The sequence below is a fragment of the Vibrio genomosp. F10 str. ZF-129 genome (assembly GCF_000287055.2).
In the GTDB taxonomy this organism is placed as follows: domain Bacteria; phylum Pseudomonadota; class Gammaproteobacteria; order Enterobacterales; family Vibrionaceae; genus Vibrio.
Genome location: NZ_AJYQ02000093.1, coordinates 1 through 57671 on the forward strand (window position 1 = coordinate 1; position 57671 = coordinate 57671).

General features: G+C 43.7%; 52 protein-coding genes and 1 pseudogene (1 of these 53 running past the window's edge). 19 read left to right on the plus strand and 34 right to left on the minus strand.

Annotation, left to right across the window (positions count from 1 at the left end; translation table 11 throughout):
• The 3 genes and pseudogenes from A1QO_RS20510 to vexH all read left to right on the plus strand — a co-directional run.
• Positions 1 to 201: pseudogene (locus A1QO_RS20510) on the plus strand (hypothetical protein); the annotation flags it as partial.
• A 130-nt stretch (positions 202 to 331) separates the two neighbouring features.
• On the plus strand, positions 332 to 1387 hold the full coding sequence (locus A1QO_RS10360; protein ID WP_026027101.1) for an efflux RND transporter periplasmic adaptor subunit: 1056 nt from the start codon (positions 332 to 334) through the stop codon (positions 1385 to 1387).
• Positions 1387 to 4497, plus strand: a complete 3111-nt coding sequence (vexH, locus tag A1QO_RS10365; protein WP_017034712.1) for a vibriobactin export RND transporter permease subunit VexH — start codon at positions 1387 to 1389, stop codon at positions 4495 to 4497. The genes A1QO_RS10360 and vexH overlap by 1 nt, the downstream gene beginning before the upstream one ends.
• A gap of 72 nt (positions 4498 to 4569) precedes the next feature.
• Here the strand turns inward: vexH and A1QO_RS10370 are convergent, their stop codons facing one another.
• On the minus strand, positions 4570 to 5169 hold the full coding sequence (locus A1QO_RS10370) for a YitT family protein (protein WP_017034711.1): 600 nt from the start codon (positions 5167 to 5169) through the stop codon (positions 4570 to 4572).
• 347 nt (positions 5170 to 5516) lie between these two features.
• On the opposite strand from A1QO_RS10370, the gene glyA reads away from it, so the two are divergent.
• Positions 5517 to 6767, plus strand: a complete 1251-nt coding sequence (glyA, locus tag A1QO_RS10375; RefSeq protein ID WP_017038851.1) for a serine hydroxymethyltransferase — start codon at positions 5517 to 5519, stop codon at positions 6765 to 6767.
• Positions 6768 to 6993: 226 nt separating this feature from the next.
• Here the strand turns inward: glyA and A1QO_RS10380 are convergent, their stop codons facing one another.
• From A1QO_RS10380 to leuS, 13 genes are all read right to left on the minus strand, one after another.
• Positions 6994 to 7323 (minus strand): hypothetical protein, encoded by a 330-nt coding sequence (locus tag A1QO_RS10380; RefSeq protein ID WP_017034709.1) that lies wholly within the window; start codon positions 7321 to 7323, stop codon positions 6994 to 6996.
• A gap of 182 nt (positions 7324 to 7505) precedes the next feature.
• A complete protein-coding gene (gene lipA / locus A1QO_RS10385) occupies positions 7506 to 8471 on the minus strand; it encodes a lipoyl synthase (protein ID WP_017034708.1) in 966 nt (321 codons plus the stop codon).
• A 4-nt stretch (positions 8472 to 8475) separates the two neighbouring features.
• Complete coding sequence (gene lipB / locus A1QO_RS10390; RefSeq protein WP_017038850.1) at positions 8476 to 9132, minus strand: lipoyl(octanoyl) transferase LipB; 657 nt, start codon at positions 9130 to 9132, stop codon at positions 8476 to 8478.
• A 177-nt stretch (positions 9133 to 9309) separates the two neighbouring features.
• Positions 9310 to 9588 (minus strand): DUF493 family protein YbeD, encoded by a 279-nt coding sequence (gene ybeD, locus A1QO_RS10395; RefSeq protein ID WP_017034706.1) that lies wholly within the window; start codon positions 9586 to 9588, stop codon positions 9310 to 9312.
• Between the two features lie 129 nt (positions 9589 to 9717).
• Positions 9718 to 10896, minus strand: a complete 1179-nt coding sequence (locus A1QO_RS10400) for a serine hydrolase (protein WP_017038849.1) — start codon at positions 10894 to 10896, stop codon at positions 9718 to 9720.
• 95 nt (positions 10897 to 10991) lie between these two features.
• Positions 10992 to 11804 (minus strand): septal ring lytic transglycosylase RlpA family protein, encoded by an 813-nt coding sequence (locus A1QO_RS10405; RefSeq protein ID WP_026026839.1) that lies wholly within the window; start codon positions 11802 to 11804, stop codon positions 10992 to 10994.
• On the minus strand, positions 11782 to 12903 hold the full coding sequence (rodA, locus tag A1QO_RS10410; RefSeq protein ID WP_017034703.1) for a rod shape-determining protein RodA: 1122 nt from the start codon (positions 12901 to 12903) through the stop codon (positions 11782 to 11784). Before rodA ends, A1QO_RS10405 begins: the two co-directional genes overlap by 23 nt.
• Positions 12900 to 14789 carry a penicillin-binding protein 2 gene (gene mrdA / locus A1QO_RS10415; RefSeq protein WP_017039464.1) on the minus strand — a complete coding sequence of 630 codons (1890 nt, stop codon included), beginning with the start codon at positions 14787 to 14789 and terminating at the stop codon, positions 12900 to 12902. The genes rodA and mrdA overlap by 4 nt, the downstream gene beginning before the upstream one ends.
• Positions 14790 to 14794: 5 nt before the next feature.
• Positions 14795 to 15265, minus strand: coding sequence for a 23S rRNA (pseudouridine(1915)-N(3))-methyltransferase RlmH (rlmH, locus tag A1QO_RS10420; RefSeq protein WP_017034701.1), 471 nt, complete (start codon positions 15263 to 15265; stop codon positions 14795 to 14797).
• 3 nt (positions 15266 to 15268) lie between these two features.
• Positions 15269 to 15586, minus strand: coding sequence for a ribosome silencing factor (gene rsfS / locus A1QO_RS10425; protein ID WP_017034700.1), 318 nt, complete (start codon positions 15584 to 15586; stop codon positions 15269 to 15271).
• A 62-nt stretch (positions 15587 to 15648) separates the two neighbouring features.
• The gene (holA, locus tag A1QO_RS10430; protein WP_017039465.1) at positions 15649 to 16671 is read right to left on the minus strand and encodes a DNA polymerase III subunit delta; all 1023 of its coding nucleotides are present in this window, start codon (positions 16669 to 16671) and stop codon (positions 15649 to 15651) included.
• Between the two features lie 8 nt (positions 16672 to 16679).
• Positions 16680 to 17333, minus strand: coding sequence for an LPS assembly lipoprotein LptE (gene lptE / locus A1QO_RS10435; protein ID WP_017034698.1), 654 nt, complete (start codon positions 17331 to 17333; stop codon positions 16680 to 16682).
• Positions 17334 to 17476: 143 nt separating this feature from the next.
• Positions 17477 to 20053 carry a leucine--tRNA ligase gene (leuS, locus tag A1QO_RS10440; RefSeq protein ID WP_017034697.1) on the minus strand — a complete coding sequence of 859 codons (2577 nt, stop codon included), beginning with the start codon at positions 20051 to 20053 and terminating at the stop codon, positions 17477 to 17479.
• A 121-nt stretch (positions 20054 to 20174) separates the two neighbouring features.
• Here leuS and A1QO_RS10445 point away from each other — a divergent pair, with 121 nt between their 5' ends.
• The gene (locus A1QO_RS10445) at positions 20175 to 20645 is read left to right on the plus strand and encodes a zinc ribbon-containing protein (protein ID WP_017034696.1); all 471 of its coding nucleotides are present in this window, start codon (positions 20175 to 20177) and stop codon (positions 20643 to 20645) included.
• 203 nt (positions 20646 to 20848) lie between these two features.
• Here the strand turns inward: A1QO_RS10445 and lnt are convergent, their stop codons facing one another.
• The 5 genes from lnt to miaB form a co-directional block, all read right to left on the minus strand.
• The gene (gene lnt / locus A1QO_RS10450; RefSeq protein WP_017038843.1) at positions 20849 to 22381 is read right to left on the minus strand and encodes an apolipoprotein N-acyltransferase; all 1533 of its coding nucleotides are present in this window, start codon (positions 22379 to 22381) and stop codon (positions 20849 to 20851) included.
• A 30-nt stretch (positions 22382 to 22411) separates the two neighbouring features.
• Positions 22412 to 23311 (minus strand): CNNM family magnesium/cobalt transport protein CorC, encoded by a 900-nt coding sequence (corC, locus tag A1QO_RS10455; protein ID WP_017034694.1) that lies wholly within the window; start codon positions 23309 to 23311, stop codon positions 22412 to 22414.
• A gap of 101 nt (positions 23312 to 23412) precedes the next feature.
• Positions 23413 to 23880 carry an rRNA maturation RNase YbeY gene (gene ybeY, locus A1QO_RS10460; RefSeq protein ID WP_017034693.1) on the minus strand — a complete coding sequence of 156 codons (468 nt, stop codon included), beginning with the start codon at positions 23878 to 23880 and terminating at the stop codon, positions 23413 to 23415.
• A gap of 2 nt (positions 23881 to 23882) precedes the next feature.
• Complete coding sequence (locus tag A1QO_RS10465; RefSeq protein WP_026026812.1) at positions 23883 to 24986, minus strand: PhoH family protein; 1104 nt, start codon at positions 24984 to 24986, stop codon at positions 23883 to 23885.
• 67 nt (positions 24987 to 25053) lie between these two features.
• A complete protein-coding gene (gene miaB, locus A1QO_RS10470) occupies positions 25054 to 26478 on the minus strand; it encodes a tRNA (N6-isopentenyl adenosine(37)-C2)-methylthiotransferase MiaB (RefSeq protein ID WP_026026747.1) in 1425 nt (474 codons plus the stop codon).
• A gap of 263 nt (positions 26479 to 26741) precedes the next feature.
• Between miaB and A1QO_RS10475 the strand changes: the two genes are divergently transcribed.
• Entirely contained in the window at positions 26742 to 27893 is a 1152-nt protein-coding gene (locus A1QO_RS10475; RefSeq protein WP_017034690.1) for a 2-octaprenyl-3-methyl-6-methoxy-1,4-benzoquinol hydroxylase, read from the plus strand.
• Positions 27894 to 28149: 256 nt separating this feature from the next.
• Here A1QO_RS10475 and crr read toward each other — a convergent pair whose 3' ends face one another.
• The 5 genes from crr to cysZ all read right to left on the minus strand — a co-directional run bounded on the left by crr (position 28150) and on the right by cysZ (position 33071).
• On the minus strand, positions 28150 to 28659 hold the full coding sequence (gene crr, locus A1QO_RS10480; RefSeq protein ID WP_017034689.1) for a PTS glucose transporter subunit IIA: 510 nt from the start codon (positions 28657 to 28659) through the stop codon (positions 28150 to 28152).
• A gap of 126 nt (positions 28660 to 28785) precedes the next feature.
• Positions 28786 to 30510, minus strand: coding sequence for a phosphoenolpyruvate-protein phosphotransferase PtsI (gene ptsI, locus A1QO_RS10485; RefSeq protein ID WP_017039269.1), 1725 nt, complete (start codon positions 30508 to 30510; stop codon positions 28786 to 28788).
• A 138-nt stretch (positions 30511 to 30648) separates the two neighbouring features.
• Positions 30649 to 30906: an HPr family phosphocarrier protein gene (locus A1QO_RS10490; RefSeq protein WP_017034687.1), complete on the minus strand. Its 258-nt coding sequence runs from the start codon at positions 30904 to 30906 to the stop codon at positions 30649 to 30651.
• A gap of 299 nt (positions 30907 to 31205) precedes the next feature.
• Complete coding sequence (gene cysK, locus A1QO_RS10495) at positions 31206 to 32171, minus strand: cysteine synthase A (RefSeq protein WP_017041854.1); 966 nt, start codon at positions 32169 to 32171, stop codon at positions 31206 to 31208.
• 156 nt (positions 32172 to 32327) lie between these two features.
• A complete protein-coding gene (gene cysZ, locus A1QO_RS10500; protein WP_017039268.1) occupies positions 32328 to 33071 on the minus strand; it encodes a sulfate transporter CysZ in 744 nt (247 codons plus the stop codon).
• Positions 33072 to 33295: 224 nt separating this feature from the next.
• Here cysZ and zipA point away from each other — a divergent pair, with 224 nt between their 5' ends.
• The 4 genes from zipA to A1QO_RS10520 all read left to right on the plus strand — a co-directional run bounded on the left by zipA (position 33296) and on the right by A1QO_RS10520 (position 38846).
• Entirely contained in the window at positions 33296 to 34237 is a 942-nt protein-coding gene (gene zipA, locus A1QO_RS10505; RefSeq protein WP_017039267.1) for a cell division protein ZipA, read from the plus strand.
• 113 nt (positions 34238 to 34350) lie between these two features.
• Positions 34351 to 36366 (plus strand): NAD-dependent DNA ligase LigA, encoded by a 2016-nt coding sequence (gene ligA / locus A1QO_RS10510; RefSeq protein ID WP_017038835.1) that lies wholly within the window; start codon positions 34351 to 34353, stop codon positions 36364 to 36366.
• 542 nt (positions 36367 to 36908) lie between these two features.
• Positions 36909 to 38003: a porin gene (locus A1QO_RS10515; protein WP_017039266.1), complete on the plus strand. Its 1095-nt coding sequence runs from the start codon at positions 36909 to 36911 to the stop codon at positions 38001 to 38003.
• An 81-nt stretch (positions 38004 to 38084) separates the two neighbouring features.
• Positions 38085 to 38846 carry a YccT family protein gene (locus A1QO_RS10520; protein WP_017034681.1) on the plus strand — a complete coding sequence of 254 codons (762 nt, stop codon included), beginning with the start codon at positions 38085 to 38087 and terminating at the stop codon, positions 38844 to 38846.
• Between the two features lie 282 nt (positions 38847 to 39128).
• Here A1QO_RS10520 and A1QO_RS10525 read toward each other — a convergent pair whose 3' ends face one another.
• The 5 genes from A1QO_RS10525 to A1QO_RS10545 all read right to left on the minus strand — a co-directional run bounded on the left by A1QO_RS10525 (position 39129) and on the right by A1QO_RS10545 (position 43666).
• Positions 39129 to 39578: an NfeD family protein gene (locus tag A1QO_RS10525; protein WP_017039264.1), complete on the minus strand. Its 450-nt coding sequence runs from the start codon at positions 39576 to 39578 to the stop codon at positions 39129 to 39131.
• A gap of 8 nt (positions 39579 to 39586) precedes the next feature.
• The gene (locus A1QO_RS10530) at positions 39587 to 40510 is read right to left on the minus strand and encodes an SPFH domain-containing protein (RefSeq protein WP_017034678.1); all 924 of its coding nucleotides are present in this window, start codon (positions 40508 to 40510) and stop codon (positions 39587 to 39589) included.
• A gap of 212 nt (positions 40511 to 40722) precedes the next feature.
• Entirely contained in the window at positions 40723 to 41577 is an 855-nt protein-coding gene (locus A1QO_RS10535) for a co-chaperone YbbN (protein ID WP_017039263.1), read from the minus strand.
• Between the two features lie 303 nt (positions 41578 to 41880).
• The gene (locus A1QO_RS10540; RefSeq protein WP_017039262.1) at positions 41881 to 42708 is read right to left on the minus strand and encodes an SDR family oxidoreductase; all 828 of its coding nucleotides are present in this window, start codon (positions 42706 to 42708) and stop codon (positions 41881 to 41883) included.
• A gap of 43 nt (positions 42709 to 42751) precedes the next feature.
• On the minus strand, positions 42752 to 43666 hold the full coding sequence (locus A1QO_RS10545; RefSeq protein ID WP_017039261.1) for a TIGR01777 family oxidoreductase: 915 nt from the start codon (positions 43664 to 43666) through the stop codon (positions 42752 to 42754).
• A 188-nt stretch (positions 43667 to 43854) separates the two neighbouring features.
• On the opposite strand from A1QO_RS10545, the gene A1QO_RS10550 reads away from it, so the two are divergent.
• Genes A1QO_RS10550 through yfcE form a run of 5 tightly spaced genes read left to right on the plus strand, consistent with a single transcriptional unit; the run spans position 43855 to position 46716 of the window.
• Positions 43855 to 44589, plus strand: coding sequence for a DUF1538 domain-containing protein (locus A1QO_RS10550; RefSeq protein WP_017034674.1), 735 nt, complete (start codon positions 43855 to 43857; stop codon positions 44587 to 44589).
• Positions 44586 to 45368 carry a DUF1538 domain-containing protein gene (locus A1QO_RS10555; RefSeq protein WP_017034673.1) on the plus strand — a complete coding sequence of 261 codons (783 nt, stop codon included), beginning with the start codon at positions 44586 to 44588 and terminating at the stop codon, positions 45366 to 45368. Before A1QO_RS10550 ends, A1QO_RS10555 begins: the two co-directional genes overlap by 4 nt.
• The gene (locus A1QO_RS10560; protein WP_017034672.1) at positions 45368 to 45718 is read left to right on the plus strand and encodes a P-II family nitrogen regulator; all 351 of its coding nucleotides are present in this window, start codon (positions 45368 to 45370) and stop codon (positions 45716 to 45718) included. The genes A1QO_RS10555 and A1QO_RS10560 overlap by 1 nt, the downstream gene beginning before the upstream one ends.
• Entirely contained in the window at positions 45715 to 46137 is a 423-nt protein-coding gene (locus A1QO_RS10565) for a CBS domain-containing protein (RefSeq protein WP_017037920.1), read from the plus strand. Before A1QO_RS10560 ends, A1QO_RS10565 begins: the two co-directional genes overlap by 4 nt.
• A gap of 33 nt (positions 46138 to 46170) precedes the next feature.
• Complete coding sequence (gene yfcE / locus A1QO_RS10570) at positions 46171 to 46716, plus strand: phosphodiesterase (protein ID WP_017039260.1); 546 nt, start codon at positions 46171 to 46173, stop codon at positions 46714 to 46716.
• Between the two features lie 97 nt (positions 46717 to 46813).
• Here yfcE and A1QO_RS10575 read toward each other — a convergent pair whose 3' ends face one another.
• Together A1QO_RS10575 and A1QO_RS10580 are read right to left on the minus strand one after the other, a co-directional pair.
• The gene (locus A1QO_RS10575; RefSeq protein WP_017039259.1) at positions 46814 to 47338 is read right to left on the minus strand and encodes a regulatory protein ToxS; all 525 of its coding nucleotides are present in this window, start codon (positions 47336 to 47338) and stop codon (positions 46814 to 46816) included.
• On the minus strand, positions 47338 to 48207 hold the full coding sequence (locus A1QO_RS10580; protein ID WP_017034668.1) for a winged helix-turn-helix domain-containing protein: 870 nt from the start codon (positions 48205 to 48207) through the stop codon (positions 47338 to 47340). Before A1QO_RS10580 ends, A1QO_RS10575 begins: the two co-directional genes overlap by 1 nt.
• 242 nt (positions 48208 to 48449) lie before the next feature.
• On the opposite strand from A1QO_RS10580, the gene htpG reads away from it, so the two are divergent.
• The 4 genes from htpG (at position 48450) to rfaH (ending at position 52944) form a co-directional block, all read left to right on the plus strand.
• Positions 48450 to 50354 carry a molecular chaperone HtpG gene (gene htpG, locus A1QO_RS10585; protein WP_017039258.1) on the plus strand — a complete coding sequence of 635 codons (1905 nt, stop codon included), beginning with the start codon at positions 48450 to 48452 and terminating at the stop codon, positions 50352 to 50354.
• A 323-nt stretch (positions 50355 to 50677) separates the two neighbouring features.
• A complete protein-coding gene (adk, locus tag A1QO_RS10590) occupies positions 50678 to 51322 on the plus strand; it encodes an adenylate kinase (protein ID WP_017033189.1) in 645 nt (214 codons plus the stop codon).
• A 110-nt stretch (positions 51323 to 51432) separates the two neighbouring features.
• Positions 51433 to 52398 (plus strand): ferrochelatase, encoded by a 966-nt coding sequence (gene hemH, locus A1QO_RS10595; RefSeq protein WP_017033188.1) that lies wholly within the window; start codon positions 51433 to 51435, stop codon positions 52396 to 52398.
• 48 nt (positions 52399 to 52446) lie between these two features.
• Positions 52447 to 52944 carry a transcription/translation regulatory transformer protein RfaH gene (rfaH, locus tag A1QO_RS10600; protein ID WP_017033187.1) on the plus strand — a complete coding sequence of 166 codons (498 nt, stop codon included), beginning with the start codon at positions 52447 to 52449 and terminating at the stop codon, positions 52942 to 52944.
• A gap of 75 nt (positions 52945 to 53019) precedes the next feature.
• Here rfaH and asnB read toward each other — a convergent pair whose 3' ends face one another.
• From asnB to nagC, 3 genes are all read right to left on the minus strand, one after another.
• A complete protein-coding gene (gene asnB, locus A1QO_RS10605) occupies positions 53020 to 54684 on the minus strand; it encodes an asparagine synthase B (protein WP_017033186.1) in 1665 nt (554 codons plus the stop codon).
• A 227-nt stretch (positions 54685 to 54911) separates the two neighbouring features.
• On the minus strand, positions 54912 to 56501 hold the full coding sequence (locus A1QO_RS10610; protein ID WP_017033185.1) for a cation:proton antiporter family protein: 1590 nt from the start codon (positions 56499 to 56501) through the stop codon (positions 54912 to 54914).
• 123 nt (positions 56502 to 56624) lie between these two features.
• Positions 56625 to 57671: the 3' portion of a DNA-binding transcriptional regulator NagC gene (nagC, locus tag A1QO_RS10615; RefSeq protein WP_017040108.1), read on the minus strand. Its footprint extends 168 nt past the window's final position; 1047 of the gene's 1215 nt are visible here — the last part of the coding sequence; the start codon falls outside the window, past its right edge; its stop codon occupies positions 56625 to 56627.

Below are 57671 nucleotides of genomic sequence, written 5' to 3' on the forward strand. Positions count from 1 at the left end.
CCTTTGGCCACTCGGGAACCCCTCCAGGGGTGTTTTCTTACTTCTTTAGAAAGTAAGCTTAAACAATGTATTCCCAACACATCGCTCAAGTGCGGAGCGCATAATAGCAAACTCGCTCATGCTGTAAAGATTTTTCTTATGATTTTGAATCAAATGCTGACTTTTTGGGCAAAGGCGTTGGTTTTTATACAAATAGGCTAAATGCAGGAACCACTATGCCAGCATAAACAAAAGAAAGTTCGAATATTATTGAAATAATTTACACTCATTGACGTTACTGTGCGTATCAATAGATATACTACAGCCAGTCAACAAAATTCAGCGAAGTACTATGAAAAATACAATAATATTCAGCGTCATAATGTCTATTTTCGTTTCTGCAACGGCTTATGCTAAAGGCCCTCGTACGGCTCCTTCGGTATCTGTCATCACTGAGTCAGTTCAAATTCACCATGTGTCTCAATCTTTGTCTCTTGTTGGTAAAATTGAATCCGATCAGTCGGTGGTCATTTCTTCGGAAGTCGCGGGAAAGGTCGATACGATCGCCGTGAAAGCGAACCAGAAAGTGACTAAAAATCAAACATTAGTCAAACTCGATGACGATAAAGCGATTGCAGCTGTCGCAGAGGCCAAAGCTTATTTGCGGGATGAAAAACGTAAACTAACAGAATATGAGCGCTTGGCGAAACGCAATGCAATCACGCAAACGGAAATTGATGCACAGAAAACCAGTGTTGATATTGCCCAGGCTCGTTTAGATGCCGCTAATGCCAATTTACGCGATTTACACATCTCTGCGCCATTTGAAGGTACGGTAGGCTTTATTGACTTCAGTCGCGGCGAATTGGTGAGCGCAGGGAGTGAGTTGCTGACTCTCGATGATTTGTCTTTAATGAGATTGGATTTGCAAGTACCAGAGCACTATTTGTCACGATTATCGATTGGGATGGACGTGGTTGCAACGACTAGCGCTTGGGGCAGTGAACGTCAATTTAAAGGCGAAGTGGTTGGCATTGATTCCCGTATTAACCAAGAAACACTCAACCTACGGGTGCGTATCCACTTTGATAATACTGACATGAAATTGAAACCGGGCATGCTCGTATCGGCCGATATGGCTTTTCCAGAGATTGAAGCGCCGATTATTCCGGTTCAAGCACTGCAATACTCGGGAACTAAACGGTTTGTTTATGTTGTGAACGATGACAATATCGCTAAAAAAACAGAAGTTATTTTAGGCGCTCGTATTGAGAACTTGGTGGTGATTGAGAAAGGGTTAGAGATAGGCCAGAAAATCGTTGTTCAGGGCATCGTTAATATGAGAGATGGCGTCTCGGTATCCGAATTGGGCGCTGATGGAAAAGCGAAGCAGAAGGAAACGAACTAATGTGGTTATCCGATGTATCGGTTAAACGACCGGTTTCTGCCATTGTACTTAGCTTACTATTGTGTGTCTTTGGTATTGTTTCGTTTAGTAAGCTTGCTGTTCGTGAGATGCCTGATATTGAAAGCCCTGTGGTATCCATATCAACTCGATATGAGGGGGCATCTGCAACCATTATCGAAAGCCAGATTACGTCCGCTCTTGAAGATCAGCTCTCTGGTATCAGTGGGATTGATGAGATTGAATCTACGACACGAAACGGCAGTTCGCGGATCACGATTACTTTTGATTTAGGTTATGACTTAAACACGGGGGTGAGTGATGTTCGCGATGCGGTTGCTCGAGCGCAGCGTTCTTTGCCGGATGAGGCGGATGATCCTATCGTCTTCAAGAACAATGGTTCTGGAGAAGCCTCTTTATACATCAACCTTAGTTCTTCAGAAATGGACAGAACACAGCTCACGGACTACATCGAACGTGTGCTGTTAGACCGTTTCAGTTTGATCAGTGGCGTCAGTTCAGTGGATGTGTCGGGTGGCCTCTACAAAGTCATGTATGTGAAGCTTAAGCCTGAACTCATGGCTGGGCGTGGCGTGACGACGTCAGATATTACCCAGGCATTAAAACAAGAAAACTTAGAAAGCCCGGGTGGAGAAGTGCGTAATGATTCGATTGTTATGTCCGTCCGGACTGCTCGAAGCTACAACTCTGCTGAAGATTTTGATTATCTCGTCGTAAAACGTGCCAGTGACAACACGCCTATTTACTTGAAAGACGTCGCCGATGTTTATGTTGGCGCTCAGAATGAAAGTTCCACGTTTAAAAGTGATGGGGTGGTCAACGTGAGTATGGGTATTATCCCCCAATCGGATGCAAACCCGCTCGATGTCGCTGATCTTGTGCATAAGCAAGTGGATGATATACAGCAGTTTTTACCAGAAGGCACTCGTCTTGCTATTGATTATGACTCGACCGTGTTTATTGAGCGTTCCATTTCTGAAGTCTACAGTACGCTCTTTATTACAGGCGGGTTGGTTATCCTGGTGCTGTACATATTTATAGGCCAGGCCAGAGCCACGCTTATTCCCGCAGTGACGGTGCCGGTTTCGTTGATCTCATCATTTATTGCCGCTCATTATTTTGGTTTTTCAATTAACCTGATTACATTGATGGCGTTGATTTTATCGATAGGCCTAGTCGTGGATGATGCGATCGTGGTGGTGGAAAACATCTTTCACCATATCGAGAAAGGTGAAAAACCGTTATTAGCGGCTTACAAAGGAACCAGAGAGGTTGGTTTTGCCGTTGTGGCGACAACGTTGGTGCTTGTTATGGTCTTCTTACCCATTTCGTTTATGGATGGAATGGTCGGGCTTTTGTTTACCGAGTTCTCGGTATTATTAGCCATGTCTGTCATTTTCTCATCGTTGGTGGCGCTGACTTTAACCCCGGTTCTAGGCAGTAAAATTCTCAAAGCCAATGTCAAACCGAATCGATTCAACCGTTTTATCGATAGATTGTTTACTAAGTTAGAGAACGGTTATCGCCGAGTATTAACGTTGGCGCTTAAGTGGAAGTTTGCGGCGCCTCTGGTCATCATGGCGTGTATTGGTGGCAGTTACGGTTTAATGCAACAAATTCCGGCACAGCTCACTCCATCAGAAGACCGTGGTGTTATCTTTGCCTTTGTGCGCGGTGCGGATGCAACGAGTTATAACCGAATGTCAGCCAACATGGACATTGTGGAAGAACGATTATTGCCACTTTTAGGACAAGGCTTTCTTAAATCTTTCAGTATCCAATCCCCAGCGTTTGGTGGTAATGCCGGTGACCAAACGGGCTTTGTTATCATGATTTTGGATGACTGGAACGAGCGCGATATTACCGCTCAAAATGCCCTTGGTGAAGTTAGGAAAGCACTTACAGGTATTCCCGACGTACGTGTATTCCCATTCATGCCCGGTTTTAGAGGGGGATCCAGTGAGCCAGTGCAATTTGTCTTAGGCGGAACCGATTACCCTGAATTGATGGAGTGGGCCGAGCGATTAAAAGTCGAGGCTGAAAACTCCCCGTTAATGGAAGGGGCAGAGATTAACTATTCAGAGAAAACGCCGGAGCTTGTCGTCACGATTGATCGTCAACGAGCGGCTGAACTAGGGATCAGTGTGTCGGATATTTCGGATACGCTTGAAGTGATGTTGGGCGGTAAAACGGAAACCACGTTTGTTGAACGAGGCGAAGAGTATGACGTTTACCTTCGTGGTGATGAAAACAGCTTCAACAATGCTTCCGATTTGAGTCAAATCTACATGCGAACCGTGTCGGGTGAATTAGTGACGCTTGATGCGGTGACAAGCATTGAAGAAGTTGCGTCATCGATTCGTCTTGCTCACTACAATAAACAGAAATCGATTACCGTGACCGCAAACTTGGCTGGTGACTCGACGTTGGGCGATGCGCTCGATTTCTTAGATTCAAAAGCGATCGAACTGCTGCCGAACGAAATATCGGTGAGCTATTCTGGCGAATCGAAAGATTACAAAGAAAATCAATCGAGTATTTTGATTGTCTTTGCATTGGCTTTGCTGGTGGCCTATCTAGTGTTAGCCGCTCAATTTGAAAGCTTTATTAACCCATTAGTGGTGATGTTCACGGTGCCAATGGGGGTATTCGGTGGGTTCCTCGGTATGTACTTTATGGGACAGGGTCTGAATATATATAGCCAGATCGGTATGATTATGTTGATTGGTATGGTGACGAAAAATGGTATTTTGATCGTTGAATTTACCAACCAGTTGCGTGACCGAGGTATCGAGTTCCAACAAGCCATCGTCGATGCATCCGCAAGGCGGTTAAGACCCATCATGATGACGGCATTTACCACATTGGCGGGTGCCATTCCATTGATAACGTCAACAGGTGCAGGCTATGAAAGCCGAGTGGCGGTAGGTACGGTGATCTTCTTTGGTATGGGGTTTGCAACCCTGGTGACCCTGTTTGTTATTCCTGCTATGTATCGATTGATCTCTATTACGACGCACTCTCCAGGCCATGTTGAGGCGGAATTAAATAAAGAACTGCAACATGATGTTAAAACGAGAAGTGTGCATTAATGACACATTGAATTGAATGTTACAAACAGAAAGGGCTCGCCAGTGTGCGAGCCCTTTTTATGCTTGGAATAACTAGCCGTAAGTGACGGTATAACGAGTCGGCTTGTGATTCATGGCCAGAACCACATTGAGCGCGACGGTTCCAAGTAAAGACAAACCAATAACCTGTGGAGACACAAAAAAGAAAGAAGCGAACAAAATCGCCACATCAATAAGCATTTGAGTTTTTCCCACTGATATTCCAAATCGATCTTGGATCACTAAACATAGAACGTTAAAGCCTCCGAGGCTAGAACGATGTCGAAATAGGATCAGCATCCCCAATCCCATTAACAATCCGCCAGCGATAGCGCAATAAATGTCATTGACGGTATCAAGGGTAATCACTAGGTATAAGTGATCGGCGAAAACAGAGACTAACGCACCGGAAATAGCACTATTTATGGCAAAGCGTTTGCCAAATCGCTGCCAGGCAAGTAAATAAAATGGGCAGTTAATAAGAAAATACAGAGTACCAAAAGACACTGAGACAATTTGGCTTAACAGCAGGGCTAATCCCGTTGTTCCGCCTGTGAGCAAATGCGCGGATTGAAGAAAGAATACCCCTTGAGCGACTAAGAAAGTCCCGGTTAAAATTGCAATCCAATCTTCTTTACTTGAGTGTTTTTCCATCAACTTGATTTTCTTCTAGAGACTATTGGGGCGAATAGTAGAGAAAAGATGATCTTTTCGGTAGCTAGAGAGATAAAATTAGGGTAAACCTATGTAATTATCGTTTTACAGGGTGTAAAGCGAAAACTTGACAGTAAGCCGCTTGTGGGTGATTAAGGTACGACAAGCATTATAAAGCTTATAAGTCATTATGAATAAACTGCATGATAAAAAGTGATTTTGCTCTTTATGATACAGATCAAATTATGTAGAATGCTTTTCATAAATTCGACCTACGTAAACGTTTGCGTACGGTTTTTGTGTGGTTTTTTTGAAACTTTCAGTACAATCTGAGTCAGGAGATACAGATGCTAACACGTGACATGAACATTGCAGATTATGATGCAGACCTATTTGAAGCGATCCAAGAGGAAACGGTTCGCCAAGAAGAACATATTGAGCTTATCGCTTCTGAAAACTACACAAGCCCACGTGTAATGGAAGCTCAAGGCTCTCAGTTAACGAACAAATATGCAGAAGGTTACCCTGGTAAGCGTTACTACGGTGGCTGTGAGTTCGTTGATAAGGTTGAAACATTGGCAATTGAGCGTGCATGTGAACTGTTTGGCGCACAATACGCAAACGTACAGCCACACTCAGGTTCTCAAGCAAATAACGCTGTCTACATGGCGCTACTAAACGCGGGTGATACTGTTCTTGGTATGAGCCTAGCGCACGGTGGTCACCTAACTCACGGTTCTCCTGTCAACTTCTCTGGTAAGCTTTACAACATCATCCCTTACGGTATCGATGAAGCAGGCCAAATCGATTACGAAGAGATGGAAGCGCTGGCTATCGAACACAAACCTAAGATGATCATCGGTGGCTTCTCAGCTTACTCTCAAGTTTGTGATTGGAAGCGTATGCGTGAAATCGCTGACAAAGTCGGTGCTTACTTCTTCGTCGATATGGCGCACGTTGCTGGGCTAATCGCTGCAGGTGTTTACCCGAACCCAGTTCCACACGCTCACGTTGTAACGACGACAACGCACAAAACGCTTGCGGGTCCTCGTGGCGGTCTTATCCTTTCTAACGAAGGCGAAGATCTTTACAAGAAACTAAACTCAGCAGTATTCCCAGGCGGCCAAGGTGGCCCTCTAATGCACGTTATCGCGGGTAAAGCAGTAGCGTTCAAAGAAGCGCTAGAGCCAGAGTTCAAAGAATACCAAGCTCGCGTAGTGGCTAACGCAAAAGCAATGGTTGCTGAATTCCTAGCTCGCGGTTACAACATCGTTTCAGGTTCTACAGAGAACCACCTGTTCCTAGTTGACCTAATCGACAAAGACATCACAGGTAAAGAAGCCGATGCAGCACTAGGTGCAGCGAACATCACTGTGAATAAGAACTCAGTACCAAACGATCCACGTAGCCCGTTTGTTACGTCTGGTATCCGTATCGGTTCTCCTTCTATCACTCGTCGCGGTTTCTCAGAAGCCGACGCGAAAGAGCTAGCAGGTTGGATGTGTGACATCCTAGATAACATGGGTGATGAGTCTGTTATCGAAGCAACGAAAGCGAAAGTACTAGAGATCTGTAAGCGTCTACCGGTTTACGCTTAATTTTTCTGCCTTAACTGTTCTATTTCGGTGTTAAAGGTACTCATTTACTAGCGTAAACTCCGCGCCTTTTCCTAGAACTAGAATCAGTTAAGTTTGAAAATAATAATGAAGAGCTTCCAATTTGGGGGCTCTTTTAGTTTCTGCGTAGAACGAAACTTAGAAACAAAAAGACCAGCTTGTTGAAGGGCTGGTCTTTTTAATATCGGTTATAGTCTAAAAGGTCGTCTTACTTTTTCGAAATACTCAGCAAGGTGCCTGACTTACACTGGAATGAGTAGTATTTTCGGCTTTCGTTGAATTTACCCAACCCTTCACCGTCACAGTAATCAATATTGATATCACGCATAACCTCTAACGTTTCTTCTGATGTTAGAGCGAACTTCGAACCATCTGAGCAGACAATTCTTACACGACCATCATCACTGACCGAATAAATATCGACCTCAGTGTTACAAAGCTCAAAAGAGGCTTCTCTATAGTTGTCTTGTTTGGTGTTGTTAGCACAACCAGCAGTAACGGCTGCGAACATCAGCGCCAATAATCCCATTCTATTCATTTTTATTCCTTAGCTATCTCAACGATAGGTGAGTACATTCCGTTAGTTTCTTTAGCCTATCGATTTTACCGTTCAGTTTCAATTGAGAAGCGGATTATTCACCATCTATTATTAACAATGGATTATTAACCATAGATCAGAAAGTAAAGTCGATGATACCACCGACTTTATCAATATTGGCGTTACTTAACTTCTTTGCCCTGTGCTTGCATATCGGCATGGTAAGAAGAACGCACAAACGGGCCACAAGCTGCGTGAGTGAAACCTAAATCCAACGCAATTTCTTTCAACTCTTCAAATTCAGCCGGCGGTACATAGCGTTCCACTGGCAAATGGTGACGGCTTGGTGCGAGGTACTGACCCAGAGTGAGCATGGTAACATCGTGCTCACGTAAGTCCTTAAGAACTTGAATGATCTCTTCTTTTGTTTCCCCAAGCCCCATCATTACCCCCGATTTTGTCGGAACATTAGGGTGTTGCTGTTTAAACTTTTTAAGAAGTTCTAACGACCACTTGTAGTTCGCACCTGGGCGCGCTTTACGGTACAGGCGTGGGGCGGTTTCTAAGTTATGGTTAAAGACATCCGGTGGGTTGTCTTTGAGTAACTCAAGGGCGATGTCCATACGGCCACGAAAGTCAGGGACCAATGTTTCAATGTGAATGTTAGGGTTAAGCTCGCGGATTTCTCGGTTACAATCGGCAAAGTGCTGTGCGCCTCCGTCTCTCAAGTCGTCTCTATCGACAGAGGTAATCACCACATACTTAAGTTTCATGTCTTTAATGGTTTGTGCCAGCTTCTTCGGTTCATCGCCTTCAGGAGCAAGAGGTCGGCCGTGGCCAACATCACAAAATGGGCAGCGGCGTGTACAGATAGCACCTAGAATCATGAAGGTTGCCGTTCCGTGGTTGAAACACTCTGAAAGGTTAGGGCAAGAGGCTTCTTCACACACCGAGTTAAGGTTATTTTTACGTAGAGCCGACTTGATCTCTTTGATGCGCTTACTGTCAGATGGCAGCTTTATTTTCATCCAGTCTGGTTTACGCAATACTTCTTTTGTTTCGCTTGGCATGTTTTTAACAGGAATCAATGCCATTTTGTCAGCGTCTCTGTATTTGACGCCTTTTTCCATTTGAATTGGTTTGCTCATGATTTTACTGCTTCTCGTTAAGGGCTTTTGTGCAAAATTTAACGTGCTCGTAGTCTAGGAGTGCGACGAGTTCTTGTATTAATTGCTGTTCAACGACGTCTAGCTGACTTGGTCCACCTAACTGGCTAACCTGTACCATTTCCATTCCTGCATAACCACATGGATTGATACGCAAAAACGGAGACAAGTCCATATCAACATTCAGTGCTAGACCATGAAAAGAACAGCCTTTTCGAATTCTTAATCCAAGGGAACAGATCTTTTTATTGTCGGAATAAACACCGGGTGCGTCGGGCTTGGCTGAAGCTTCGATATTGTAAGCTTTCAGAGTATTAATGACGAGATTCTCAATATGTGTAACGAGATCTCGAACGCCTAATTTTTTTCGTCTTAGGTTAATTAAGAAGTAGGCCACTAACTGACCTGGACCATGATAAGTGACTTGCCCCCCACGATCACTTTGTACGACAGGAATATCACCCGCAGCGAGAATATGCTCCGCTTTTCCAGCCTGACCCTGCGTAAATACAGGATTATGCTCAACTAACCAAATTTCATCGCTACTTTCATCGGTTCGATTGTCGGTGAACTCGTGCATCGCTTTCCATACAGGATGGTAATCTTGGCGACCAAGTTGTCTGACGACTAATTGATTTAGCATTCCGCTTTCCGTAGTGATTTGTAAAGTTATCGCATTATAAACACATTCATGAGAATGAACTACATATTGATAACCACAAATTAACTAGAAAAAATGCTCATATATCATAGGTGTCTGATTGAAAACAAAAAAGCAGCCAATGGCTGCTTTCAATATTATTTTAAAGTTTAAACTTTATTATAAGACCATGCGTACGATATCAATATCGCCGAGCTCTTTATACAGGGTTTCTACCTGCTCAATTGAGGTTGCTGTGATGTTGATTGACACTGAATTATACGTGCCTTTAGCGCTTGGCTTAACGACTGGGCTGTAGTCACCTGGAGCATGACGTTGAATGACTTCCAATACCAACTCCGGTAATTCAGGTTTTGCGTAGCCCATCACTTTAAAGGTGAATGAACACGGGAATTCGAGCAAGTCTTTAAGCTTTGCATCTGAATTAATGGTCATCATTGTAGATACTCCAAGGTTAAATCGGTTTTTAGGGGACGCATATTACTGTCTATTGAGCGGAATCTCAACTAAGTACCAAAAGGAAAAAAGCTGCACTAGGCAGCTTTTCAAACAATTAAAAAGGTCAGATTAGAAAAAACCTTTGAAAAGTAACATTAGATAGTCCCAAAGTCGGCTAAATAGACCGCCTTGCTGAACGTCTTCCAGAGCGAGTAATGGGTATTCGGCAACATCTTCGCCTTCAAGTTGGTAGAAAAGTTTACCGACTACGTCACCTTTCATGATCGGTGCTTCTAGTTCACTTTCAAGAACAAAACTTGCGGTTAGGTTCTTGGCTTGGCCACGAGGTAAGGTCACGTAAGTGTCGACATCCACGCCTAAAGCAACACTATCTTTGTCACCCATCCAGATTTTTTCTTCAACGAAGGTTTCGCCAGCACTGTGAGGTGCGACTGTTTCGAAGAATCTAAAACCATAGCTGAGTAGTTTTTTGCTTTCAGATTTTCGTGCATTGGCGTTTTTGGTGCCCATTACGACCGCCACCAAACGCATTTTACCTTCAGTCGCTGAGCTGACTAAGCTATAACCTGCATTACTTGTGTGGCCGGTTTTAATGCCATCAACATTCATGCTCTTGTCCCACAATAATCCGTTACGGTTGTACTGTGTGATGCCGTTGTAAGTGTATTTTTTTTCTGAGTAGATACGGTACTCGTCGGGTACGTCGCGGATCAGCGCCGATCCTAAAAGCGCCATATCGTACGGGGTAGAATAGAGACTATCGCTGTCTAAACCATGTACATTGGCAAAGTGAGTGTTGGTCATGCCAATGGTATCTGCCCAAGCATTCATCAAATCGACAAAGGCGTCTTCTGATCCTGCAATATGCTCAGCCATCGCGACACAGGCATCATTACCCGATTGAACGATAATACCGCGGTTGAGATCTTCAACGGTCACTGTTGTACCGACTTCGATGAACATTTTTGATGAGTCAGGAAAGTTCTTCGCCCACGCGTTTTCACTGATGGTCACTTCATCGGTCAGTGAAAGGTTACCACGCTCTATCTCTTGACCAACGACGTAGCTTGTCATCATCTTGGTTAAGCTTGCTGGGGATAATTTGGTATTCATCTCTTTTTCAGCCAGAACTTTTCCGGAATGAAAATCAAGAAGAACGAATCCTTTTGCAGCGATTTGGGGCGCGTCAGGTACGACTATTGGTGAGGCGTTAGCCAGAGTAGTTGCAACGGAAGAAAGAGCAATCGAGCATGTGAGGATGGTATTAAATACTGATGTTTTTTTCATGATGAATACAAAATTTTTGTTTTAACTGTCCGTATATTAACAGAAACCATTATTCACACCAGTGCCACGTCTATGGCACCGAATATGATGAGTGATTACTGGGCGACTGTGTGCTTTTTTATGAAGGCTGAAGAGTATCCAAGCACTTTAACTTGCTCAAGGGTCTGTTGCGTCAACGTATAGTCATTAAATGGCCCGAGAAAAACACGATGAAGGGATTGATTGGATTCAATATAACTGGGTACAGACAATTTTGCCGCGAGATCGTTGGAGAGGTTTAAAGAGCGATCTTGGTGCTTCGAGGTAGCGACTTGCACAATATAGCTTGGTAGTGCGTTTTGTTTATGGGCGGATTCTGGCCGTTCAACCGTAATGACTTCAATTTCCACATTAGCAACACCTGTTTTGACGACATCCAGTTTGATGGCAGCGGCATAGCTTAAATCGATGATGCGACTCTCATGAAATGGGCCTCGGTCATTAACACGAACTACGGTCGATTTTCCGTTATCCTGATTAGTGACTTTGACGTAGCTAGGAATCGGCAGAGTTTTATGCGCTGCTGTCATCGAATACATGTCGTAAATTTCACCATTTGAAGTCAAATGACCGTGAAATTTTTTACCATACCAAGAGGCTTTGCCCGTTTCGGTAAAGCCTTTCGCGTTTTTAACGATAACGTAGCTGTTGCCACGGAGGGTGTAATTACGGTTTCCCCCCAAGCTATAAGGTTCATATTGAGGTACCGCATCTTCAATATGATCGACCGAAATAGGTTCTTTTGGCGCGACGTCTTGATCTAGGCTATAGCGGCCAGATGACGAACAACCGAATAATGTTGCACTGGTCACTGCGAGTATGAGAATGTGCTTTTGGATGATCAATTTATGTCGCCTTTGAGAATGCATTTCTATGAGTGTGTATCGACATCAATATGCCAAAGCCTGCCATCAAGGTGACCATTGAGGTACCACCATAGCTAATTAGTGGTAAAGGAACGCCAACAACGGGCAAAATACCACTGACCATGCCAATGTTAACAAAGACGTAGACAAAGAAGCTTAAGATAATGCTGCCCGCCATCATTCGTCCAAAAGAGGTTTGAGCTTGGCTCGCTAGATATAAGCCTCTTCCCATGATGAACAGATAAATGGTCAGCAAAGCGAGAATCCCTAGCATGCCCCATTCTTCTGCGATAACCGCAAAGATAAAGTCAGTATGTCGCTCGGGTAGAAACTCGAGTTGAGACTGAGTGCCTTGCAGCCAACCTTTACCGGATACGCCGCCCGAACCGATTGCTATCTTACTTTGGATGATGTGGTAGCCAGCACCCAGCGGATCGGACTCAGGATTAAACAGTGTTCTAACGCGTACTTTTTGGTACTCGCGCATTAAATAAAACCATAATATGGGCGCAAAAGCCCCTACACAGGCCATCGCTGCAAAAATGATTTTCCAGCTGATACCCGCTAGAAATATAACAAAAATACCTGAAGCGGCGATGAGAATGGATGTGCCTAGATCGGGCTGCTTAGCAATCAGAATCGTGGGAACAAATACCATCACCAATGAGATTATAATGGTTCTAAAGCTTGGCGGTATAGCTCGTTTTCCTATGTAACGCGCGACCATTAAAGGAACGGCTAGCTTAAGTAATTCAGAGGGTTGAAAGCGAATGAACCCTAAGTTTAACCAACGTTGCGCTCCCTTTGAAGCTTCACCAAAAAACAGCACTCCAAGCAACAAGGTTATGCCACAAAAGAATAAAAAAGGAGCCAGTGATTCGTAGGTTCGAGGGGAGATTTGAGCCAACATTGCCATAACGCCTAGTGACAGCGCCATTCGCATTGCTTGTCTGTCCATCATCCCATAGCTTTGCCCACTTGCGCTGTACATCACAACAAGGCCAAATGCCATCAGGACAAGTATGCCGAGTAATAGCGGCAGGTCGATATGAAAGCGGTGAAAAAAAGCGCGATTGTTTCCTGTTGAAGGATCAAAGATCATTGTTCTGTTCCTTCTTGTCTTTCAAGTATTGCATGATCAAATATTCGTCTGACGACAGGACCACCATGAGTGGAGCCTCCGCCTGCATTTTCTAATACGACAGTAACGACGAACTCGGGCTTATCGAAAGGCGCATAACCGGTAAACAGGGCATGATCGCGAAGATGCTCTTCTAATTCATCCGCGTTATATTCTTGGTCTTCTGCAAGGCCAAATACCTGCGCTGTTCCTGACTTGCCTGCACTGACATATTTAAGGTCTCTAAACGCACGTCGCGCCGTTCCCTTGACACCGTGGTTAACCAGACGCATGCCTTCGGTTGCGACATTCCAGTATCGTTCAGGAACCCCGGTAATAGGAGGGTATGTTTCAAAATCTTCCAGCTGTTGAAGGTCAAACTTCTCGCCATTTTTAATCGTTGAACGGAGTAAATGTGGCGCCGTGACTTCGCCATGATTAATGAGGACAGAGGTAGCTTTGGCGATTTGCATCGGCGTTGCTGTCCAGTAGCCCTGGCCTATCCCCACAGGAATGGTATCGCCTTGGTACCAAGGCGTGCGATGACGGGCGACTTTCCAGTCTCTAGTGGGCATATTGGCTTTACTTTCTTCGTAAATATCAATACCGGTATATTCGCCAAAACCAAACATGCTCATCCAACTTGATAGGCGATCTATACCCATATCATAAGCGATTTGGTAGTAGAAAGTATCCACGGATTCTTCAATAGATTTTACAATGTCGACCTTTCCGTGTCCCCAACGAAGCCAATCTCTAAAAGGGCGAGTCTTCGAATTTGGAATTTTCCAGTAGCCAGGGTCATTACGCACGGTTTTCGTTGTAACGACACCTTCTTGCAGGGCTGCCACAGCGATGAAAGGTTTGACCGTTGACGCTGGTGGATAGATGCCTAACGTGGCTCGGTTAACAAGGGGACGGTTGATATCCGTTAATAGTGCGTTGTAGGCTTTGGATGAAATGCCATGCACAAATGCATTGGGATCGTAGCTTGGGCTAGAGACCATAGCGAGGACGCCATTATCAATAGGATCAAGCACGATAGCGGAGCCTCGGCGACCATCGAGCAACTTGTGAACATAAAGCTGCAAATCGATATCGAGATTCAAAACGATATCTTTGCCAGGGATTGGTGGCACGTACTTTAATGTTCGTATAATTCTTCCACGGCTATTCACTTCGACTTCTTGATAGCCAGCGATGCCGTGCAGTTTTTCTTCGTAAAAACGCTCGATTCCAAGTTTGCCGATGTCACGAGTGGCTTGGTAGTTCGCGGCTCGTTCTTCTCGCGCTAATCGCTGTAAATCCCGGTCATTAATTCGAGATACGTAACCAATAACATGGGTAAGAACACTGCCGTAAGGGTAGTAACGCTTCAAGTTAGCAGTAATGGAAACACCAGGGAAATTGTGTTGCTGCACCGAAAACTTAGCCACTTGTTCTTGAGTTAACTGAGTTAGCAAAGGGACAGAATTAAAGCGACGGGTTTGTCGTCGTTCGCGAGTAAATGTTTCGATTCGATCTGGGGTGATTTCAGGCAGTACTTGTTGTAGCCGCGCAATCGTATCATCAATATTGTCGACTTTTTCTAGTGTGATCTCTAGGTTGAAAACAGGGCGGTTTTCAGCAAGAAGTTTACCATTACGGTCATAGATGAGGCCTCTATTCGGCGCAATCGGTACGACTTTAATGCGATTGTCATTAGAGCGAGTTTTGTAGTCTTGGTACTGATTAACCTGAATGTTGTAGAGATTCGCCAGCAGAATACCCATCAAAAAGATGATGCCGAAAAAGGAAATAAGAGCACGACTTCTAAATAGCCGTGTTTCCTGATGGTGGTCTCGAATTTGGCTACGCTTACGCAACATGGAGGTTACTCTCGATGATAAGGGTGATTGGCTGTAATACTCCAAGCTCTATACAGACTTTCAGCCATCAACACTCGGACAAGAGGGTGAGGGAGTGTTAGCGGAGAGAGAGACCAGCTTTGATCAGCCGCTGCTTTACACGCAGGGGCTAATCCTTCAGGACCACCGATTAAAATCGATACGTCGCGTGCGTCTAACTTCCAGGCTTCTAATTGTTGTGAGAGCTGTTCTGTGTCCCAACGCTTGCCCGGTATATCCAGAGTCACAATGCGATTGCCTTTTGGCACTGCAGCCAGCATTGCTTCCCCTTCTTTTTGTAGGATTCGAGCAATATCTGCGTTCTTCCCACGCTTACCTGCCGTTATTTCGATCAGCTCGAGAGGCATGTCATGTGGAAATCGTCGACGATACTCTTGAAAGCCTTCCTCGACCCACTTAGGCATTTTAGTCCCAACGGCAATAAGCTGAATCTTCACAAACTAGCCCCAAAGTTTTTCTAATTGGTATAGCTCACGGTGCTCTTCTTGCATGACGTGCAGCATGGTTGTGCCCATATCAACAACAACCCATTCGCCTTCTTTTTCACCATCCATACCAAACGTGTCTAAACCCGCTTGCTTTACTTCTTTTGCAACATGCCCTGCGATAGAAGCCACGTGTGTTTTAGAGGTGCCAGTACAAATAATCATGTAGTCGGTAATGCTTGATTTACCTTGTACATTAATCGTTTTTATATTCAGTGCTTTCATATCGTCTGCTTTATCAGCAAGAAAGCTATTCAGTTCTTCACGTAACAAAAGGAGTTCCTCAGGGGGTGTCAATGGGTGAATTTTTGGCTGCGCAGTATAGCATGCTTTTATTAGGATGCTGCCAAGTTGATAGACGGCTGACACAGCTCTAAGCTCAATTGGTGCAATATTGGCCAAGGAGACGTGTCATATTGAGTTTTAGACAATATTTCGCACTGTGCAAGTAAGCTTAAACGTTGTTGAATAGCGACGAAAGAAAGTCGAGATAAAGCGCTGTTGTACAGCGGTCGTTTCGATTGCCATATTCTGTGCTTATCGAAGACTTGAGATGCAGACGCTGTTTTGAGTTCTACTTGCAGCTTCAGCAAAAGCATAAGCTCTTTTTGAATTGAGCGAACCAGGATCACCGGCTCTACCGATTCAGCTTCAAGCTGGCGTAAAATCCGTTGAGCTCGCTTTGCTTTTCCTGCCAGCAGCGCATCGATCCAATGAAAAGCAGTGAAATGGTTATGACGGCTCAGGGATTCTTCCAATCTAACCAGAGTTAACTGCCCATCGGGGTAGAGAAGTGCTAATTTTTCTAAGCTTTGGGATAGGGCAAATAAGTTGCCTTCATGCCATTGAGCCAGCATTTGTCTTGCTTCTGCATCTGCTGTTAAACCCAGAGCATGGCAGCGGGATTGAACAAATTGCGGCAGTCTTTGAATGTCTGGTGTTAAGCAACTGACCCAACAACCTTGGTTGTTTAGGGCTTTGAACCACTTTGCATTTTCTTGTGCTTTGGTGAGCTTCCCACCAATGATGATCAGCAAAATATCAGGATGAAGCATTGCGCTTAGTGACACCAGTTCTTTGGAGTGTCCTGCATTGAGCCCTGCTTCTGTCACTTCTAATTCGATAATTTGGCGAGCGGAGAATAAGCTGAGCGCTTGACAGCAATCGTACACATCATTCCAGTTTAGGTTGCTGTCTAAGGTGAATCGATGACGTTCATCAAACCCCTCTGTCTGAGCTTTAGCTCGGATAGCTTGGTGGGATTCTTGAATCAGCAGTGGCTCATTACCAAACAGCAAGTAAACAGGATGGCGTTGCCTATTCAGTTGATCTGAAAGTTTGTCGGCGTAAATACGCATGTTCGGCTCTATTGCGCAGTGTCTGCAGCGGTGGAATTGGCTTCCGCTTGTGGGTTTGATATTTGTGGCAATTGGCCTTCAATAGTTTTGATTTTGTACTGCTCTTCCGTATTGTCATAACCCGCAACGAATTGCTCTTCAAGGAGCATTTCATGCGCTTCGATATCGGCTCTTAATCGGCCCATCTGGCGAATAATTTGTGTTGAGGCGAGTTTACGCATTTCATCTTCGATCATGTCACGTTCTACTGACTTTGCTAAAGCGGTCAGTGGGTTATCAAGGTAGCTTCGAGTCACGCTGGTAGAAAATGTCTTCGCACCTAGTTCAGGAATGGTGACGCGGTATGAGGCACGAAAGGTCAACTCAATTTCAGCGGCCCTAGTGTTTTGATACAGCGACAATGTTCTTTCACCAACCCCCTCACCTAATAAGTGCATGTTTGGGATTTCTTCATTTGGTAAAACTATTTCCACATCATTTAGGCGAAATTGATTTTTGACTACACGCGTAAAAGTGCTGTATTCATCGTAACTGGTGACAGAAATAGTCGATAACTCTTCGGGTACTGAATAGTCACCACGCAGATGGAATCCGCATGCCGAAATTAAACTGGCGCTGAATACAACGCAAGCAAGTTTAAATGAGTTAGAAGTCAGGCGCATGTTTAGGAGGCTCTCATTAATTGGGATACTTATCTAATGGCTCTTTGTGCTTATCGGTAGAACAAGACGTAGAACGATTAGATAAGTAAGCAGGGTGGGTAAGCACCCTGCTTAATTTACACGTAGCTAAAATCCAAACTGCATTAGTTTGCCACGATGTTAAGTAACTTACCTGGTACGTAAATAACTTTACGTATGGTTAAGCCATCTAGAAACTTAATGGCGTTCTCATCTTTTAGACCAAGCTCTTTAACCTGTTCTTCTGTCGCGTCTGCAGCAACGATGAGTTTTGCTCTAAGTTTACCGTTGATCATAACCACAATGGTTTTTTCATCTTCAACCAGTGCCGCTTCATCAAACGTTGGCCATGTTGCTGAATCAACGTCGGACTCGCCCAATGCAATCCACATTTCGTAAGAGATGTGTGGCGTCATTGGGTAAAGCATGCGAACAACCGCTTTCAGGGCTTCATCTAGAATCGCACGATCTTGTGTTGACTCTTGAGGCGCTTTCGCCAGTTTGTTCATGAGTTCCATGATGGCAGCAATCGCGGTGTTAAAGGTTTGACGACGAGCGATATCATCGGTGACTTTTGCGATTGTCTTGTGAACATCACGGCGAAGTGCTTTTTGGTCGCCAGAAAGCGCAGAAGCATCAACTGCCTCGGCAGCCCCCTTAGATGAGTGTGCGTGAACCAGTTTCCAAACACGCTTAAGGAAGCGGTTTGCACCTTCAACCCCAGACTCTTGCCATTCAAGTGTCATGTCTGCAGGAGACGCAAACATCATGAATAGACGTACGGTGTCAGCGCCGTATTTGTCGACCATTTCTTGAGGGTCAATACCGTTGTTTTTAGACTTCGACATTTTGATCATGCCAGAGTGCTCAACATTACGGCCTTGATCGTCGGTTGCCTTTTCAATACGGCCTTTTGCATCACGCTCAACGGTCACGTCTGTGGGTGCGATCCACTCTTTCGTGCCTTTTTCATTCTCGTGATAGAACGCATCAGCCAATACCATACCTTGGCATAGTAGTTGTTTGTATGGCTCATCAGAGGTGACGTAACCTGCATCACGAAGCAGTTTATGGAAGAATCGAGAATACAATAGGTGCATACAAGCGTGTTCGATGCCACCAATGTACTGGTCAACGGGTAGCCAGTAATTTGCTTTCTCTGGATCGAGAATGTCGTCTGCTTGTGGTGAACAGTAACGTGCGTAGTACCAAGATGATTCCATGAAGGTATCGAATGTGTCGGTCTCACGTAGAGCGGGTTCGCCGTTGAATGTTGTTTCAGCCCAAGACTTGTCTGCCTTGATTGGGCTCGTTACGCCATCCATTACTACGTCTTCAGGAAGAATGACGGGTAATTGGTCTGCTGGTACTGGGTGAACTTGACCATCTTCAGTGGTGACCATTGGGATTGGAGCGCCCCAGTAACGCTGGCGAGATACCCCCCAGTCACGCAGGCGGAAGTTGACTGTCTTCTTACCTTTGCCTTCAGCTTCAAGCTTGGCCGCGATGGCATCGAATGCTTCTTGGAATGCAAGGCCATCAAATTCCCCAGAATCGAACAAAACGCCTTTTTCTGTGTAAGCCGCTTCAGAAACGTTTAGCTCAGAACCGTCTTCTGGTTTGATGACTGGAATGATGTCGATACCGTATTTAACTGCAAATTCGTAGTCACGTTGATCGTGAGCAGGAACCGCCATTACCGCGCCTGTGCCGTAATCCATAAGAACGAAGTTTGCTACGTAAATAGGAACAACACGACCGTTAAGAGGATGGATAGCCGTTAGGCCAGTATCCATACCTTTCTTTTCCATCGTTGCCAATTCTGCTTCAGCTACTTTGGTGTTACGACATTCATCAACGAATGCTGCAAGCTCTGGGTTGTTCTTAGACGCTTTCTCTGCCAGTGGGTGACCTGCTGCGATACCAACGTAAGAAACCCCCATTAGCGTGTCTGGACGCGTTGTGTATACCTCTAATGGCGCTTCTTCACCGTTAACAGCGAAAGAGAGTTCAACACCTTCAGAGCGACCGATCCAGTTGCGCTGCATGGTTTTCACCATTTCAGGCCAACCTTCAAGGTTATCTAAGTCATCGAGTAACTCTTGAGCGTACTCTGTGATTTTAATGAACCACTGTGGAATTTTCTTTTGCTCTACAGGCGTGTCACAACGCCAGCAGCAACCATCTTCTACTTGCTCATTAGCCAGTACAGTTTGGTCGTTAGGGCACCAGTTAACAGAAGAGGTTTTCTTGTACACCAGGCCTTTTTCGTACAGTTTGGTAAAGAACTCTTGTTCCCAACGGTAATATTCTGGCGTACAGGTTGCGAATTCACGGCTCCAGTCATAACCAAAGCCGAGTAATTTCAGCTGGTTTTTCATGTACTCGATGTTTTCATATGTCCACGGCGCTGGCGCAGTTTTGTTCTTGACTGCGGCGTTTTCAGCAGGAAGTCCAAATGCATCCCAACCAATTGGCTGCATGACATTTTTTCCTTGCAGACGCTGGAAACGAGATACCACATCACCGATAGTGTAGTTGCGAACGTGACCCATGTGCAGTCGCCCACTAGGGTAAGGAAACATAGAGAGACAGTAGAATTTTTCTTTATTTGGGTCTTCACTTACAACAAAGGTCTTGCTGTTGTCCCAGTGCTGCTGAACTTTTTGTTCAATGTCTTGCGGGTTATATTGCTCTTGCATCGATGATATCCGGTTATCTTGGAATTTGTGAGTTCGGTTAGAACAGAATCTTACAGATCGACATAGAATACCTAAAGGAGCGTAGTACAACAATAGCCAATCTATCTTGAGGGGGTTTGTTATGCCAAAACATAAAGCGGGTTACGAAGATATGTTCGATGAGGTTGTCGAAACATTGAAAAGTAGCCCTGAAGAAATTACCCATGTTTTTGAAACATCCGCTAAAGTCGTCAGCGCTGCTAATGATATGACTAAAGATGAGCTTTCATTGATTTCAGCGTATCTACAATCTGACTTTAAGGCGTTCGCTGATAATTATGAAGAGAGCAAAGGCAGCCCATTTTCGATCATGATTTCGGATTCGATTTGGCAGGGGTTGCTTGATATTACCGATCGAACAAAGGTTGAGTGGGTCGAGCTGTTTCAAGATCTTGAACATCAGGGGCTATATCAGGCAGGGGATATGATAGGGCTTGGTATTTTGATTTGTGATGAATGTGGTCATAAGGTGCAGTATAACCATCCCACAAAAGTGATCGCCTGCACGCAATGTGGCCATACTGGGTTTAGTCGGCAGGCATTAAAGCCTTAGCGAATACTGCATTCTGTTTTTCGCTGAGGGCCGCTAACACCGATAATCTAGCACCTCACCAATCATCTTTGTTCTTAGGTGCGAGCTACTAGGTTATCGGTTGTTAGTGTTAAGTACTGAGCTCGTTGCTGTTAAGTACTGATCATTGAGCGTTGATCACTAAGCACTAGGGCACTAGGCATTAAGCACGAAATCTTAAGGTCTCAACGCTTAGGCTTAGCAACGGTGTTACGAGCGGCAACGGCGGAAAGAACCAAACTTAAAGCTACCCAAATATACAATGGCCAAGTTCCAAAGTTACGATAAGGGGTTTGGCCGGTTGTTGATTGGAGGGTGGCCGTTAACACAGCGGTCTCAAATTGTGCGACTTGTTCGATAATATTCCCTTTAAAGTCGGTTACCGCTGTTACCCCGTTATTGGTAGAACGAATCAAAGGCTTACCTAACTCTCTGGCTCTCATTCTCGCAATCTCCATATGTTGCAGCGGGCCAATAGAGTCCCCAAACCAAGCATCATTAGATAGCGTTAGAATAAAGTCGGTATCATCGGTGACGTTTCGCCTAACTTGTTCATTAAATATAATCTCATAGCACAGCGCTGGTGCCATATGACGACCATTGGCTATGATGTTAGGTTGAACAAAGTCCCCTTGACTGAATGAGGACATTGGTAGATTAAAAAATGGCGCAATTGGTCTTAAAATGTCTTCAAAAGGAACGAACTCACCAAAAGGTAATAGGTGGTGTTTGTGATAGCGTTCATTTGGGTCGTAACTGTAGTCGCCGTAAGGTGTACTGCCAATAGCGAGGACACTATTATAAAAGTTCCCTGTGTCATTTTTGTTCACAACTCCGGTAATGATTGCCGTTTGGTTTTCCTTAGCGGACTCGTCAAGGCTTCGTAGAAAAGCTGGGATCTCAAATTCAAAAGCAGGAATGGCCGCTTCTGGCCAGATAATGACATCTGCATCCCAGTGTTCACGGCTTAGCTCGACATATTTCATGATTATTGGCCAGCGTTGACTGGGTATCCATTTACTGGATTGGTCAGTATTTCCCTGTATCAATGCTACTGTCGTCGAGTTGTCAGAGTCGGGAGTCACCCAGTCCACATTTCTCAGGCCAAACCCAGAAGATAAGATGACGCATGGAATGAGCAATATTGACCATGAACGGCTAAATAGGGAAAAAGCCATGGATGCAGAAGAGAGAAGCAGCAGAAAAGTGATTAACTCTACGCCACCTATGGAGGCAAAGTTCGCGAGTGGTGAGTCTATTTGACTGTAGCCTAGCCATAGCCATGGAAAGCCAGTCATTACCCAACCGCGTAGCCAATCGGTAAGAAGCCATAAAGCAGGCGCGGCTAGGATAAATCGATGGCGACTGACCAGAGGAAAGTAGCGGTTTAATAACCAAGCGAACAGACCACTGTATAGAGCAAGATAGCCCACCAGCAGCGCCATCAAAAACAGGCTCGCTATTTTGGGCATGCCGCCGAAGACATCAATACTGATATGGACCCAACTGATGCCGGTGGAAAATAAGCCGATTCCCCAAGCATAACCAATAAAAAAGCCTTGTTTGGATGACTGCCCTTGGAGTAAGGCTAAAAGTAACAACGGACTAATGATAGCCAGCGGCCAAATTTGATAAGGAGCAAAAGCCAATGTGGTTAAAGCGCCAACAAAAACGGCCCCTAAAGGCCGCTGTAGGCGATGAATAATGTGATTAGTCATCTATCAATATTCTCGAAAAGCGAGGTTGGATTATTCTTCCGTCGGTTGAGGAAGCGGTTCTTCATCGGGTACGGTGACTTGAAGTTGCAGTACACGTCGGTTATCAGCAGCCGAGACCTTAAACGCATAATGGTTGATTTCAACGACTTCACCACGCGAAGGCAAGTGTCCCAAGGTGCTCATGACAAGTCCTCCTACGGTATCCACTTCATCGGCACTGAAGCTAGTTTGGAAAGTCTCATTGAACTCATCAATGGTGGTTAGGGCTTTGACTGAGAAAGTATGTTTACTCAGTTTACGGATATCCACTTCTTCTTCGTCGTCAAATTCATCCTCAATCTCACCGACGATTTCTTCGAGAATGTCTTCGATAGTCACAAGACCAGATACACCGCCAAACTCATCGACGACAATCGCCATGTGGTAGCGCTCTTCTTGAAACTCTTTAAGCAAACGGTCAACGCGTTTACTTTCAGGAACAACAACCGCTGGACGAATAACTTCTTCTATTGCAAAGGTTTCACTTTCAGAGCCCAAATACTTGAGTAAGTCTTTGGCGAGAAGTATTCCCTCTACATGGTCTTTGTCTTCGCTGATCACTGGATACCGAGAGTGTTGTGCATCGGTTATCAAGGAGACGAGTTTATCAAGATCGTCACTTTTTTCTACCGTGACAATTTGAGACCGAGGTATCATGATGTCACGGATTCGCATTTCAGATATTTCAATAACACCTTCAAGCATATCGCGCGTATCATGGTCGATTAAATCGTTTTCTTCAGAGTCCCTTATTACATCAACCAGCTCTTGGCGATCTTTGGGCTCTGTTTGAAAAAGTTGTCCAAGACGTCCTAAAAAGGACTTTCTACTCGGACCTTCGGCCTTTTCTTTTTTACCTTCCGGCGAAGAGGGAGGATTACCTTCGTTCATTGCTTCTCATATCTATATTGCTACCAAAAGTGTGATAGCGCACATAATTGCCTTCGACTGTTTCTTAAAGGCAAACCAAATTGTTTGGCGATGATGGTATTTTAACTCAGTTTTTCATCTTTATAAGGGTCTTCAAACCCCATTGATTGCAAAATTTCTGCTTCTAACGCTTCCATTTCTTCAGCATCAGCATCGTCAATATGATCATAACCTAGCAGATGCAAGCTACCATGTACAACCATATGCGCCCAGTGTGCAAAAACGGGCTGATTTTGCTCCTTTGCTTCGCGCTCAACGACTTGGCGACAAATGACGAGGTCACCGAGTAGATCGAGTTCAATGCCTGGAGGCGCTTCAAACGGGAAGGACAACACGTTAGTGGGTTTGTCTTTGCCTCTGTACTGATGATTAAGTTCTTGGCTTTCTTCAGTATCGACAATGCGAATGGTCACTTCCGCTTGTTGCTGAAAATTTGTCACAGCTTTGCTTAACCAGAGATGAATATCGGCTTCACTTGGTAGGCCTTGCTCGTCTTTAACGGCCAGTTGCAGGTCCAATTCAATTGTCATGTTTATTTGGGCTCTTTGATTTCAGGTGATGCTTGATTGTTGACGAGAGGCGCTGATTCGGTATTGAGTGCTTCTCGCTCTGCACGGCGACGTTTTTCAATTTCTTTGCGTTCTTTCTGATCTTGTGTTTCCCACTTCTCATAAGCATTGACGATTCGGGCAACAACAGGGTGCCTAACCACATCATCAGAGAGGAAGAAATTAAAGCTAATCTCGTCCACTTCATTGAGCACTTCGATGGCGTGTCTAAGGCCTGAACGTGCCCCACGCGGTAAGTCAATTTGTGTGACGTCGCCGGTGATAACGGCACGAGAGTTAAAACCAATACGGGTTAAGAACATTTTCATTTGTTCTACGGTCGTATTCTGACTTTCATCGAGAATGATGAAGGCATCATTTAAAGTACGGCCACGCATATAGGCGAGGGGGGCGACTTCAATAACGTTACGCTCAATCAGTTTTTCAACTTTCTCGAAGCCAAGCATCTCAAACAAAGCGTCGTAAAGCGGGCGCAAGTAAGGGTCCACTTTTTGGCTTAGGTCTCCGGGAAGGAAACCGAGCTTTTCACCCGCTTCCACCGCTGGACGTGTCAGTAAAATACGGCGGATCTCTTGTCGCTCAAGGGCATCCACAGCAGCAGCAACAGCGAGGTAAGTTTTCCCTGTACCAGCAGGGCCGATACCAAAACTAATGTCGTGGGTGACCATATTCACTAAATACTGCGCTTGATTTGGCGTACGAGGCTTAATCACCCCTTTTTTGGTTTTAATGAAGACTTCTTTGCCATGTTCTAGTGTCGGTTCAGTCGTTTGCTCAAGAACACCTGATTGCTTCACATTGAGATGAATATGTTCAGGTTCAATGTCGGGAATATTGCCACGTACCGGAGCGGTGTCGACATAAAGAGATTTGATAATATCCAGTGCGGCTGCGGCTGTATGGGGCTTACCCACAATGGTAAAGAAATTGTTTCTATGGTTTATTTCAACGCCCAATCTGCGTTCTAAATGCTTGATATTGTCATCGAAAGGACCGCATAAACTGGCTAGTCGGCGGTTATCTGAAGGTTCTAGATTGATCTCTAGCGTCACAATTTTATTGCTCAATGTTGCCTCACCGTTTAGTAATGAAAAAGAAGCCTAATCCACATCAGGCTTCTTCTGACATTTTAGCTTATGGTGTGAAAGTCGCTACACCTAGTTCATCTTCTCTGCGGGTCTTTTCTTTCATTTCTGAAGGAGACATCACATTGCGAAGATCCATTTCATTCTCAGTTCTAACTAATTCGCCACGCAGAGAGTTGGCAAAGACATCAACGATCTTCACATCAACAAACTGGCCGATGAGATCAGCAGAACCTTCAAAGTTGACTACGCGGCTGTTTTCAGTACGTCCACGAAGTTCCATTAGGTTCTTTTTCGATGGCCCTTCAACCAAAATACGTTGCTCGGTACCTAGCATCAGACGAGAGAAGCGCATGGCTTGGCTGTTGATCTGCTGTTGTAATTCCCATAAACGATCTTTTTTCGTTTGCTCTGGAAGATCACAAGGGTAATCCGCTGCGGGTGTTCCTGGGCGAGCAGAGAAGATAAAGCTAAAGCTCATATCGAAATCCACTTCTTTGATAAGCTTCATCGTATCTTGGAAGTCTTTATCACTTTCACCAGGGAAGGCCACAATAAAGTCAGAGCTAATTTGAATACCTGGACGCGCTTTACGTAGCTTACGAATGATCGACTTGTATTCAATCGCCGTGTGAGGACGCTTCATCATCGTGAGAATACGGTCACTGCCACTTTGAACGGGTAAGTGGAGGAAGCTAACCAGCTCTGGCGTGTCTTCATAAACGGCAATGATATCGTCAGTAAACTCAAGCGGGTGGCTGGTAGTAAATCGAATACGGTCGATGCCATCAATAGACGCAACAAGGCGCAATAATTCTGCAAACGAACAGATTTCGCCATCGTGCTGTGGGCCACGATATGCGTTTACGTTTTGACCAAGCAGATTGACTTCGCGAACCCCTTGTTCAGCCAGTTGAGCCACTTCAAACAGAACATCATCCATTGGACGGCTCACTTCTTCACCACGAGTGTAAGGTACAACGCAGTAAGTACAGTATTTTGAACAGCCTTCCATGATAGAAACAAATGCGGTCGCGCCGTCTGCACGAGGCTCAGGAAGATTGTCGAATTTCTCGATTTCTGGGAAAGAGATATCCATAACCGGCGCTTCATTTGAGAGGGAAGAAGCGATCATTTGTGGCAGTCGATGAAGCGTTTGTGGGCCGAAGATGACATCAACAAACGGTGCGCGTTGACGAATATGATCACCTTCTTGTGTGGCAACGCAGCCGCCAACACCGATAACAACGCCCTCTTTTTTATCTTTAAGGGTTTTCCAACGACCAAGCTGGTGGAATACTTTCTCTTGGGCTTTTTCACGAATAGAACAAGTATTGAGTAGCAGTACATCTGCCTCTTCTGGATCTTCGGTGAGTTCGTAGCCATTGGCTGCGTTCAGCAGGTCTGCCATTTTCGATGAATCGTACTCATTCATCTGACAGCCCCATGTTTTGATTAGTAGTTTCTTGCTCATTTTTGTTCGCTCGATCGTTAGTTTAAAATAAGGGAGCAAATCGCCCAGTGTTTCTCCGCCCAAATACACCTATGCAAGGCTGTCATGGCGGCAAGCGGCGTATTGTACTGCTTTCAAAACCGACTGACTAGTGATTAGATAAAATGATAATACTGCGCTTTTTTAGCGATATACGGTGGTTAATGAAGTTGTACGATAAGGGTTACATTATCCTGATGAAAACGTACAATAAATTTTCTTCAAGTTGCCATGGTTAAGAACGAATGAGAAAGTATGAAGTTGCGGTCATAGGCGGTGGTATGGTTGGTGCTGCTGTTGCTCTTGGATTTGCGAAGCAAGGACGAGAAGTTGTGGTTATCGAAAATCAACAGCCACAAGGCTATCAACCTGACCAGCCTTATGATATTCGAGTCTCTGCTATTTCTCATGCATCGGTATCTCTACTCGATAAGCTCGGTGCTTGGGATAATATCTCGGCTATGCGTATTTGCCCATATCGAGGTCTTGAAACCTGGGAGCATGAACAGTGCCGAACTGCATTTCATTCTGATTTACTCGGTTTGTCAGAGCTTGGCTTTATGGTTGAAAATCGCGTTATTCAGTTGGGTTTATGGCAAGAGTTTGAGCGATATTCAAATCTAACGCTGCTGTGTCCTGACCGTTTGAAAACGATCGAATTTGGTGTGACAAATAAGATTATTCTTGAATCGGGTGAGGTTATTGAATGTGATTGGGTGATCGGTGCTGATGGAGCAAATTCTCAAGTGAGAGGTTTTGCCGGTATTGGTATCACCGCGTGGGATTATCGCCAACATTGCATGTTAATTAATGTGACGACACAGAAATCACAGCAGGACATCACATGGCAACAGTTTTTTCCTTCTGGCCCTCGCTCTTTTCTTCCACTTGGTGGTCACAATGCTTCATTAGTTTGGTACGACGCACCCAAGCGTATTCGTCAGTTAAAGGCGATGGATAAAACACAGTTGAAAGAACAAGTAATCACACACTTCCCGCAAGAATTGGGTGATATAAACATTGTGGAAAGTGGCGCTTTCCCTTTAACCAGAAGACATGCTCAGCAGTATGTGAGAAACCATTGTGTATTGGTTGGGGATGCCGCCCACACCATCAACCCGTTAGCGGGGCAAGGAGTGAACCTTGGTTTCAAAGATGCGCTGGCTTTGCTAGAAGAAACGGATGGGCAGCCCATCGATAACGACAGTTTACTTAAATATGAAAAGAAACGCCGACGTGACAACCTGATCATGCAAACCGGGATGGATGTATTCTATAAAGGCTTTAGTTCGCTGAACCCCATTACTCGGTTTGCTCGAAATGGGTTATTAAAAATTGCGGATAATTCAGGGGTACTGAAAAAAGAAGTCCTAAAATATGCGGTTGGCTTGAAGTAAATGAGTGTGAGCTAAACGGGTTTGAAGTACATTTTTTTGCTGTAAATAGGGCTGAAGTAAAGTGCTTTGAAGTCCACTTGCTTTAGAACTGTCTATTTAAAGCATTGTATTTAAAGCCATGTATTTTAAAAAAACAGAAGGGCAAGCATGAATCTGTGACCGAAACTAAAGCAAGATAAAATAATAGATTTCAAATAAAAACGCTGCCCAAAGGCAGCGTTTTTGTATTCATCACGAACTTATAAGCAAGTCGTCATTACTTAGTTACGCGTAGCACCGGGTTCTCACCAACAGTGACAGAACCAGAAAGCTTGTTCAGCTCTTTGATTTCGTCCATGTTAGAGATAACAACTGGAGTAAGTGTCGATTTTGCTTTCTCTTCTAGAAGCGCTAGGTCGAAAGTGATGATAGTGTCACCAGCTTTAACAGATTGACCTTCTTCAGCTACGCGAGTGAAGCCTTCACCTTTTAGCTCAACAGTATCGATACCGAAGTGAACAAATAGTTCAACACCATCGTCAGACTCGATAGAGAATGCGTGGTTAGTTTCGAAAATCTTACCGATAGTACCGTTTACAGGAGCTACCATTTTGTCACCAGCTGGCTTGATCGCGATACCGTCGCCAACGATTTTCTCAGCGAAAACCACATCTGGCACATCTTCGATATTTACGATTTCACCTGAAAGTGGTGCGATGATTTCGATAGCACCAGCGTCAGCGCTGTCATCAGATACAAGCTTTTTAAGTTTGTCAAACAGACCCATTGTGTCATGCTCCTAACGTTTAGTTTTATTCTGTCAAATATAGTATACCAATCATAAACAATAGACGACTACTTTTAGTCGTCTAACTCTTTTTGTCGCTTATGATAGTAGGCATATATCAGCAGATTATTGAGTTTTCTCTGCAATGAACTTGTCTACACAAGCTTCAATTTCAGCAGCAGTCGCTAGTGAAAGCGCTTCTTCAGCCATCGCTTTAACTTCGGCGAAGTTAGAGTTACGGATAACTTTCTTCACTTTAGGGATTGAGATGCCGCTCATTGAGAATTCATCTAGGCCCATACCAAGAAGCAATAGCGTTGCACGTTCATCACCCGCTAGCTCACCACACATACCTGTCCATTTGCCTTCTTTGTGAGAAGCATCGATGACTTGTTTGATAACAAGTAGAACCGCTGGAGATAGTGGGTTGTATAGGTGAGAAATCACCTCGTTACCACGGTCAACGGCTAGCGTGTACTGAGTCAGATCGTTAGTACCGATAGAGAAGAATGACACTTCTTTAGCAAGGTGATGTGCAATCGCGGCTGCGGCTGGCGTTTCAACCATAACACCAATTTCAATCTCTTCGTCGAATGCTAAGCCTTCAGCGCGAAGTTCAACTTTGTATTCTTCGATGGCTTTTTTAAGCTCACGAATTTCTTCAACAGAGATGATCATTGGGAACATGATACGCAGTTTACCGTGTGCAGATGCACGTAGAATACCACGCAGTTGATCGCGTAGGATTTCACGACGGTCTAAACTGATACGTACTGCACGCCAGCCTAGGAATGGGTTCATCTCTTGAGGAAGATCCATGTATGGAAGATCTTTATCGCCACCGATATCCATAGTACGGATGATCACGGACTCGCCTTCCATCGCTTCGGCTACTTCTTTGTAAGCAACGTATTGCTCTTCTTCTGTAGGAAGCGCGGTACGGTCCATGAATAGGAATTCTGTACGGTACAGACCAACGCCTTCACCACCGTTACGTAAAATACCATCACAGTCTTTTACCGTACCGATGTTGCCACAAACTTCTACACGGTGTCCGTCTAGAGTTTCTGCGTGTAAGTCTTTAAGTTTTGCTAGTTCTGCCGCTTCTGCTTCAAAATCGGCTTTGATTTTCTTCGCTTCTGCTAGTTCAGCGTCAGAAGGGTTAACGATGATTTTATTGTTCATCGCATCTAGCACTAGCATGTCGCCATTTTTCACTTTCTTAGTGATATCGTTAGTACCAACGATAGCTGGAAGTTCAAGTGAACGAGCCATGATAGAAGTGTGAGAAGTACGACCGCCAATGTCACAAGCAAAACCAAGTACATAATCGAGGTTAATTTGTGCTGTTTCTGATGGCGTTAGGTCGTAAGCAACTAGGATAACTTGCTCATCAATATCGCTTAGAGAAACGATGTTGATGCCTAGTGCATTTTTAACGAAACGTGTACCAATATCGCGAATATCGGTTGCACGTTCTTTTAAGTATTCGTCGTCTAGAGATTCTAGCGCACATGCTTGCTCTTCGATAACGGTATGAATTGCGTTATCAGCATGCATTTTGTCTTTTTTGATGAGTGCTAGGATTTCTTCCTCTAGCTCTTCATCTTCAAGAAGCATAATGTGACCTTCAAAGATCGCTTCTTTTTCTTCACCGAATGTTTCAAGCGCTTTTTGCTTGATCATTTCTAACTGTGCAGAGGATTTATTACGAGCGTCAAAGAAGCATTGTACTTGAGCTTCGACTTGGTCGTCTGAAATCGAATGTGTATTTAGGACAATTTCATCTTCTTGAAGAAGTAGTGCTTTACCAAAAGCAATACCTGGAGATGCTAGGATGCCTGAAATCATAGCCTTACCTTAAATTGGTCAACTGTAAACGGGAGAGTGTAACTAAAGTGCTAACGATAAGTTGTAGCTCACTTTTTACCCTATTTCCAATAAAGCCATTTTGTTTTCACAAAATGGCTTTAAAAATAGGGGACCGGATTAGTGTAGCTGGTCCATTAGTGCTACTAGGTGGTCAACAGCTTGTTGTGCTTGAGGGCCTTCAGCTGAAATAGTGACTTTTGTGCCTTTAACTAGGCCAAGAGTTTGCAGCTTGAAAAGGCTCTTAGCGCTAGCGCTTTTACCGTTAGAAGTCACAGTGATGTCCGCATCAAAACTTTTTGCTTCTTTAACGAACTGTGCAGCAGGACGTGTGTGAAGGCCATTTTCTGCAGTGATTTCTACTTGCTTCTCGTACATGTTATTACCCCAATTGATTTATTTTTTGTTAGTTTATTCGTCTAATTTAGCTTAACTCTTTCAACAACTTTCTGCTACCTGAGTAACGTCGTTTCCGTGTCAGAACTGATACTAGATCAAAGTTATGCAACCACGATTCTTATCCATATGGAGATTCGCCATTGTCTAAATATGTTTATCGCTTCTTTATTTTGAAGCTAAAAATAAAACCGTCTTGATAGTACCAAAGGTGCGGCAGGGATCAACAAAAAAGCCCCTAAAAGGGGCTTTTTTGTAGTAAAAATTGATTTGACCACATATTACTGCTGGTTCTCTTTCTCTCCAAAGATACCTGCAAATAGGGCTGTACTTAGGTAACGCTCACCTGAACTTGGTAGTACGGCAACGATAGTTTTTCCTGCAAATTCAGGCAGTTCTGCAATTCTATTAGCAGCAACAATAGCCGCACCAGAAGAAATTCCCGCAAGAATACCTTCTTCTTTCATTAGGCGTTGGGCCATTTCAATCGCTTCTTCTGAAGTCACAGCTTCAACGCGGTCAAGTAATTCTAAATCTAGGTTCCCAGGGATAAAACCTGCACCGATACCTTGAATTTTGTGTGGAGCTGGCTTCACTTCTTCACCGGCTAGTACTTGAGCAATCACTGGTGATTCAGATGGTTCTACTGCAACGGAAGTTATTGTGTCTTTCTTGCTTTTCAGGAAGCGGCTTGTACCTGTAATGGTACCACCCGTTCCAACACCAGAAACAAGAACATCAACGTCACCATCTGTCGCATCCCAGATTTCTGGGCCCGTCGTTTTTTCGTGAATTTGTGGGTTTGCTGGGTTATTGAACTGCTGAAGTAGCAGGTATTTATCAGGGTTTGAAGCAACGATCTCTTCCGCTTTAGCAATGGCGCCTTTCATGCCTTTTGCCGCTTCTGTCAGTTCCAGTTTTGCGCCTAGCGCTTTAAGCAATTTACGGCGCTCTAGACTCATAGATTCAGGCATAGTCAGCGTCAGTTTGTATCCACGAGCTGCTGCTACGAAAGCTAAGGCGATACCAGTGTTACCACTCGTTGGCTCAACCAGCTCAACACCTTCTTTCAGTGTTCTTGCTTTTTCTGCTTCCCAAATCATGTTAGCACCAATACGGCATTTAACACTGAAGCTTGGGTTACGGGCTTCTACTTTAGCCAGTACTTTACCGTTGCTGACCTTGTTTAAGCGGACAAGTGGAGTGTTACCAACTGTTTGTGAATTGTCTTCGTAGATCTTGCTCATGTCGATGTTCCTTCATTACACGTTTTGTGAATATGTGTAGAAGAATATGCGCTAAGTAAAAAACGGAAAAGGATTAAAAAGTTATAACATATAGAAGCAAGGTAGGTTATCTGGCAAATGCACTCTAGCAAACAGAGGTGTCTGCTAGGGTTTCGATCAGATTTTATTTTTATATTCTGCTACCCACATAGCGGTTGCACCGCAAACAGCAACTGGCATGACAATGAGGTTTAGAATTGGAATCGTGGTGAAAATAGCAACCAAAGCCCCAAAGCTGTAGGTTTTGGTTTGATTTTGTTTCAAATTGTGTCGCATTTGATTGAACTCAACCTTGTGGTTATCGAATGGGTAATCACAATACTGAATAGCAAGCATCCAAGCTGTAAATACAAACCATAAAATAGGGCCTAGGGTTTGCCCAAAGGCAGGAATAAGCAGCAATAAAAATAATCCAATGGCTTTAGGAATAACATAAAGGAGTTTTCTCCATTCGCGTGCAAAAACACGAGGCAGATCCTTAACTAAAGAAAGAAGGCCATCGTCGTTAATCGAATTCCCGATTAAGTGTTCTTCGACTTTTTCAGCCAGTAGTCCATTAAATGGGGCGGCAATGAAGTTAGCTAATGTGCTAAAGAAATAGGAAAACGTGGCTAAAACGGTAATCACAATGAGTGGCCAAAGAATATAGCTGAGCCAAGTTAGAAATTCGGGCAGTTGTGCCATCCACTGAGTTATCCAATTGTCCATATTGGAAAAGAGATAAAAGAGTGCGCCGCCCACTAGAATAATATTCGCCATCAGAGGCATAAGAACAAATCGACGAATTCCAGGCGTTAATGCTAACTCTAACCCAAAGAAAAAATACCCAAACCCACTTCGTTGTAAAGACTTATCGTCCATTCAGAAATTACCCTTTTTGTGTCGTATTCTCTATTCTACTTAACTTTGTTAATAAAAAAAGAGGATGAAATTCTAATCAAGGTTGAACTTATTACATTAATTTGTTCTAAAAGAGTCATGAGTTTTGGTAGAGTAACACCAGTATTTAGGTTTTTTCCCTTGATGTGAACGGAATACAGTTCGTTCTATCATTAAATTTATCATCAAGTTATTGAGAGTTAAGTATGCAGGAATTGCGATTCGTACTTATTATTGTCGGCGCATTGGCGATAGCAGCGTTACTGTTTCATGGTCTATGGACCAGTAAAAAAGAAGGGAAAACCAAGTTCGGTGATAAACCACTCGGTAAATTGAAGACAACAAAAGAAGAAATAGAAGACACCCCCGAGCGTGGGTTTGCTCCTGAAGACGATTATGAAGTGGTTCGTAAAAAGCCGAAAGCGCCGAACTTTCAAAATGATATATCGATGGATGCTGATCCTTTGATTGACTCTGATCCTCTTATCGACAGCTATGAATCTCATCTTGAACCCATCATTACCAATGCTCAAGACACCGACCGAGATGATCAGGAAATACCTTCTTTTAGTGCAATAGACGATACAGAGTTCACTGTTGAGCGCCGTGTTAACCCATTGGAACAATCAGATAGCATATCTGATGATACACTCAGCGTGGTTAATGAAAGTAAAATGACTGATACTACTGACATCACTGAGGATGTTGGTGAAAGCCCTGAGCCTGAACTTGAGGTCATCGTCCTTAATGTTCATTGTGCTGGAGACAGTCCTTTTACTGGTATTAAACTTTTCGATAGCATGGAGCGAAACGACTTGAGCTATGGCGATATGGATATATTCCATCGCCATGCCGATGCTTCACCAACGAGTAAGGTTTTGTTTAGTGTGGCGAATATGATGCAACCGGGGACACTAAAACATGATGCCCCAGCTGATTTTTCGACCCAAGGTATTTCTTTCTTTATGACGTTACCTTGCTACGGTGACGCAGAGCAAAACTTCAACCTGCTCTTAAGAACCGCGCAACAAATAGCCGATGACTTGGGGGGGAACGTTCTCGATGATCGACGCAATCTTATGACCCCAGATAGGCTGTCTGCGTATCGACGACAAATTCAAGAGTTTAAAACGGCTTTGCCTGCTTGAGTTTAAGAGCCTAAGATAGAAGTAACAAAAACGATTTTTACAAAGGAGGCTCCTGATTGGGGCCTTTTTTATTGTTGTCATTCACACATCTAATTACCTGTCTAGAGAATATTATGTCTGATCTAATCGCTGACAAACTAACCCAACTCAAAAATACGCTTCATTACCATGCGGTCAAATATTATGTAGAAGATGCCCCAGAGCTCCCTGATGCGGAATACGACAGATTGATGCGCGAGTTACTAGAGATAGAAGAAAAACACCCTGAATTAATGACGGTTGATTCTCCGAGTCAACGTGTAGGTGGAAAGCCCCTAGAAGGTTTTGAACAGGTAACGCATGAAATGCCAATGCTGTCACTTGATAACGCGTTTAGTGACGCTGATTTAGATTCGTTTCAAAAACGTCTGAGCGATCGACTGGCTGGGGATCGGGTGGAACACTATTGCTGTGAGCCGAAGCTCGATGGGCTCGCGATAAGTCTCTTGTATGAGAATGGCGTATTAGTACAGGCGGCGACGCGTGGAGATGGGGCGACAGGCGAGAATGTGACAGAGAACGCTCGAACGATCAAAGCCATTCCATTGAAGTTACAAGGTGAAGGCTGGCCACGCCGCATAGAAGTTCGAGGTGAAGTTTTTTTACCTAAAGCAGGGTTTGAAAAAATGAACCAAGAAGCGCTTCGTAAAGGCGATAAAGTGTTTGTGAACCCGAGAAATGCAGCGGCGGGCAGTCTTCGTCAGTTAGATTCAAAGATTGCTGCCATGAGACCGCTGAGTTTTTATGCATACAGTGTCGGCATTGTCGAAGGTGGTGAATTATCAAGCAGTCATTATCATCGTTTCCTTCAGTTAAAAAGCTGGGGATTGCCCATGTGTGCGGCAACAAAGCAGGTCGGTTCGTTAGATGATGTAAAACAGTATTACAAAGACATATTAGAGCGCCGCAGCGAGTTGGAATATGAAATAGACGGTGTGGTCATAAAAGTAGATGACATCGAACAACAAAATGCATTGGGGTTTGTCGCAAGGGCTCCAAGATGGGCGATTGCCTATAAATTCCCCGCCGAGGAAGAGCTGACTAAGCTAAACGATGTTGAATTCCAAGTAGGTCGAACCGGTGCCATTACCCCAGTTGCAAAGCTTGAACCTGTTTTTGTGGGTGGGGTTACGGTGAGCAATGCTACCTTGCACAATGCCGATGAAATAGAACGTTTAGGGGTGAAAATTGGCGATACCGTGATCATACGCCGCGCGGGTGATGTGATACCTCAAATCGCATCGGTAATCGTGGAGCGTAGAGATGAACAGTGCCGAGATATTGTATTCCCAACCCATTGCCCCGTGTGTCAGTCTGATATTGAACGATTGGAAGGAGAGGCGGTCGCGCGATGCAGTGGCGGGCTTGTTTGCCAAGCTCAACGCAAAGAAGCCTTTAAGCATTTTGTTTCGCGTAAAGCTTTGGATGTGGATGGCTTAGGCGTAAAAGTGATAGAGCAGCTGGTCGATAAAGAGATGGTCTCGACGCCAGCAGATTTATTTAAACTGTCTGCGGGTGTTTTGACGGTTCTGGATCGCATGGGGCCTAAATCGGCACAAAATATAGTGTCTGCCCTTAACAAAGCCAAAGAAACTACGCTTGCGCGATTTATCTACTCTTTAGGTATACGAGAAGTGGGTGAAGCAACCGCTAATAATTTAGCGCAGCATTTTTTGACCTTAGAGGCGATACAAGTGGCGACTCACGAGCAGCTGCTTGACGTTTCCGATATCGGTGAAATAGTCGCCGCGCACATCACCACCTTTTTTGCGCAAGAGAAAAATGTCAATATCATCTTAGATTTGATTGATCAGGGGGTTCATTGGCCAGACCTTTCACGGCTTCAAGACAGTTCTTTACCAAAGCCTCTAGAAGGTAAAGTTGTGGTATTGACGGGCTCCCTTTCTCAATTAACTCGAAGTGAAGCGAAAGAAGCATTGCAAAAGCTCGGCGCTAAAGTGACGGGCAGTGTATCGAAAAAAACTGATATGTTGTTTGCGGGCAGCGCAGCAGGGTCTAAGTTGGCCAAAGCGGAAGAACTGGGTATTGAAGTGAGAACGGAACAAGATTTGGTCGATTTAATTCCTTAGTCCTCTTTACTAAGCTGATAAAAATAACTAAAAACCCCAAAAAAAGGCACAAATCGATAAGGTTGGTGCCTTTTTTTATGATCGAAATATAGTCTTGGGAATTGTGGCTAACAACAAAAATAAAATAGAGTGATGTTGTTCAAATTATTAATTATAGACTGGTTTGATGCTAAAACTATGCGATCCACTTCAAGTAAATATGGGGCTAGTTTTGTTTAAGTCCTTGTTTTTTAATTGTTTGATTTTGTTTTGGTAAAGTTCATTTTATTTATACGATCTTGATCACTAACTAGAGTAAAGTTTGGCCTGGCTCATATTTTTTTAGATAAAAATTAAGTTCTCGTTGATATTTTTTGATGCAAAGTTAGTCTGTAACTCATGGATGCACGATGTGTATGCAGGAAATAAGAAAATCAAAAATTAAGGTTAAAAGATTAATGTTAATTTAGATTTTCGACATAGGAATTGTTTTCTCCCTTCGGCGGCCAACTTAAGGTGAGAAATATAAAATAGCTATATATCCATTTTTTAGGAGTTTTTCCATGGACAACAAAATGTTTAAACGTACTTTACTAGGTGCAGCAGTTTCTCTAGCTGCAGTATCTGGCTCAGCTAACGCTGCAATCGAATTAGCGGGTCAAGCTGTTCAACTTTACGGACAAGCAGCAGGTAACGTAACTCTTATCGATGCGGGTTCTACTAAATCAGTAGGTGCTGAAATTGAATCACGTATCGGTTTCCGTGGTGTGGTAGAGTTTGATGACATTGCTCCAAACTTCATCTGGCAGATGGAAGGTGGTAACGCGAACAACGGTGATAATACTGGCGGTCTAGGCGCTCGTGATACGTACCTTGGTTTTGATTTCGAAGGCGTAGGTCAATTCAAATACGGTCGTCAGTTAGTTGCTGCATACAACTACGTTGACTGGCCACACTCAAACCCAGGTCTTGGTAACGTATTTGACTGGAACAATGACATTGGCGGTGGTTACCAAGACCGCGCGAACAGTGTACTACGTTTTGATTCAGCAACTTGGAACGGTTTCAATTTCCAAGCGACTTTAAGCGGCATGACTACTGATACACAACAAATGGTTAGCAGTATTGGTGCTTCTTACAGCACTAGTGTATTCAACATTCACGCTGGTTACTACAACCAAGGTGACTACGATCAAGGCGTTGGTGAGCCAGAGAAGTTTGATATCGACTCTAACGGCAACGTAGTTGTTTCAGACAAATGGACTGCGTGGAAAAATGCAGGCGGAGACAAGCAAACAGAAACAGTGGCTAAGCGTAACTACTCAATCGTTGGTGGTGCACTTTATCTTGGCGACGTAACGCTAACAGCGGCAATGAAAGCGATGGAAGTGGGCGATGCTTCACAAAATGCTTACTCAGCAACAGCTCAATATGTTATTGACAGCAAGTACGTACTAAAAGCGGGTTACGCAGCAACTGATGATGCAAAAGGTACTGACAACACAGCTGATACAGCAATTTCGGTTCGTTTTGGTTACCTACTACCAAGCTCTTACTGGTACATCGACTCTCGTAACTACAAGATTGCTAACAAAGACAATGGTTACAGCACTGAGTGGGCTAACCGTATCCTTCTTGGTACAGAATACTACTTCTAATCAGTTACATAGCTAATTTTATTATGTAGTATTAACGAGCATCTATATTAGATGCTCGTTTTCATTTAAAGGAGAATATAAATGAAAGTAATGAGTAAGGTATTGGTTGTTGGCGCTATGATTACTTCATTCGCTCCTATGGCTGCAGTCGATTTATCTATTGAAAGAAATATTTCTGCTCTGGTTGTTCATGGCGAGGAAGTCGGTTTTTCTATTTCTAAAAAAGATAAATTTGAGTTAGAAAATGGAACTAACCAAGTCGTTATTCGTGTTTCGCAACTTGTGTCAGACTTTGGTGAAAAGGAAAAGTTTAATTCACAACCAATAGTTTTAACTTTTGAAGCGAGCGATACTTCTTTGTTCGTTAGCGCGCCTTCAAAAATTAGCAGAGTCGAACAAGCTGAAGAATTTGAGAAAAATCCACGCTTTGTCGTGACCGATAAATCTGGTAAAGAAATTAAAGTTAGACAAGACATACTGCCAGCATCGAGTGGTATCTCTCGTGATTACATAAAGGAGCTAGCTCGATATAACGCTAAGCATTCTATTGAAGGTGTTGCGGTAGTGACAACAGCAACAACGGCTGTGGCAGTTGAGAGCAAACCGAAAGCGAAGGCTTCTTCTGATCAAAGCCAGCCATCTCAAATGGTTGAATACTGGTATGAGAAAGCGTCTAACGAAGAAAGAACCGTATTCAGTGATTGGGCGTTTGATAACAGAAAAACTAAAGAAGTAGAAGTTATTGAAGGAAGTAAAGCATTAGAAATGGCAAGCTACTGGTATAGCCAATGCGATCTAAGTGAAAGAAAACAGATCTTAGCTTGGTTATTAGAGCAAGAATAAACCTAAAAGGCAGGTGAAATATGAGTGATAAACACCTGCCTATTACCTCATACTTTTTGCCCTTTGTTTTGTTGGCAAATAAATGCCGTCAACCTGACAACGTCACCGCTCTCAAGTTTACAATCAACAAGTGGACCCGTCTGTGGAGTTCCTGTGTTTGATAATACAGGAAATGAGAAAATTAAGGCTAAAAACATGATTTTGGCTAGGTTCATTCTTTGTCCTCTTATTTTTCACTTTAAATATGCAGTAAATCATGATGTGTAATGGGTTGTTCGTCAATTAAACAACTTCAACTTTTAGGGTGATGCCATTCACCGCTATTATTTTGATCGTTTGCCCAGACGATATTGCTTGAGATGTCTCTGCTTTCCAGGTGGAATCCCCAACTTTTAATCGACAAGACCCAACAGGTAAATCTTCAGTCAATGTGATTACTTTACCCACAAGCTGCTTTTGTTTCTGATTGAGATCTCGCTTGCTATCGTCTTGGGTATCGTTTTTGATTTGCTTTCTCCACCACAACCAGGTGGTGATGAGAGAGAATACGCCAAACGAAACCCATTGTAGTTGCCAACTCATCGGTAACAGAGCCAGAAGGACACCGACAATAAGCGCAGAAATTCCTAGCCATAAAAAATAACCGGCGGTGCCCAGCAACTCCATTGCGAGAAGGGCAAGGCCAAACGCTAGCCAATGCCAATGATTGATTGAATCTAAGAATTCCAACACATGTTCACCTATTTTTCTTTCGTTGAGTCCGTCTTAAACATTTCAGCAATCCCCGTGATTGAACCCATCAATCCGGTGGCTTCTAATGGCAACATGATGATCTTGCTATTTTCAGCTTCACCGATAGATTTCAATGCTTCGGTGTAGCCTTGAGCGATAAAGTAGTTCACCGCTTGCATGTCACCTTGAGCAATAGCCGTTGATACCATTTCAGTCGCTCTGGCTTCGGCTTCTGCGGCGCGCTCACGAGCTTCTGCTTGCAGTATTGCCGCTTGTTTATCACCTTCTGCCTTCAAGATTTCAGATTGTTTATGACCTTCGGCTTTTAATATTTCGGCCTGTCTGACACCTTCCGCTTCCAAAATATCAGCACGCTTATTTCGTTCTGCTTTCATTTGGGCATTCATTGCTGCGGTTAAATCGGCAGGGGGCTGAACATCTTTGATCTCGATTCGAGTTACTTTCACGCCCCACGGGTTGGTCGCTTCATCGACAATAGTGAGTAGCTTAGTATTGATCATATCCCGTTGACTTAACATTTCATCGAGCTCCATTGAACCAAGCACGGTACGAATATTGGTTAGCGTTAAGTTGCGAATGGCATGAGCCAAGTCAGTGACTTCATAAGCGGCTTTGGAAGCGTCGATACACTGTATAAAGCAGACGGCATCAATCACGACATTCGCATTATCTTTAGAGATCACTTCCTGAGCGGGAATATCCAGAACACGTTCCATCATGTTGACTTTTTGTCCGACACGATCGATGAATGGAATAATGATATTAAGGCCGGGCTGTAACGTATGAGTATAGCGGCCGAAGCGCTCAACCGTCCAATGACTGCCTTGGGGAACCGTCTTAACCGCGGAGGCAATAACGGCGATGGCAACAAAGATAAACACGCTGATAGTAATGAGAGAATCAATTGGCATAACCATTCCTAACCTAGGTTTTTGTATGAATTGTCGTCTATATTAGCGCGTTTGGATTTGGAATAGTTAGGCAGAGTCGTCGTTTTTAGACAACTTAAGGTTGAAATGACAACCTTAAGTTGTTGATTGTTATTAATGCAACAATATTAATAATCAATTTTAGTGAGTAGTTTTAGTGAGCTATGTTAGTCAGTTCTGTCAGGAACGTAATGTTAGTACAGCAGCGAGTAGAGCTGGCGTCGGTATTTACCTGCGATAGGGTTGCCTTGTCCAAGTGCGCTTAAAATGTCCATCATCTCTTTTTTGAATTTACCATCATAAGCGTTAAGGTCCGATTTCAGATAGCCCCAGAGTAGTTCCAATGCCTCTTCTGAACGATTCACTTGATGATACTGCAGCGCTAATTCACAGGCGGTAGCGTGATCCGATGAATTTTGCGCTAGAGCCGTTTCAAGCGCTTGTATTTCAGGGCTGTCTGCCGCCTGCTTATGCAGCTCGAGTTTTGCAATCAGGCTTTTGTAGTAGTTATCTTGATACTCAAGTGGAATATGTTGTAACTGAACTTCCGCCAAATCAAATTGCTGTGTTTCGAGTAAGCTCTGAGCAATGGCTAATCTTACCTCAGGCTTGTTTTTTAGATCGTCGTCGAGCGCGTTGAATAACGCTAATGCTTGTTCGTATTGATGGTCTTGCACCAACTCAAGGGCTTTGTTGAGGTTGCGTTCATCTTGGCTAGGTAAATGTTTGGTTAGCATTTGCTCAATAGCGCCAATCGGTTGAGGACCACCAAGGCCATCAACGGCTTGACCATTAATAAAAAGGGCAATGGTTGGAAGCGACTGCACGCCAAACTGAGCAGCAATGGCTTGCTCTTGTTCGCAGTTGAGCAAAGCGAGCGTGAATGCACCATCATATTGCTGAGTAACCGTTTGAAGTTGAGGGATGATTTCAGCACTTTCTTGGCTCATTGGTGCCCAGAAGTGAATAAGGACGGGAATGTTCGTCGAGCCTTCTAGAATGTCTCTGAAGTTTTGCTCATTCATTTCAACAATATATGGTGATTGCATTTGTGCCTATCCTAAGTGATTCGCTCAATTGATATAAGAAATAGGGGCTTATAGCGTGTTTATCAAGGGGAAATGAAAAATGCCACGTTATTTAGTGGCATTTCTTTTCAAAGGAGGTCTGCATTTGGAGCTGTTGTAATCTAAAACAAAATAAACAAAGTCAGCGTAATGCATACACCAAGTATATTGAGTTGAGTTAATGTCATTAAAATCGTCACCTGAACAAATGTTGTAAGTCACATTTTTGTATGTTTCATGAGCATGATGACAGGGAACTATGACGATTTGATTACAGATTACTCATTAAGCGGCTTTTTGTAATAGTCTATCTAACCACCGATTTGGTAATAGCCTTTTTAATATGGCAAACACTTTCGTCGGGGTTGTCACTCGATAACGAATCTTTGGTTTGTTGGATTCAAGCGCATCAAACAAAGGTGCCAGACAAGCTTCAGGGGGAAGAGCAAACGCATTCCCTGATTTCTCATTATTCAACCGTTCTTTTTGTAACGCATAGGCTTGCTGATGTGCGCTGTTTTTTGTGTCTATCCACTGTTCAAATGCTGTCAATGCATTAGCGCGAAATTGAGTTTCGATAGGGCCAGGTTCTATGAGGCTAATGAAAATGTTGGTGCCAGCAAGTTCTAGGCGTAACGTGTCTGTCCATCCTTCTATCGCAAATTTAGAGGCATTATAGGCCCCTCGATACTTCATCGCAGCGAAGCCCAAAACGGAACTGTTTTGAATGATCCGTCCTTCACCGTTGCTGCGCATAACAGGAAGAAGCAACGTGGTGAGATGGTGCCAACCAAAGACATTGGCTTCAAACTGCGCTCTCAAGGCTTGCGTGGGAAGATCTTCAATCGCTCCTGGTTGCCCATAAGCGCCATTATTAAATAATGCAAAGAGTTGATTGTCGGTGATAGAGAGAACCGACTCTACTGCTGTGCTTATACTGGTTGCACAGTTCAGATCAAGTTGAATGCAAGTTAACCCAAGTTTGGTTAACCGCTCGACATCTTCAACTTTGCGACAAGAAGCGATGACTTGATATCCTCGCTCCTTTAATGCTTTTGCAGCAGTCAGGCCGATTCCGGAAGAACAGCCTGTAATTAATACCCATCGACTCATTAAAACGTCACTATTTTTGGTTTTGAATTGCTAGAGTAATCGATTAGTTATGATGTTGTAACAAGTTTTTGAAAGCAGGCTCAATACGAGAGTAATGAAAGTGAAAACCCAGTTCGGTTAACTTCTTAGGCTTGCAACGGAGGCTATCAAGCAGCAAAGAAGCGCTTTCCCCTAACATCAACTTTATCAAGGGTTTTGGTGTAAATAGAAAGTGTGGTCGCTTTAACGTTTTTGCCAGGGTTTGGCTAAAGTGTTGGTTAGTGACCGGATGAGGCGCGGTTAAGTTAAATGTGCCACTCGCGTGTGAAGTTTCAAGCAAATACAGAATCGCTCTTATCATATCTGTCATGTGTATCCATGGCATGTACTGCTGACCTAAACCAATCGGCCCACCAAGGCCAAACTTATAAATCGGTAACATTTTTGATAGTGCACCGCCGGTCGGGTGGAGAACGATGCCCGTCCTTATCACACAGACCCGAGTGTTTTCAGAACGAGCGCGGTTGGCAATGGTTTCCCACTGTTGACAGACTTGATGGCTAAATCCGGTTTGATTGACTTGCAGCGACTCGTCAAAAGGGTGCATTTGTTGATCGCCGTAATACCCAACGGCAGAGCCACTAATAAAAATAGCGGGTGGCGTTGTACTGGCATGAATCAGTGCGACCAGTTTTTCGGTAGTATTCCAACGACTGTGGCAGATCTTCTCTTTTTGAGTTTTTGACCAACGTTTATCTGCGATGGGTTCACCTGCGAGATTAATAATGGCATCAAAATCATTAACATCTTGGAGGTCGTCAAGTGAGGTTAGAAAGGCGATATTTTTATTGCTAATGTGGGAAAGCTTTTTTTTGGCATTGCCGACATCACGAGTCACCACGACTATTTGGTGGGTAATTAAATGTTTGAGTAACTCTCGGCCGATAAAGCCGGTTCCACCTGTAATCAATAGTTTCATTTTTCCTCCTTAACTGATTGAGTATAGTCACAATGTGATGAACGACATACCTTCAATTCATTTATACGGCTAATAGATGACAATAGGACAAAAAAGACGAGTTATATCTCCATTGCGTTAGTTGTATCACACCTCGGGCGAATTCTATTTACCATGATTATAAAATACAGTTGTGTCATGGAGATAGAATGAACGGCTTAACCACATTACTTAAATCAATGTTTGCAAGCTTTAGAGATCTTTTACCGATTATTTTGGTGGTTGTTTTTTTTCAGCTCGTTGTACTTCAAGAACCATTACCTAATTTGATGTCGATTTTATTTGGACTGGTTCTGATTGTGCTAGGTCTAACTTTTTTTATCTTTGGTTTGGAGATGGGGTTATTTCCTATTGGTGAGTCAATGGCCCAAGCGTTTGCAAGAAAAGGGAGTGTCTTTTGGCTGTTAGCTTTTGCGTTTTGTCTTGGGTTTGGTACGACCGTTGCTGAACCTGCTTTGACGGCAGTTGCCAATGAAGCAGCCGAGGTCGCAGCAGAAGGTGGCATCATAGCCAGTACCATTGAAGAGATCGACTCTTACGCAAATGGGCTTCGCTATACCGTTGCTTTGTCTGTAGGGGTCGCCATATTAGTGGGGGTGTTACGAATTTTAAAAGGGTGGCCAATACAGTATATGATCATCGGTGGGTATATCGGGGTCGTTATACTCACTGGGTTCGCCCCTGATCATATTATTGGTATTGCTTATGATTCTGGTGGTGTCACCACATCAACGATTACCGTCCCTTTGGTGACCGCTTTAGGCGTGGGGTTAGCCTCTGCGATTAAAGGAAGAAACCCAATGATCGATGGATTTGGGTTGATTGCGTTTGCCTCTCTACTGCCCATGATGTTTGTCATGGTTTATGGAATGGTGATTGGATGATAACTATTGATCATTTCTTCCGTATTTTCCTTGATACGATTGTGAATGTGATTCCGATTGTTACGATCCTGTTTGGCTTTCAAGTGGCTGTATTACGACGCCCAATCAATAATCTGCCTCACGTCTTACTTGGCTTCTTTTATGTCTTGCTCGGGCTCTCTCTTTTTCTGATAGGGCTCGATTTGGCATTGTTTCCATTGGGAGAAACCATGGCTCAGCAACTCACAGCCCCCAAGTTTCTGAATGAAGTGCGCTTAAGCATTGGTCTTCATCTTTCTTGGATTGATTATTATTGGGTGTATTTGTTTGCGTTTCTTATTGGGTTTAGTACGACCATTGCTGAGCCATCATTAATTGCCGTGGCTATTAAGGCGAACCAAGTCTCTGGTGGGAGCATCAGTGTCAACGGTTTGAGAATTGCCGTTGCCATTGGCGTAGCATTCGGCATTGCTCTGGGAAGCTACAGAATTGTGGTTGGGGACCCCATCCATTACTACATCATTGGCGGTTACATCGTCGTTGTTATTCAAACTTTTTTTGCCCCTAAGTTGATTGTCCCGTTAGCGTACGATTCAGGGGGCGTCACGACATCAACCGTTACCGTTCCATTAGTTGCGGCTCTAGGGCTCGGGCTGGCTTCCACGGTCCCAGGCCGAAATCCTGTGATTGATGGTTTTGGGCTGATTGCCTTTGCAAGCTTGTTTCCGATTATTTCGGTCATGGCTTATGCGCAAATTACACAAATATTGAACAAAAAAAGCATTAAAGGAGAAGTCTAATGCGCTTTAAACTCATATTGGCATTTGTTGAAGACAGTAAAGTAGACATCGTTCTGGATGCCGCTAGAGAAGCTGGTGCAACAGGCGCCACCGTGATTAATAACGCTCGTGGCGAGGGGCTAAATAAGAAAAAAACCTTCTTTGGTTTGACTTTAGAAGTTCAAAAAGATGTGTTGCTTTTCGTTGTCGAGGAGCACTTGTCTCGGCATATTTTAGAAACGATCAGTGACGTCGGGGAGTTTGATTCAGAGTCTGGTCAAGGTATTGCTGTGCAGATCGATGTGGAAGATGCCGTTGGTGTTGCTCATCAGGTTGAAACGTTAACGAAGGTGGTTGAGGATAAACTATGAAGACACATGAAATAATACAAGTGCGAGATGTCATGGCGAATACTTATGTCATGGTTGATGGGTTAACCACGGTCAATGAAGCGATAGCACTTGCACGCCAGCATAATGTGAAGGCTCTTATTGTAAACAAGCGAAACGAAGAAGATGAGTTTGGCATCATACTGATGAATGACATCGCGAAAAAAGTCCTGGCTAAAAATCGCTCTCCAATGAGAACAAACGTCTACGAGATTATGACTAAGCCAGCTCTCTCGGTCGCACCAAATATGAATGTGAAATACTGCGCACGTCTGTTTGAGCGTTTTAAAATAAGTCGAGCGCCAGTTATCGAGAACGGAGAAGTGATTGGTATGGTTAGCTACAATAATATTGTGTTTAATGGCATGGCTATTGATGACGAGCGAGAAAATAGGTTCTAGAATATCGCTGGTCATTAATCAGGAGTATTTTCTGTGGAATTATTTTTTGCCTCCGACTTACACGGAAGCTTGCCAGCAACGAAACGAGTACTTGAACAATTTGAACAGTCAGGTGCTACCACTTTGATTTTACTCGGGGATACGCTAAATCATGGCCCTAGAAACCCAGTACCAGAGGGTTACGCGCCTTCAGAGGTGGCTGTGTTATTAAATCAGTATGCAGATTCGATAATTTCGGTTAGAGGCAATTGTGATAGTGAAGTTGATCAAATGCTATTGGACTTTCCAATGATGACGGACTACTCGTGGGTCTTAATGGAGTCTGGGCAGAGAATGTTCATTACGCATGGGCACCTTTATAATTCGAATAAACGCCCACCCTTAAAAGAAAATGACATCCTTGTTCATGGGCATACACATATTCCTGTTGCTGAAAAACACGGAGATATCGTTGTATTTAATCCGGGCTCGGCAACTTTCCCTCGAGATGGTTACCCAGCAAGCTTTGGCCGCTTAAGTGACGGAGTACTTCAAGTCGTGAGCTTTGACGGAGAGATTCTTTCACACTATCAAGATTAAAAATATCAACGTCAATAATATTTTTTGTAATCAGAACGATGCAAAACAAAAAAAGGGAGACAGAAGTCTCCCTAATCAGCACAACAGTAACAAGGAACTAGTTAGTAAAAAGAACGGTTGAACCGTGATTCAAACTGGTCAGCAACAGTGTCTGTTTATTGACAATATCAATGCGGCGGCTTTGTCTTGCTTCCATCTTGAACAGTTGTGTAATCAGCTTCAATTGCTCTTCAGTAAAGTCTTTGGTTTGCGCTGAAGAGACATCCTTAAATTCCTTTGGTGATACTAAAAGGTAATTGTCACTGATATCCCATTCACCGGTTTCTGAGATATTGATCATGACGATGTTATCACTTTCTTCAACGATCAAGCGTACCAGTGACACTCGGATGTAAGTCCCGTTTGGTAGGTATTTTACATTGGAATTGACTTCAGCTCGGCGTAATGGGCCAACGGAATCACCGGCGATATGAGATACCTCTGTGATTAATCGAGACTGCCACTCGTGAGAAGTAAGGACTTGCTCAACTTTGAGGTCACTTCCCCAATATAACCAAGCGCTAAACAAAGCAGATATTGCGAGAATAATAGTCGTGATTTTCTGAGTCATGATCTTATTCATTATAAACACACCTTGTTAATATCAGGGTTTTTCCAAACAATACGAACGGTTTTGTTGTTGCTAGACTGCTCAACAGTGTGAATGTAATTGAGTATCACTTGCTCATTTTGACCACCCGTAGCAATAACTTTAATGGGGGTTAACTCGTCTTTATGTTGGTTTAAGTAGCTGTTTACACATAGTTCCAGTGATGGAAGCCATTGTGAAAGGTCTGGATGATTGAATGGCGTTATCACCGGGACATCTTGATAAACCGCTAATTCTCTAAATTTAGACTCACTTGGTGTCGTGAAAAGCACCACCATCAATGGCAGAGCCATCGCCAATAGAAGCAGTAATTTAGGAATCAACTTTGAAGGTGTAGTGAGTTTGACGTTAGGTTCTACACCGAGCGCACTGACTGTATTTTCATTGGCATTAGGAACCTGTTTTGATTCTGCAATCGCTGACTCTGAAACATCAGGTTCTGACATTGGTTTTTCTTCAATGTTAAATGACGTCACTTCTTTTGATGAAGCAAGTACTGTGGTTGCTTTCACGGAGCAGATCAGTTGATAACCGCGCTTGGGGACGGTTTTTACGAATAGCGGTGATTTTGTTGAGTCCTTCAACATTTTTCTTAGCGTAGAGATCGCTTGAGTGAGACTCGAATCATCTACCTCAAAGCCTTGATCTCGCCAAACAAATTCATGCAATTCATGGCGAGTAATCACTTCATTTGGGCGTTCGCACAGCAGTAATAGAATACGGCTTTCATTACTGCCTAAACGCACTAGGTCAGTATCGCTCTCGTTATCTACTAATGAGTTGTTATTTGGGTCAAAAGTAAATCGGTCTGCAAGGATAAACTTTGTGCCTATATTGCTCATTGGACTCTTCTTAATTAGACAAGTTATTAGGGGAAAACAGTGAGTTTGAATGTCAATGACTGAAACATCAAAGTTATGATTTTAGTTTCTTTGATAAGTTTCGACAGTAGGATAAACAAAAATGATAAAAAAAACAGTGTTTTTATGGTTTTTGACCTTGAATTTACAATTGTCATCCTCATGTTAACTATCAATTGCCCCTTAGTGGGTTGTACATAAATGATAAGAGTCACGGAGCTAATATGAGCGAGACGTTAACAAGCAATAAAGAAACACGCGGCTTTCAGTCTGAAGTAAAACAGCTACTTCACTTAATGATTCATTCTTTATATTCCAATAAAGAAATCTTTCTAAGAGAGCTTATCTCTAATGCCTCTGATGCTGCAGACAAATTGCGCTTTCAAGCACTATCAGATTCAAATCTGTACGCTGGTGACGCCGAACTAGGGGTTAAGTTATCCTTTGATGTAGCAGCGAACACATTGACGATTTCTGATAATGGTATCGGTATGACTCGTGACGATGTCATTGAGCATTTGGGGACTATTGCCAAATCAGGCACCGCTGATTTCTTCTCGAAGCTTTCAGAAGACCAAACAAAAGACTCACAGTTAATTGGTCAATTTGGTGTTGGTTTTTACTCAGCTTTCATCGTGGCAGACGCGGTCACTGTTCGTACTCGTCGTGCTGGTCTTGACTCTGATCAAGCCGTTCAATGGCACTCTGCTGGCGAAGGTGATTACACCATTGAAGATATTACTAAAGAGACTCGCGGCACGGATATTGTTTTACATATGCGTGATGAAGGTAAAGAGTTTCTTTCAGAATGGCGTTTACGTGATGTCATCAGCAAGTACTCTGACCATATCGGAATCCCGGTTTCTATCTTAACTGTGGTTAAAGATGAAGAAGGCAAGGAAACCGAAGAAACGAAGTGGGAGCAAATCAATAAAGCTCAGGCACTGTGGACTCGCAGTAAATCGGATATTTCTGATGAAGAGTACCAAGAGTTTTACAAGCATGTGTCGCACGACTTTGCCGATTCCTTGCTGTGGAGCCACAACAAAGTAGAAGGTAAAAACGACTATACTAGCTTGTTATATATCCCGGCTAAAGCCCCTTGGGATATGATGAACAGAGACCATAAATCAGGTCTGAAGCTCTACGTTCAACGTGTCTTTATTATGGATGACGCAGAGCAGTTTATGCCATCTTATTTGCGCTTTACTCGTGGCTTGATTGATTCGAATGATCTACCGTTGAATGTCTCGCGTGAAATTCTACAAGACAACAAAGTGACTCAATCACTGCGTAATGCTTGTACCAAGCGGGTTTTAACAATGCTAGAGCGTCTGGCTAAGAACGACGAAGAAAAATACCAAAGCTTCTGGAAAGAGTTTGGTTTGGTTCTAAAAGAAGGCCCAGCAGAAGATTCAGCCAACAAAGAGAAAATTGCAGGCTTATTGCGTTTTGCTTCAACAGAAGTGGATTCTTCCGATCAAACGATTGGTCTTGCGGCGTATGTTGAGCGCATGAAAGAAGAACAAGATAAGATCTACTACCTAACGGCTGATAGCTATGTAGCGGCAAAGAACAGTCCTCACCTTGAGCAATTTAAAGCGAAAGGTATTGAGGTTATTCTTATGTCGGATCGCATTGATGAGTGGTTGATGAACTACTTAACGGAATTTGATGGTAAGCAGTTCCAGTCAATTACGAAAGCAGGTCTTGATTTGAGCAAATTTGAAGATGAAGCAGAGAAAGAGCAACAAAAAGAGACGGAAGAAGAGTTTAAGTCGGTTGTTGAGCGTACTCAAGCTTACCTTGGCGATCGTGTTAAAGAAGTCCGCACAACGTTTAAGCTTGATACTACGCCTGCCGTTGTTGTGACGGATGATTTTGAAATGGGTACTCAGATGGCGAAGCTGCTCGAAGCGGCAGGCCAAGAAGCGCCTCAAGTTAAATACATCTTTGAACTGAACCCTCAACACGATCTTGTTAAGCGCATGGCTGATGAAGTCGATGAGCAAGCGTTTGGTGGATGGGTTGAAGTGTTGCTAGGTCAAGCAATGCTTGCGGAAAAAGGCTCAATGGAAGATCCATCTCAGTTTGTCGGTGCGATCAACAAGCTTTTGACTAAGGTTTAATACCAAATGTAGTAAAAAAGCTCGCTTTGGCGAGCTTTTTTACTAATTGTCCTTAGAATCGTCGAAAAGACGTAACTTTTGTTTATTAAGGACGTAAACGTTATCGTGCTGAGCCATTCTTTAGTCGTAATTCAGTCCGAACGTAAAAAAATATGTTAATATGCTCGACTGAGTAATCGGTTATATGCACGGATACTCATCTAAACAACACTGTTTTAAAACCTTATACCGAAACTTATCGTTGCGACTGCGCTAAACGGTTAACCGATTTAGTGACACTGTGAGCTTCGGTATAAATCATTTATTTCTAAAGAGGAACAAACATGCGCATCATCCTTCTAGGTGCTCCAGGTGCAGGTAAAGGCACACAAGCTCAATTCATCATGGAAAAGTATGGTATTCCACAAATCTCAACGGGTGACATGCTGCGTGCTGCAATTAAAGCGGGCACTGAAATGGGCAAGCAAGCGAAATCAGTAATCGATGCTGGACAACTTGTTTCTGATGAGATTATCTTAGGTTTAATCAAAGAGCGTATTGCTGAAGATGATTGTGCAAAAGGCTTTTTGCTAGACGGCTTCCCTCGTACCATTCCTCAGGCTGACGGCTTGAAAGAAATGGGCGTTAATGTTGATTATGTGATTGAATTTGATGTGGCTGACGGCGTAATTGTTGAGCGCATGGCTGGCCGTCGCGCTCACCTTGCTTCTGGTCGTACTTATCACGCAATTTATAATCCGCCAAAAGTGGAAGGTAAAGATGACATTACCGGTGAAGACCTTGTTGTGCGTGATGATGATAAAGAAGAGACAGTTCGTGCACGTTTAGGCGTATACCACGAGCAAACTGCGCCACTTATCGAGTACTACGGTAAAGAAGCACAAGCAGGCAACACTCAGTACCTGAAATTTGACGGCACTAAGCAAGTGGCTGAAGTGAGTGCAGAGCTGGCAAAAGCACTGTCTTAATTGACAAGTTATTTGATATAGTGAAGCGACCTTTATAAGGTCGCTTTTTTTGATCCGTATTGGAGCGATAAGCGTAAACAAGCAGACACACATTAACGATAAGCTGGGTTATGGAAAATACAAAACAGGGCATTTTGCTCGTGAATTTAGGGACACCGGATGCCGCTACGCCAAAAGCAGTGAAGGCATTTTTATCTGAGTTTTTACATGATCACCGTGTGGTTGATATGACCCGCTGGTTATGGTGCCCTTTGTTGCATGGCATTATTCTTCCTGTCCGTGTACCTAAAGTCGCTAAATTGTATCAATCGGTATGGATGGAAGAAGGCTCGCCTTTGATGGTGCATTCTTGCAGACAAAAAGAACGCTTAGAGGCCGCGATAGGTATCCCGGTCGAACTTGGTATGACCTATGGCAACCCGAGTTTAAAGTCGGGCATAGAATCTCTTCAAGAACGAGGCGTGGATGACATCCTTGTCCTTCCGTTGTATCCGCAGTACTCAGGAACCACGACAGCGGCTGTGAGCGATGGTCTATTGAAAGCCTTTAAGGGAGCAGCCCGCATTCCTCAGTATCGTTTGACCACCGATTACCACGATCATCCACAATACATTAAAGCGCTTGCTGCCACGGTGAGAAAGAGTTGGCAAGAAAACGGTCAAGGCGATTACTTACTTTGTTCCTACCATGGAATACCAAAGCGCTATGCCGATAATGGCGATGTTTATCCTCAGCATTGTTTAACCACCACCAAATTGTTGGCGCAAGAACTCGGGTTAAATGAAGAGCAAATAGGGCACACTTATCAATCGCGTTTTGGACGAGAAGAGTGGTTACAACCGTACACTGACAAAACCCTTGAACAGCTGCCAGGAAAAGGCATTAAAAAGCTGGATATCGTTACCCCTGCTTTTGCCTCTGATTGTTTAGAAACATTAGAAGAAATTTCAGAAGAGTGTAAAGAGATCTTTGTTGAAGCCGGCGGAGAGCATTTTCAGTACATCCCATGCTTAAATGATTCGGATGAACATATCGAGTTATTGCAACAGATTGTAAAGACACAATTTACCCTTTAAAAGGGGTAAGATAGACTTAAAATAAATAGAAAAAGCTGTTGGTAAATTATGAAGCGTTGGTATCTTCTGTATTGTAAAAGAGGTGAGCAGCAACGAGCGAAACTGCACCTTGAAAATCAAAATGTCGAGGTCTTTTACCCAGAAGTTGAGGTGGAAAAAATCACCCGAGGTAAAAAGGCGGTTAAGAAAGAGCCACTTTTTCCATCTTATATGTTTGTTCGTTTCGATTTTGAGGCCGGGCCGTCGTTGACAACCGTTCGATCGACTCGCGGTGTGGTGGATTTTGTTCGTATGGGTAACCACCCACAAGAGGTGCAAGGGGATCTGATCTATACGCTGAAACAGTTAGAACAAGATAACTGCGAAGTCCAGTCACTTAATCTTCCTGAAAAAGGCGACATTATTGGGGTAGTGGGTGGTCAATTCGCAGGAATTGATGCCATTTACCAAGAGTCAGATGGTGAAGCGCGATCGATATTATTAGTGAAAATGATCAGTAAAAAGGTTCCAATTAGTATTGCTAATAAAGATTTAGATTTGCAATAAACACAGTTCATGCGGAACAGTGAAATAAAAAAGGCACCGAAAGGTGCCTTTTTTATGAATCAGATTCTATTGTGATTAGTAAGAATCGTTATGCACGGCTTTAACAGCACGTCCAGATGGGTCTGCGCAGTTCTTAAAAGACTCATCCCATTCAATTGCTTTTGCAGATGAACAAGCAACGGATGGGCCACCTGGTACACATTCTGCTGCTGATTCTAGTGGGAACAACTCTTCAAAGATTTCACGATAAGCGTAACCTTCTTTTGTTTGAGGTGTGTTGTATGGGAAGCGGAACGCTGCTGTTTCCATTTGCTTGTCTGTGACGTTAGCATCAGCTGTTGCTTTTAACGTATCAATCCAATCATAGCCTACGCCATCAGAAAATTGCTCTTTTTGACGCCAAGCAATGGCTTCTGGTAAGTAGTGCTCAAAGCACTCGCGTAGGATGTGTTTTTCCATCTTACCGTTGCCACACATTTTATCCTCTGGGTTTAAGCGCATTGCCACATCGATAAACTCTTTATCCAAGAATGGTACACGGCCTTCAACGCCCCATGCTGCCAACGACTTATTGGCACGCGCACAGTCAAACATGTTCAGAGCTAAAAGCTTACGTACTGTCTCTTCATGGAACTCTTTCGCGTTAGGCGCTTTATGGAAGTATAAGTAGCCACCAAAGATTTCGTCTGCACCTTCACCTGACAGCACCATCTTAATGCCCATCGCTTTGATCTTTCTTGCTAATAGGTACATGGGTGTTGAGGCGCGAATCGTGGTGACATCGTATGTTTCAATGTGGTAAATAACGTCACGAATCGCATCAAGACCTTCTTGAATAGTGTAGGTCATCTCATGGTGAACGGTACCAATTTGATCGGCAACCTCGCGAGCGGCTTTTAGATCGGGCGCACCTTCTAGTCCAACCGCAAAGGAGTGCAGTTGCGGCCACCATGCTTCAGACTGACCATCATCTTCAATACGCATTGCGGCAAATCGTTTGGCGACTGCTGAAGTAATCGAAGAATCAAGACCGCCAGATAACAGTACTCCGTATGGGACGTCAGTCATTAGTTGGCGCTTAACCGCGGCTTCTAAAGCTTCAGTTAACTCTTCTTTGCTGGTTGAGTTACCCTGGACTGCTGCGTACTCATTCCAATCTCTAGTGTAGTAACGCTGAGGTTCAGAGTCTGCTGAACCGTAGTAACAACCAGGAGGGAATTCACTCACGGTTTTACAAACGGGTACCAATGCTTTCATTTCTGATGCTACGTAGTAGTTACCGTGTTCGTCGTAACCTTGATAAAGAGGAATGATACCAATGTGGTCACGTCCAACTAAATATTGGTCTTTTTCTTCGTCATATAATACAAACGCGAAAATACCATTTAACTCTTCTAGTAGCTCTGAGCCGTATTCTTGGTATAGCGCCAGAATGACTTCACAGTCAGAGTCGGTTTGAAAGTCGTATTTGCCTTCGTAACGTTCACGGATCTCTTTGTGGTTGTAGATCTCTCCATTGACCGCAAGTATGTGTTTTTTATCATGGCTATAAAGAGGCTGAGCTCCACTATTTAATCCCACAATGGCTAAGCGTTCATGCGCTAGAATCGCGTTGTCCGATGCATAAATACCTGACCAATCAGGGCCTCGGTGACGTAATTTTTTAGACATCTCTAGTGCCACGGGACGAAGCGAACTAGCGTCGCTCTTAATATCTAATATGCCAAAAACTGAACACATACAACTTCCTTTTAAATTTTATTTAATCTGTTAATAGCAATTTGCCATTTTGATTAAGAAAAGCAACTCTATTAGAGAATAAAAATGAGAAAAAGACGATAGGGTTAGAAAAAATCCACCAAAAAATCAATATTGATGGATTTTTTCTAATAAATGGTTGGAGAGCAGCCATTAGCTAGCGAGATACCGTGTATCTCGCCAAACATGAAATGAACAAGAGAGTAAGATTACTCTGGTTTGTTGAATACCGGCTTTAGTTGGTCGCACACATGACGCGCAAAACCACTGCCTGCTTCATTATAAATATTAAAAGCGGCATCTACGCCATTTTCAACCAAGATATCGAGTTGATCTGAGTACTCTGCGATCGCAGCGATTTGGCCTTGGAAGTTTCGGCTTTGAAGCTGTTGTAAAGCGATTTGGTTACCTTGGTGGTGAGGCATCGCTAATAGAACCAACTTCACATTGGCGGTATCTAATATTCTTTCCCAGAAGTCTGGATCCGTCGCGTCTCCTGAAATCACATTTCTTCCTTCAGAGCGATGTTCTAACGCTGCTTCTTCTTTGACTTCAACACCTAAGCTAACCTTCCCATAGCGTTTAATCAGCTCATCGTATGCCCCAGATCCGATACGGCCCATTCCAAGGATGAGTATCTGAGCGTTACCTGGATTAATCAGCTGATCGCGTTTATGAAGTTTCTCGGCGGTGTGCTCTTTTAACCAACCCGCTGAACGTTGATAAATAGCGTGGCCGTTTCTATTGATAGGAGCCGCAACAATAAATGATAAAGAGATAGTTAAGGCTAATGCAACGAGAATATCGCCTGACATCCAACCCATTTGGAAGGCCAATCCACCGACAATCAGGCCAAATTCACTAAAGTTAAACAAAGATAATGAGGTTAATAGAGACGTTCGGACTCTAAATTTGTAGGCCTTAAGAACGAGGAAGTAGAGAATTCCGTTAATGGGTAGCAGCAGCAAAAACAGAAGTGATAAAACAACGGCTGATAGCGTGGGTTGCGCGGAAAGCCCGATGTTTAAGAAAAAACACACCAGTAAAAGCTCTTTAATGTTAAAGAGTGATTTAGACAGTTCGGAGGCTTTCTTATGACCAGCCAGCAGCATGCCTAAAAGAAGCGCACCAAGATCCGGTTTGACGCCGACTAAATTAAAGAGACCGGCACCAACGACAAGGCCAAAGAAAATGCCACACAGTACCAGCATTTCCCCGTGTCCCACTTTATCGAGTATTGTGTAAAACAGTGGCCTTAAAAAAGGCAACACGAATAATGCAATAGCATACCACTCTGGGATTTTCCCTGTTGATACGGTAAGGAAAATGACCGCGAAGATATCTTGCATAACCAATATACCGATCGCAATCGTGCCGTATGTCGAGTTCAATTCCCCTTTTTCTTGCAGTGTTTTGACCGCAAAAACGGTTGAGGAGAACGAGAGAGCAAAGGCAAGTAAAACAATATGTTCAAGCGGCATGGTTGCGATGCTTGAAATGCCCAGATATTTGAATATCAGTAGAGCGACACTAAACAGCAGCGTTGAGAGTAAATTGTGAACGGTGGCCCCAGCCCAAATTTCTTTGGAGAGTAGGATCTTAATATCCAGTTTTAAGCCAATAGTAAACAGCAGTAAAGTAACACCCAGATCGGCAAGCGTAATAATGGTTTCATTACTTTGAAAGCCGAACGCATGAAGACCAAAGCCCGCTAATAAGAAACCAACTAAAGGGGGAAGGTTGAGCTTAAGAGCGATAAAGCCAGCAAAAAATGCGGCGGAAATTAAGATGATGTCCATACGATTTGATTGTTATCCTCAATGACAAAAAGGCTGTGAATAATCACAGCCATAAAGTGTACATCAATTAGTTATAGAAGAAGAAGTTTTGTGCTCAGTTCTGCAGGTTTGTTGTCAGCTGGCTCAATCTTCTAAAAGCTTTTGCAATAGGACGCCATTGAGCATGGAGCGCTTAATCATGGCAAAGGCCCCAATCGTTGGCTGTTTATCCACTTTTGAAGCGACTATTGGCAGTGCCTTATGGAAAGTGGTGAGAGACTGATTTTCTACATTACGTCGTATCGCTGGGAATACAATGTCTTCACAAGCGGTGATATCTCCTGCGATAACCACCTTCTGCGGGTTAAACAGGTTAATAGTGATCGCGATGGCTTTACCGAGTTGGTTCCCCACGCGAACAAGACTTTGTGTTGCTAACTCGTCACCGAAGTTAGCGTGATCACACACATCTTGAATGGTGATAGAGTCAACTTTACTTAAGCTGGATTCGTAGCCTTGATTGATCAGTTTTTGTACTCGCTCCAGAATCGCTGGGTTTGAAGCCACCGTCTCTAAGCAACCAAAGTTACCACATTGACATTGCTCGCCCAGAGGATCGATCTGAATGTGACCAATTTCTCCAACGTTACGATTGAAGCCTAAAAATACCTGACCGTTGACAATAATGCCTGCACCCGTACCACGGTGTACGCTGACTAGTATCGAATCTTGGCAATCTTTAGAGGCGCCAAAATAGTGTTCAGCTAACGCAATTCCTCTAACGTCATTCCCGACAAAGCATTCGACGTTGAATTTGTCTTTGATGATGCTGCCCAGTGGGAGGTGGTCAATATCAGTATTTGGCATGTAATCCACAACCCCAGTTTCTGGATTAACCAAGCCTGGCAAGGCAATGCCGATCGCGATCAATTGGTTGGTAATAGCGCGATGATCTTCAATAAATCGCCCTAGTTGGGAGAGCAAGCCGTCAGTCAGCTGAGTTTGATTAGAATAGATAAGCTCGTGATGTTCCGTCACCAGCTCTATTCCTCCTAGGTTATAGAGACTAAATTGAACATAGTCTCTGCCTAGCCTTACCGCCACTGAGTGGAAGGGTTCCACTTCTGTTGTTAAAGAAATGGCTCTGCGTCCGCCTGTGGAAGCCTGCTGGGCCACTTCTTTAATCAAACC

Coding starts and splice junctions, on each gene's coding strand:
- A1QO_RS10360 (WP_026027101.1), top strand. CDS start 332: ATGAAAAATACAATAATATTCAGCGTCATAATGTCTATTTTCGTTTCT.
- vexH (WP_017034712.1), top strand. CDS start 1,387: ATGTGGTTATCCGATGTATCGGTTAAACGACCGGTTTCTGCCATTGTA.
- A1QO_RS10370 (WP_017034711.1), bottom strand. CDS start 5,169: ATGGAAAAACACTCAAGTAAAGAAGATTGGATTGCAATTTTAACCGGG.
- glyA (WP_017038851.1), top strand. CDS start 5,517: ATGCTAACACGTGACATGAACATTGCAGATTATGATGCAGACCTATTT.
- A1QO_RS10380 (WP_017034709.1), bottom strand. CDS start 7,323: ATGAATAGAATGGGATTATTGGCGCTGATGTTCGCAGCCGTTACTGCT.
- lipA (WP_017034708.1), bottom strand. CDS start 8,471: ATGAGCAAACCAATTCAAATGGAAAAAGGCGTCAAATACAGAGACGCT.
- lipB (WP_017038850.1), bottom strand. CDS start 9,132: ATGCTAAATCAATTAGTCGTCAGACAACTTGGTCGCCAAGATTACCAT.
- ybeD (WP_017034706.1), bottom strand. CDS start 9,588: ATGATGACCATTAATTCAGATGCAAAGCTTAAAGACTTGCTCGAATTC.
- A1QO_RS10400 (WP_017038849.1), bottom strand. CDS start 10,896: ATGAAAAAAACATCAGTATTTAATACCATCCTCACATGCTCGATTGCT.
- A1QO_RS10405 (WP_026026839.1), bottom strand. CDS start 11,804: ATGCATTCTCAAAGGCGACATAAATTGATCATCCAAAAGCACATTCTC.
- rodA (WP_017034703.1), bottom strand. CDS start 12,903: ATGATCTTTGATCCTTCAACAGGAAACAATCGCGCTTTTTTTCACCGC.
- mrdA (WP_017039464.1), bottom strand. CDS start 14,789: ATGTTGCGTAAGCGTAGCCAAATTCGAGACCACCATCAGGAAACACGG.
- holA (WP_017039465.1), bottom strand. CDS start 16,671: ATGCGTATTTACGCCGACAAACTTTCAGATCAACTGAATAGGCAACGC.
- lptE (WP_017034698.1), bottom strand. CDS start 17,333: ATGCGCCTGACTTCTAACTCATTTAAACTTGCTTGCGTTGTATTCAGC.
- leuS (WP_017034697.1), bottom strand. CDS start 20,053: ATGCAAGAGCAATATAACCCGCAAGACATTGAACAAAAAGTTCAGCAG.
- A1QO_RS10445 (WP_017034696.1), top strand. CDS start 20,175: ATGCCAAAACATAAAGCGGGTTACGAAGATATGTTCGATGAGGTTGTC.
- lnt (WP_017038843.1), bottom strand. CDS start 22,381: ATGACTAATCACATTATTCATCGCCTACAGCGGCCTTTAGGGGCCGTT.
- corC (WP_017034694.1), bottom strand. CDS start 23,311: ATGAACGAAGGTAATCCTCCCTCTTCGCCGGAAGGTAAAAAAGAAAAG.
- ybeY (WP_017034693.1), bottom strand. CDS start 23,880: ATGACAATTGAATTGGACCTGCAACTGGCCGTTAAAGACGAGCAAGGC.
- miaB (WP_026026747.1), bottom strand. CDS start 26,478: ATGAGCAAGAAACTACTAATCAAAACATGGGGCTGTCAGATGAATGAG.
- A1QO_RS10475 (WP_017034690.1), top strand. CDS start 26,742: ATGAGAAAGTATGAAGTTGCGGTCATAGGCGGTGGTATGGTTGGTGCT.
- crr (WP_017034689.1), bottom strand. CDS start 28,659: ATGGGTCTGTTTGACAAACTTAAAAAGCTTGTATCTGATGACAGCGCT.
- ptsI (WP_017039269.1), bottom strand. CDS start 30,510: ATGATTTCAGGCATCCTAGCATCTCCAGGTATTGCTTTTGGTAAAGCA.
- A1QO_RS10490 (WP_017034687.1), bottom strand. CDS start 30,906: ATGTACGAGAAGCAAGTAGAAATCACTGCAGAAAATGGCCTTCACACA.
- cysK (WP_017041854.1), bottom strand. CDS start 32,171: ATGAGCAAGATCTACGAAGACAATTCACAAACAGTTGGTAACACTCCA.
- cysZ (WP_017039268.1), bottom strand. CDS start 33,071: ATGGACGATAAGTCTTTACAACGAAGTGGGTTTGGGTATTTTTTCTTT.
- zipA (WP_017039267.1), top strand. CDS start 33,296: ATGCAGGAATTGCGATTCGTACTTATTATTGTCGGCGCATTGGCGATA.
- ligA (WP_017038835.1), top strand. CDS start 34,351: ATGTCTGATCTAATCGCTGACAAACTAACCCAACTCAAAAATACGCTT.
- A1QO_RS10515 (WP_017039266.1), top strand. CDS start 36,909: ATGGACAACAAAATGTTTAAACGTACTTTACTAGGTGCAGCAGTTTCT.
- A1QO_RS10520 (WP_017034681.1), top strand. CDS start 38,085: ATGAAAGTAATGAGTAAGGTATTGGTTGTTGGCGCTATGATTACTTCA.
- A1QO_RS10530 (WP_017034678.1), bottom strand. CDS start 40,510: ATGCCAATTGATTCTCTCATTACTATCAGCGTGTTTATCTTTGTTGCC.
- A1QO_RS10535 (WP_017039263.1), bottom strand. CDS start 41,577: ATGCAATCACCATATATTGTTGAAATGAATGAGCAAAACTTCAGAGAC.
- A1QO_RS10540 (WP_017039262.1), bottom strand. CDS start 42,708: ATGAGTCGATGGGTATTAATTACAGGCTGTTCTTCCGGAATCGGCCTG.
- A1QO_RS10545 (WP_017039261.1), bottom strand. CDS start 43,666: ATGAAACTATTGATTACAGGTGGAACCGGCTTTATCGGCCGAGAGTTA.
- A1QO_RS10550 (WP_017034674.1), top strand. CDS start 43,855: ATGAACGGCTTAACCACATTACTTAAATCAATGTTTGCAAGCTTTAGA.
- A1QO_RS10555 (WP_017034673.1), top strand. CDS start 44,586: ATGATAACTATTGATCATTTCTTCCGTATTTTCCTTGATACGATTGTG.
- A1QO_RS10560 (WP_017034672.1), top strand. CDS start 45,368: ATGCGCTTTAAACTCATATTGGCATTTGTTGAAGACAGTAAAGTAGAC.
- A1QO_RS10565 (WP_017037920.1), top strand. CDS start 45,715: ATGAAGACACATGAAATAATACAAGTGCGAGATGTCATGGCGAATACT.
- A1QO_RS10575 (WP_017039259.1), bottom strand. CDS start 47,338: ATGAATAAGATCATGACTCAGAAAATCACGACTATTATTCTCGCAATA.
- A1QO_RS10580 (WP_017034668.1), bottom strand. CDS start 48,207: ATGAGCAATATAGGCACAAAGTTTATCCTTGCAGACCGATTTACTTTT.
- htpG (WP_017039258.1), top strand. CDS start 48,450: ATGAGCGAGACGTTAACAAGCAATAAAGAAACACGCGGCTTTCAGTCT.
- adk (WP_017033189.1), top strand. CDS start 50,678: ATGCGCATCATCCTTCTAGGTGCTCCAGGTGCAGGTAAAGGCACACAA.
- hemH (WP_017033188.1), top strand. CDS start 51,433: ATGGAAAATACAAAACAGGGCATTTTGCTCGTGAATTTAGGGACACCG.
- rfaH (WP_017033187.1), top strand. CDS start 52,447: ATGAAGCGTTGGTATCTTCTGTATTGTAAAAGAGGTGAGCAGCAACGA.
- asnB (WP_017033186.1), bottom strand. CDS start 54,684: ATGTGTTCAGTTTTTGGCATATTAGATATTAAGAGCGACGCTAGTTCG.
- A1QO_RS10610 (WP_017033185.1), bottom strand. CDS start 56,501: ATGGACATCATCTTAATTTCCGCCGCATTTTTTGCTGGCTTTATCGCT.